The sequence below is a fragment of the Nesterenkonia sandarakina genome (assembly GCF_014138825.1).
Lineage (GTDB): Bacteria > Actinomycetota > Actinomycetes > Actinomycetales > Micrococcaceae > Nesterenkonia > Nesterenkonia sandarakina.
In genome coordinates, this window is the sequence record NZ_JACJIH010000001.1 from 2,676,134 (window position 1) to 2,731,652 (window position 55,519).

At 68.8% G+C, this 55,519-nt stretch carries 54 protein-coding genes and 1 tRNA gene (2 of these 55 cut by a window edge); 27 read left to right on the top strand and 28 right to left on the bottom strand.

Annotated features, from left to right (window positions below; all coding sequences use genetic code 11):
• The 5 genes from HNR24_RS12190 to HNR24_RS12210 form a co-directional block, all read left to right on the top strand.
• Nucleotides 1–32, top strand: partial view of an FdhF/YdeP family oxidoreductase gene (locus tag HNR24_RS12190; RefSeq protein WP_182495903.1) — the final stretch only. Its footprint begins 2,311 nt before the window's first position; the window shows 32 of its 2,343 coding nt (coding positions 2,312–2,343); its start codon lies off the left edge, out of view; its stop codon occupies nt 30–32.
• Nucleotides 33–264: 232 nt separating this feature from the next.
• Nucleotides 265–468 (top strand): cold-shock protein, encoded by a 204-nt coding sequence (locus HNR24_RS12195; protein ID WP_036473143.1) that lies wholly within the window; start codon nt 265–267, stop codon nt 466–468.
• Nucleotides 469–730: 262 nt separating this feature from the next.
• Nucleotides 731–2,059, top strand: coding sequence for a TrkH family potassium uptake protein (locus tag HNR24_RS12200; protein ID WP_182496181.1), 1,329 nt, complete (start codon nt 731–733; stop codon nt 2,057–2,059).
• Nucleotides 2,052–2,750, top strand: coding sequence for a potassium channel family protein (locus HNR24_RS12205; RefSeq protein WP_246310296.1), 699 nt, complete (start codon nt 2,052–2,054; stop codon nt 2,748–2,750). Before HNR24_RS12200 ends, HNR24_RS12205 begins: the two co-directional genes overlap by 8 nt.
• 42 nt (nt 2,751–2,792) lie before the next feature.
• Entirely contained in the window at nt 2,793–4,097 is a 1,305-nt protein-coding gene (locus tag HNR24_RS12210) for an endo-1,4-beta-xylanase (protein WP_182495904.1), read from the top strand.
• 102 nt (nt 4,098–4,199) lie between these two features.
• Here HNR24_RS12210 and HNR24_RS12215 read toward each other — a convergent pair whose 3' ends face one another.
• The gene (locus HNR24_RS12215) at nt 4,200–5,306 is read right to left on the bottom strand and encodes an alkene reductase (RefSeq protein ID WP_058887622.1); all 1,107 of its coding nucleotides are present in this window, start codon (nt 5,304–5,306) and stop codon (nt 4,200–4,202) included.
• 240 nt (nt 5,307–5,546) lie between these two features.
• Here HNR24_RS12215 and HNR24_RS12220 point away from each other — a divergent pair, with 240 nt between their 5' ends.
• Complete coding sequence (locus HNR24_RS12220) at nt 5,547–5,786, top strand: hypothetical protein (protein WP_182495905.1); 240 nt, start codon at nt 5,547–5,549, stop codon at nt 5,784–5,786.
• A gap of 113 nt (nt 5,787–5,899) precedes the next feature.
• Here the strand turns inward: HNR24_RS12220 and HNR24_RS12225 are convergent, their stop codons facing one another.
• From HNR24_RS12225 to HNR24_RS12235, 3 genes are all read right to left on the bottom strand, one after another.
• Entirely contained in the window at nt 5,900–6,049 is a 150-nt protein-coding gene (locus HNR24_RS12225; protein ID WP_182495906.1) for a hypothetical protein, read from the bottom strand.
• Between the two features lie 135 nt (nt 6,050–6,184).
• Nucleotides 6,185–6,260 (bottom strand) — tRNA-Arg (locus HNR24_RS12230).
• 91 nt (nt 6,261–6,351) lie between these two features.
• A complete protein-coding gene (locus HNR24_RS12235) occupies nt 6,352–7,080 on the bottom strand; it encodes a hypothetical protein (RefSeq protein WP_182495907.1) in 729 nt (242 codons plus the stop codon).
• Nucleotides 7,081–7,179: 99 nt separating this feature from the next.
• Between HNR24_RS12235 and HNR24_RS12240 the strand changes: the two genes are divergently transcribed.
• The 3 genes from HNR24_RS12240 (at nt 7,180) to sucD (ending at nt 12,091) form a co-directional block, all read left to right on the top strand.
• On the top strand, nt 7,180–9,909 hold the full coding sequence (locus HNR24_RS12240) for an ATP-dependent helicase (protein WP_182495908.1): 2,730 nt from the start codon (nt 7,180–7,182) through the stop codon (nt 9,907–9,909).
• A gap of 73 nt (nt 9,910–9,982) precedes the next feature.
• Complete coding sequence (sucC, locus tag HNR24_RS12245; RefSeq protein WP_179441041.1) at nt 9,983–11,161, top strand: ADP-forming succinate--CoA ligase subunit beta; 1,179 nt, start codon at nt 9,983–9,985, stop codon at nt 11,159–11,161.
• A 15-nt stretch (nt 11,162–11,176) separates the two neighbouring features.
• Entirely contained in the window at nt 11,177–12,091 is a 915-nt protein-coding gene (gene sucD, locus HNR24_RS12250) for a succinate--CoA ligase subunit alpha (protein ID WP_182495909.1), read from the top strand.
• 114 nt (nt 12,092–12,205) lie between these two features.
• Here the strand turns inward: sucD and HNR24_RS12255 are convergent, their stop codons facing one another.
• From HNR24_RS12255 to HNR24_RS12265, 3 genes are all read right to left on the bottom strand, one after another.
• Nucleotides 12,206–12,658: a pyridoxamine 5'-phosphate oxidase family protein gene (locus HNR24_RS12255; protein ID WP_182495910.1), complete on the bottom strand. Its 453-nt coding sequence runs from the start codon at nt 12,656–12,658 to the stop codon at nt 12,206–12,208.
• A gap of 121 nt (nt 12,659–12,779) precedes the next feature.
• Nucleotides 12,780–13,925 carry a VIT1/CCC1 transporter family protein gene (locus HNR24_RS12260; protein ID WP_182495911.1) on the bottom strand — a complete coding sequence of 382 codons (1,146 nt, stop codon included), beginning with the start codon at nt 13,923–13,925 and terminating at the stop codon, nt 12,780–12,782.
• A gap of 59 nt (nt 13,926–13,984) precedes the next feature.
• On the bottom strand, nt 13,985–14,932 hold the full coding sequence (locus HNR24_RS12265) for an inositol monophosphatase family protein (RefSeq protein WP_310735442.1): 948 nt from the start codon (nt 14,930–14,932) through the stop codon (nt 13,985–13,987).
• A gap of 65 nt (nt 14,933–14,997) precedes the next feature.
• On the opposite strand from HNR24_RS12265, the gene HNR24_RS12270 reads away from it, so the two are divergent.
• Nucleotides 14,998–16,155, top strand: coding sequence for an App1 family protein phosphatidate phosphatase (locus HNR24_RS12270; RefSeq protein ID WP_058887740.1), 1,158 nt, complete (start codon nt 14,998–15,000; stop codon nt 16,153–16,155).
• A gap of 188 nt (nt 16,156–16,343) precedes the next feature.
• On the opposite strand, the gene HNR24_RS12275 is transcribed toward HNR24_RS12270, so the two are convergent.
• Nucleotides 16,344–17,591, bottom strand: coding sequence for a glycosyltransferase family 4 protein (locus tag HNR24_RS12275; RefSeq protein WP_058887613.1), 1,248 nt, complete (start codon nt 17,589–17,591; stop codon nt 16,344–16,346).
• 102 nt (nt 17,592–17,693) lie between these two features.
• Between HNR24_RS12275 and HNR24_RS12280 the strand changes: the two genes are divergently transcribed.
• Both HNR24_RS12280 and HNR24_RS12285 read left to right on the top strand, forming a co-directional pair.
• On the top strand, nt 17,694–18,446 hold the full coding sequence (locus HNR24_RS12280) for a sulfite exporter TauE/SafE family protein (RefSeq protein WP_058887612.1): 753 nt from the start codon (nt 17,694–17,696) through the stop codon (nt 18,444–18,446).
• Nucleotides 18,447–18,495: 49 nt separating this feature from the next.
• Entirely contained in the window at nt 18,496–19,854 is a 1,359-nt protein-coding gene (locus HNR24_RS12285) for a cell division protein PerM (protein WP_058887611.1), read from the top strand.
• Nucleotides 19,855–19,877: 23 nt separating this feature from the next.
• Here HNR24_RS12285 and HNR24_RS12290 read toward each other — a convergent pair whose 3' ends face one another.
• Complete coding sequence (locus HNR24_RS12290; protein ID WP_157075326.1) at nt 19,878–20,303, bottom strand: hypothetical protein; 426 nt, start codon at nt 20,301–20,303, stop codon at nt 19,878–19,880.
• 74 nt (nt 20,304–20,377) lie between these two features.
• Between HNR24_RS12290 and purN the strand changes: the two genes are divergently transcribed.
• On the top strand, nt 20,378–20,956 hold the full coding sequence (gene purN, locus HNR24_RS12295; protein ID WP_058887609.1) for a phosphoribosylglycinamide formyltransferase: 579 nt from the start codon (nt 20,378–20,380) through the stop codon (nt 20,954–20,956).
• On the opposite strand, the gene HNR24_RS12300 is transcribed toward purN, so the two are convergent.
• Entirely contained in the window at nt 20,943–22,010 is a 1,068-nt protein-coding gene (locus HNR24_RS12300; RefSeq protein ID WP_182495912.1) for an exosortase/archaeosortase family protein, read from the bottom strand. The genes purN and HNR24_RS12300 overlap by 14 nt on opposite strands.
• Nucleotides 22,011–22,181: 171 nt before the next feature.
• On the opposite strand from HNR24_RS12300, the gene HNR24_RS12305 reads away from it, so the two are divergent.
• From HNR24_RS12305 to ccsB, 5 genes are all read left to right on the top strand, one after another.
• Nucleotides 22,182–22,883, top strand: a complete 702-nt coding sequence (locus HNR24_RS12305) for a histidine phosphatase family protein (RefSeq protein WP_058887607.1) — start codon at nt 22,182–22,184, stop codon at nt 22,881–22,883.
• 171 nt (nt 22,884–23,054) lie between these two features.
• Nucleotides 23,055–23,690, top strand: coding sequence for a TlpA family protein disulfide reductase (locus HNR24_RS12310; protein WP_058887606.1), 636 nt, complete (start codon nt 23,055–23,057; stop codon nt 23,688–23,690).
• On the top strand, nt 23,687–24,481 hold the full coding sequence (locus HNR24_RS12315; RefSeq protein WP_232301676.1) for a cytochrome c biogenesis CcdA family protein: 795 nt from the start codon (nt 23,687–23,689) through the stop codon (nt 24,479–24,481). The genes HNR24_RS12310 and HNR24_RS12315 overlap by 4 nt, the downstream gene beginning before the upstream one ends.
• Nucleotides 24,481–26,163 carry a cytochrome c biogenesis protein ResB gene (gene resB / locus HNR24_RS12320; RefSeq protein ID WP_083504591.1) on the top strand — a complete coding sequence of 561 codons (1,683 nt, stop codon included), beginning with the start codon at nt 24,481–24,483 and terminating at the stop codon, nt 26,161–26,163. Before HNR24_RS12315 ends, resB begins: the two co-directional genes overlap by 1 nt.
• On the top strand, nt 26,163–27,227 hold the full coding sequence (gene ccsB, locus HNR24_RS12325) for a c-type cytochrome biogenesis protein CcsB (RefSeq protein WP_058887605.1): 1,065 nt from the start codon (nt 26,163–26,165) through the stop codon (nt 27,225–27,227). Before resB ends, ccsB begins: the two co-directional genes overlap by 1 nt.
• Nucleotides 27,228–27,352: 125 nt before the next feature.
• Here ccsB and HNR24_RS12330 read toward each other — a convergent pair whose 3' ends face one another.
• Complete coding sequence (locus tag HNR24_RS12330) at nt 27,353–27,697, bottom strand: DUF4229 domain-containing protein (protein WP_157075324.1); 345 nt, start codon at nt 27,695–27,697, stop codon at nt 27,353–27,355.
• 61 nt (nt 27,698–27,758) lie between these two features.
• Between HNR24_RS12330 and HNR24_RS12335 the strand changes: the two genes are divergently transcribed.
• Complete coding sequence (locus HNR24_RS12335) at nt 27,759–28,307, top strand: PLD nuclease N-terminal domain-containing protein (protein WP_157075323.1); 549 nt, start codon at nt 27,759–27,761, stop codon at nt 28,305–28,307.
• Nucleotides 28,308–28,403: 96 nt separating this feature from the next.
• Here HNR24_RS12335 and HNR24_RS12340 read toward each other — a convergent pair whose 3' ends face one another.
• From HNR24_RS12340 to HNR24_RS12385, 10 genes are all read right to left on the bottom strand, one after another.
• Nucleotides 28,404–29,279: a 1,4-dihydroxy-2-naphthoate polyprenyltransferase gene (locus HNR24_RS12340; protein WP_058887602.1), complete on the bottom strand. Its 876-nt coding sequence runs from the start codon at nt 29,277–29,279 to the stop codon at nt 28,404–28,406.
• A 120-nt stretch (nt 29,280–29,399) separates the two neighbouring features.
• Nucleotides 29,400–30,680: an AMP-binding protein gene (locus tag HNR24_RS12345; RefSeq protein WP_083504589.1), complete on the bottom strand. Its 1,281-nt coding sequence runs from the start codon at nt 30,678–30,680 to the stop codon at nt 29,400–29,402.
• Entirely contained in the window at nt 30,646–30,960 is a 315-nt protein-coding gene (locus tag HNR24_RS12350) for a hypothetical protein (RefSeq protein ID WP_058887600.1), read from the bottom strand. Before HNR24_RS12350 ends, HNR24_RS12345 begins: the two co-directional genes overlap by 35 nt.
• A gap of 63 nt (nt 30,961–31,023) precedes the next feature.
• Nucleotides 31,024–32,034, bottom strand: a complete 1,011-nt coding sequence (locus HNR24_RS12355) for a universal stress protein (protein ID WP_058887599.1) — start codon at nt 32,032–32,034, stop codon at nt 31,024–31,026.
• Nucleotides 32,031–33,206, bottom strand: coding sequence for a DUF8173 domain-containing protein (locus tag HNR24_RS12360; protein ID WP_182495913.1), 1,176 nt, complete (start codon nt 33,204–33,206; stop codon nt 32,031–32,033). Before HNR24_RS12360 ends, HNR24_RS12355 begins: the two co-directional genes overlap by 4 nt.
• Before the next feature lie 96 nt (nt 33,207–33,302).
• Nucleotides 33,303–33,830 (bottom strand): BON domain-containing protein, encoded by a 528-nt coding sequence (locus HNR24_RS12365; RefSeq protein WP_058887597.1) that lies wholly within the window; start codon nt 33,828–33,830, stop codon nt 33,303–33,305.
• Nucleotides 33,831–33,990: 160 nt separating this feature from the next.
• A complete protein-coding gene (locus HNR24_RS12370) occupies nt 33,991–34,650 on the bottom strand; it encodes a response regulator transcription factor (RefSeq protein WP_058887596.1) in 660 nt (219 codons plus the stop codon).
• Nucleotides 34,647–36,245, bottom strand: a complete 1,599-nt coding sequence (locus HNR24_RS12375) for a sensor histidine kinase (protein ID WP_058887595.1) — start codon at nt 36,243–36,245, stop codon at nt 34,647–34,649. Before HNR24_RS12375 ends, HNR24_RS12370 begins: the two co-directional genes overlap by 4 nt.
• A gap of 358 nt (nt 36,246–36,603) precedes the next feature.
• A complete protein-coding gene (locus tag HNR24_RS12380; RefSeq protein WP_232301675.1) occupies nt 36,604–37,839 on the bottom strand; it encodes a carboxylate-amine ligase in 1,236 nt (411 codons plus the stop codon).
• Nucleotides 37,840–37,892: 53 nt separating this feature from the next.
• Complete coding sequence (locus HNR24_RS12385) at nt 37,893–38,192, bottom strand: BON domain-containing protein (RefSeq protein WP_058887594.1); 300 nt, start codon at nt 38,190–38,192, stop codon at nt 37,893–37,895.
• Nucleotides 38,193–38,521: 329 nt separating this feature from the next.
• On the opposite strand from HNR24_RS12385, the gene HNR24_RS12390 reads away from it, so the two are divergent.
• On the top strand, nt 38,522–38,920 hold the full coding sequence (locus HNR24_RS12390; protein ID WP_058887593.1) for a PLD nuclease N-terminal domain-containing protein: 399 nt from the start codon (nt 38,522–38,524) through the stop codon (nt 38,918–38,920).
• A gap of 39 nt (nt 38,921–38,959) precedes the next feature.
• On the opposite strand, the gene HNR24_RS12395 is transcribed toward HNR24_RS12390, so the two are convergent.
• The gene (locus HNR24_RS12395) at nt 38,960–39,940 is read right to left on the bottom strand and encodes a 1,4-dihydroxy-2-naphthoyl-CoA synthase (RefSeq protein ID WP_179441009.1); all 981 of its coding nucleotides are present in this window, start codon (nt 39,938–39,940) and stop codon (nt 38,960–38,962) included.
• Nucleotides 39,941–40,038: 98 nt separating this feature from the next.
• Here HNR24_RS12395 and HNR24_RS12400 point away from each other — a divergent pair, with 98 nt between their 5' ends.
• Together HNR24_RS12400 and HNR24_RS12405 are read left to right on the top strand one after the other, a co-directional pair.
• On the top strand, nt 40,039–40,743 hold the full coding sequence (locus HNR24_RS12400) for a TenA family protein (protein WP_232301674.1): 705 nt from the start codon (nt 40,039–40,041) through the stop codon (nt 40,741–40,743).
• A gap of 99 nt (nt 40,744–40,842) precedes the next feature.
• The gene (locus HNR24_RS12405) at nt 40,843–41,877 is read left to right on the top strand and encodes a DUF2332 domain-containing protein (RefSeq protein ID WP_058887592.1); all 1,035 of its coding nucleotides are present in this window, start codon (nt 40,843–40,845) and stop codon (nt 41,875–41,877) included.
• Between the two features lie 147 nt (nt 41,878–42,024).
• Here the strand turns inward: HNR24_RS12405 and HNR24_RS12410 are convergent, their stop codons facing one another.
• Genes HNR24_RS12410 through HNR24_RS12420 form a run of 3 tightly spaced genes read right to left on the bottom strand, consistent with a single transcriptional unit; the run spans nt 42,025 to nt 45,965 of the window.
• Nucleotides 42,025–42,903 carry a class I SAM-dependent methyltransferase gene (locus HNR24_RS12410; protein ID WP_182495914.1) on the bottom strand — a complete coding sequence of 293 codons (879 nt, stop codon included), beginning with the start codon at nt 42,901–42,903 and terminating at the stop codon, nt 42,025–42,027.
• Nucleotides 42,900–45,203 carry a S9 family peptidase gene (locus tag HNR24_RS12415; RefSeq protein ID WP_182495915.1) on the bottom strand — a complete coding sequence of 768 codons (2,304 nt, stop codon included), beginning with the start codon at nt 45,201–45,203 and terminating at the stop codon, nt 42,900–42,902. Before HNR24_RS12415 ends, HNR24_RS12410 begins: the two co-directional genes overlap by 4 nt.
• A gap of 54 nt (nt 45,204–45,257) precedes the next feature.
• On the bottom strand, nt 45,258–45,965 hold the full coding sequence (locus HNR24_RS12420) for a response regulator (RefSeq protein WP_058887589.1): 708 nt from the start codon (nt 45,963–45,965) through the stop codon (nt 45,258–45,260).
• Nucleotides 45,966–46,047: 82 nt separating this feature from the next.
• Here HNR24_RS12420 and HNR24_RS12425 point away from each other — a divergent pair, with 82 nt between their 5' ends.
• Together HNR24_RS12425 and HNR24_RS12430 are read left to right on the top strand one after the other, a co-directional pair.
• Nucleotides 46,048–47,982: a sensor histidine kinase gene (locus tag HNR24_RS12425; RefSeq protein WP_058887588.1), complete on the top strand. Its 1,935-nt coding sequence runs from the start codon at nt 46,048–46,050 to the stop codon at nt 47,980–47,982.
• 96 nt (nt 47,983–48,078) lie between these two features.
• Nucleotides 48,079–49,167 (top strand): fatty acid desaturase family protein, encoded by a 1,089-nt coding sequence (locus HNR24_RS12430; protein ID WP_179441003.1) that lies wholly within the window; start codon nt 48,079–48,081, stop codon nt 49,165–49,167.
• A gap of 13 nt (nt 49,168–49,180) precedes the next feature.
• On the opposite strand, the gene HNR24_RS12435 is transcribed toward HNR24_RS12430, so the two are convergent.
• Both HNR24_RS12435 and HNR24_RS12440 read right to left on the bottom strand, forming a co-directional pair.
• The gene (locus HNR24_RS12435) at nt 49,181–50,098 is read right to left on the bottom strand and encodes a phosphatase PAP2 family protein (protein ID WP_182495916.1); all 918 of its coding nucleotides are present in this window, start codon (nt 50,096–50,098) and stop codon (nt 49,181–49,183) included.
• A 21-nt stretch (nt 50,099–50,119) separates the two neighbouring features.
• Nucleotides 50,120–51,643, bottom strand: coding sequence for an alanine/glycine:cation symporter family protein (locus HNR24_RS12440; protein ID WP_259392456.1), 1,524 nt, complete (start codon nt 51,641–51,643; stop codon nt 50,120–50,122).
• Nucleotides 51,644–51,745: 102 nt separating this feature from the next.
• Between HNR24_RS12440 and HNR24_RS12445 the strand changes: the two genes are divergently transcribed.
• On the top strand, nt 51,746–52,498 hold the full coding sequence (locus HNR24_RS12445; protein WP_182495917.1) for an MBL fold metallo-hydrolase: 753 nt from the start codon (nt 51,746–51,748) through the stop codon (nt 52,496–52,498).
• Between the two features lie 13 nt (nt 52,499–52,511).
• On the opposite strand, the gene HNR24_RS12450 is transcribed toward HNR24_RS12445, so the two are convergent.
• Complete coding sequence (locus HNR24_RS12450; RefSeq protein ID WP_182495918.1) at nt 52,512–53,480, bottom strand: phosphatase PAP2 family protein; 969 nt, start codon at nt 53,478–53,480, stop codon at nt 52,512–52,514.
• A 43-nt stretch (nt 53,481–53,523) separates the two neighbouring features.
• Here HNR24_RS12450 and HNR24_RS12455 point away from each other — a divergent pair, with 43 nt between their 5' ends.
• Entirely contained in the window at nt 53,524–54,609 is a 1,086-nt protein-coding gene (locus HNR24_RS12455; RefSeq protein WP_259392457.1) for an o-succinylbenzoate synthase, read from the top strand.
• Nucleotides 54,606–55,519, top strand: partial view of a 2-succinyl-5-enolpyruvyl-6-hydroxy-3-cyclohexene-1-carboxylate synthase gene (gene menD, locus HNR24_RS12460; protein WP_182495920.1) — the 5' end (the start) only. It continues 1,102 nt past the right edge of the window; only the first 914 of its 2,016 coding nucleotides appear in the window; its start codon is at nt 54,606–54,608; its stop codon lies off the right edge, out of view. Before HNR24_RS12455 ends, menD begins: the two co-directional genes overlap by 4 nt.

Consider the following 55,519-nt stretch of genomic DNA (forward strand, 5'->3'; position numbering starts at 1 on the left):
CCCACAGCGGGATCCCGGCAGAGGAGAGCTGAGCCGGGAGGGTGTGCGAACGCCGGGGCTTCACGGCCGCAGTGGGCATATGATGATGCTCCCGAGACCAGTAGTGACCCCAGCCGATTATTAGCGTAGGCTGACGGAGTACTACACGGGCTTCTACACTTATGCGGTCGTCCAGTAGACACCGCTCTCGACCGGCCAGGTTGGTTGCGGCACATGCATCGTGAGATCGATGCGTAGCAAGAGCAAGTATATTAAGGAAACATCATGGCCACTGGCACAGTTAAATGGTTCAACGCTGAAAAGGGCTACGGCTTCATCGCCCCCGAAGACGGTTCAGACGATGTCTTCGTGCACTTCAGCGCGATCACCACTTCCGGCTTCCGTTCCCTCGAGGAGAACCAGAAGGTTGAGTTCGAGACCGCCCGCGGCCCCAAGGGTCTCCAGGCTGAGAACGTCAACCCGCTCTGAACTCCACTGAGTTCGCCGAGGATGGCTTCTTAGCCGTCTGACGCTGAGCACCTCGGGTTCGATGAACAGAACCTCATAGAGACCGACCCCTGGACTCGCAGCTGCGAGTCCAGGGGTCGGTCTTTTTTTCTGGATTCGTCCCCTGCCCGACCCGGGCTGGTCGCTGCGACCGAGGTCACACCGCCGCGGGCCTTGTCCGGGGGTGCCTGCAGGTCTACGCTTCAGCTTTGTGAATCAACCCCTGCCCGCTGATCAGCGGGCGATGCTGCGCCGGGTCAGACCGGTCCAGCTCATCTTCCTCGGCTTCCTCCTGGTCACCGCTGCTGGAACCGGACTGCTGCTGCTCCCCGCCGCCACGGCCCCGGGAGAGCAGACCGACTTCATCCACGCGCTGTTCACCGCCACCTCCGCCCTGTGCGTCACCGGCCTCACCGTGGTGGACACCGGATCCCACTTCTCCGTGTTCGGTCAGGTGGTGATCCTGGTGCTCATCCAGCTCGGCGGCTTCGGCGTGATGACCTTCGCCACCGTGGTGGGCCTGATGGTGCTGGGCCGGCTCTCGCTGCGCTCGAAGCTGCTGGCCGCGACCGAGGCCAAGAGCCTGGGCCTGGCAGACCTGCGGTCCTTGACCCTGGGAATCATCAAGATCTCACTGGCCATCGAGGCGGTGCTCGCGGTGATCCTCTCCCTGAGGTTCCGCCTGGGCTACGACATGAGCCTCGGGGACGCGATCTGGCACGGCAGCTTCCACGCCGTCTCGGCCTTCAACAACGCCGGCTTCGCGCTCTACAGCGACTCCATGATGGGCTTCGTCGGAGACCCGGTGATCGGCCTGCCGCTGTGTGCCGCGATCATCCTCGGCGGACTGGGCTTCCCCGTGATCATGCAGCTGCGCCGCCGGTTCCGGACACCGCGGCTGTGGTCCATGCATACCCGGATCGTGGTCTGGGCCACCAGCGTGCTGCTGGTGCTGGGCACGGGGATGATCCTGGCGCTGGAGTGGTCGAACCCGGCGACGCTGGGACCGATGTCGTGGCCCGAGAAGCTGCTGGCCAGCTTCTTCCAGTCGGTCCAGACCCGCACCGCCGGCTTCAACAGCGTGGACATCTCTGCCATGGAGCCGACCACCTGGCTGGGGATGGACGTGCTGATGTTCATCGGCGGCGCCCCTGCCGGCACGGCCGGCGGGATCAAGGTCACCACCGTCGCGGTGCTGCTGTTCATCGTCTTCACCGAGCTGCGCGGAGACGCCGCGGTGAACATCTTCGGCAAGCGGCTCTCCCGGGCGGTGCACCGGCAGGCCATCGCCGTCGTGCTGCTGGCGGGGAGCCTCGTGGTCGTGGTCACCGGGGCGCTGATGCACCTCAGCGGCCTGCCCCTGGATCAGGTGCTCTTCGAGACCGTCTCGGCGTTCTCCACCGTGGGGCTCTCCACCGGGATCACCGCAGAGCTTCCGATGCTGGGCCAGCTGATGCTGGTCCTGCTGATGTTCATCGGACGGGTCGGCCCGATCACCTTCGCCTCGGCACTCGCGCTGCGCGAGCGCCGAACCCTCTATGAACTCCCCAAGGAAAGGCCGATCATTGGCTAGTTTCAAGCTGTTCGGAGGAACCAACCCCGGCGACGTCGCAGGGCCGGACTCGGTCGCGGTGATCGGACTGGGCCGGTTCGGCCGCGCCCTGGCCCTGGAGCTGATGTCCCACGGCACCGACGTGCTCGGCATCGACCAGGACGAGTCGGTGGTGCAGTCGCTGAACGGGCGCCTGACCCACGTCGCGGTGGCCGATGTCACCAGCGAGGAGGCGCTGCGCCAGCTCGCGGTGGACGAGTTCGACCACGTGGTCATCGCCATCGCCTCGAACTTGGAGGCCAGCATCCTGGTCACCTCACTGATGCTGCAGTTCAACATCCCCGAGCTCTGGGCGAAGGCGGTCAGCGAGCCGCATCGGGCGATCCTTCAGCAGCTCGGCGTGCGCCATATCGTCTTCCCGGAGCAGGACATGGGGCGCCGGGTGGCGCATATGGTGCGCGGGAGTCTGCAGGACTACATCCTGATCGACGAGGACTATGCCCTGGCCAAGACCACACCGCACCAGGAGATTCTGGGGCGCGAGCTGGGCGCCCTCGACGTCCGGCGGCGCCACGGGGTCACGATCACCGCGGTCAAGCACGCCGGCAGGGGCTGGGAGCCGGCCACCGCGCAGACCGTGCTGGCCGCCGACGACATCATCCTGGTCTCCGGGCCGGCCAAGAAGACGGAGGGGTTCAGGCGGCTTCGATAGGCGACTATGCGCTGAGTCACATGTCCATGGCAGACTTCAACCATGACCTCGCTCTTCACCTCGCCCGGATCATCGCTCCGTCCCGACCCCGGTCTGGCGCACCGCCGGGCCCAGGCCACGCTCACCGTCACCGGTGAGGACGGGTCGCCGCTGGCGGAGCAGGATGTGCTGGTGCGCCAGCGGGACCACGCCTTCGGGTTCGGCTGCATCGGGTTCGGGCTCATCGACTGGATCAACGGGAGATCCCGGGACGAGACCGGCGACGCCGAGCTCGCGCGGCGCTGGACGGCCCTGTTCAACAAGGCCACCCTGCCGTTCTACTGGGGCCGGTTCGAGGCGGTCCGCGGCGAGCCGAAGACCGCCGAGCTGCGTGCCGCCGCGCAGTGGTTCAGGGACCGCGGCGTGGGCGTCAAGGGCCACCCGCTGCTGTGGCACACGCTGACCGCGCCGTGGCTGATGGACCTGGGGGCCGAGCAGATCGACCAGGCGCTCCGCGAGCGGATCCGCCGCGAGGTGGCGGAGTTCACTGGAGTGATCGACACCTGGGATGCGATCAATGAGGCCGTGATCATGCCGGTGTTCACCGCCGAGCCCAACGCGGTCACCACGCTCGCCCGGCAGAAGGGGCGGGTCGCGATGCTGCGGCTGGCCTTCGAGGAGGCGCGAGCGGCGAACCCCGAGGCCACCCTGCTGCTGAACGACTTCGACATGTCCACCGGCTACGAGTGTCTGATCGAGGCGGCGCTGGAGGCAGGGGTGGAGATCGACCGGCTGGGTCTGCAGTCCCACATGCACCAGGGCGCCTGGGGTGAGGAGAAGACCCACGACGTGCTCGAGCGGTTCTCGCGCTTCAACATCCCGATCCACTTCACCGAGACCACGATCCTCTCCGGCGCCCCGGTGCCCGAGCACATCTCCGACCTCAACGACTGGCAGGTCTCAGCCGCGCAGTGGCCCTCCACCGAGGAGGGGGAAGCGCGCCAGGCCGAGGAGATCCAGGCCCACTACCGACGGCTCTTCGCGCACCCCGCCGTAGAGTCCCTGACCTATTGGGGTCTGCCGGACAAGGACATGTGGCTCAACGCCCCCGGCGGTCTGCTCCGCCGCGACGGCAGCCCCAAGCCCGCCTACGACCGGCTCCATGAGCTGATCAAAGGCGAATGGTGGACCCCGGAGACCCCGCTGCGCACCGACGAGGCCGGCCGGGTCAGCCTCGAGGGCTTCCTCGGCGGCTATGAGCTCGAGGTCGACGGCGCAGTGGCCAGCTTCGAGCTGCAGGCCCCGGGCGCGAGTCACCTGGAGCTGCGTCTGCCGCAGCGCTCAGCGGCGAGCACCGGCATCCGGTAGGCACCGCCAGCCGGTGACCGCCGCCGGACGGTGATCACCCCTGACGGTGCTGCCTCTGACGGTGCCGCCGCTGGCAGTGCCCTCAGCCGACGCTCCGCCGGGTCAGTTCCGCAGCGCCGGGTAGTCGGTGTAGCCGCGCTCTCCGCCGACATAGAAGGTCGAGGGGTCGGGCTCGTTCTCCTCGAGTCCGAGCTCCCAGCGGCGAGCCAGATCCGGGTTGGCGATGGCCGAGCGACCCACGCCCACAGCCTCGGAGAGGTCCTGTTCGAGGAGCCGGAGCGCCTCCTCCCGGGTGGTCTGCACGCCGAAGCCTGAGTTGGCGATCAGCGGGGCGCCGGAGACGGTCCGGATCAGCTGCACGATCTCGCTGGCCGGGTCTGCGTTGAGCACATCGATGTGGCTGAGCCCCAGGGGCGCGAAACCTTCAGCCATGGCGCGGTAGGTGGCCATCGCGTCGTCGTGGTCCTCCTCCATGGCCCCCTGGATGTTGTGCTGCGGGGAGAGCCGGATGCCGGTGCGGTCAGCGCCGATCGCCGCGGAGACCGAGGCCGCGACCTCCACCGAGAGCCGCGCCCGATTCTGCGGGGAGCCGCCGTAGCCGTCGGTGCGGGTGTTCGACCCTGGGGCGGTGAACTCATGGAGCAGGTAGCCGTTGGCGCCGTGGAGCTGCACGCCGTCGAAGCCTGCTTCGATCGCGTTGCGCGAGGCCTCGGTGAAATCGGTGATGGTCTGTGCGACCTCCTCGGCGCTCAGCGCATGCGGCACCGGATGGGGCGCCTTGCCCTCAGGGGTGCGAATCTCCCCGGGGGCGGCGAGCGCACTGGGGGCGACGACGCGGCCGGTGCCGGAGATCAGCTCATGGCCGATCCGCCCGCCGTGCATGATCTGGGCGATGATCTTCCCGCCCGCGGCGTGCACCGAATCGGTGACCCTGCGCCAGCCGGCGACCTGCTCGGGCGTCTGCAGTCCGGGCTGACCGATCCAGGTGCGTCCCTCCATCACCGGGAAGGTACCCTCGGTGACGATCAGCCCCAGCGAGGCGCGCTGGGTGTAGTACTGGACCATCAGCTCATTGGGCACCCCGTCCTCGCCGGCGCGGATCCGGGTCAGCGGAGCCATCACCAGCCGGTTGCGGATCTCGATGGCTCCCAGGGAGAGCGGGGAGAAGAGCGTGTCCTGCACCTGGCTTGTCTCAGCGGCAGTGGTCATGGAGGGGGTCCTTTCATGCGTGGTGGTCCGCGCGCTTCCGCTGCAGGAGGCGCCCGGTCCGTTCTGCACAGAGCAACCGTCACCGGGCGGCTTCGATTCCTGATCCGGGCCAAGGTCACAGTCCCGGGTGGATATCGTGGAGCGATGGATGTCTTCGCCGCGAGTGCTGCCCCGTCGATCCCCCCGCTGCAGACGGTGACCAGGCTCCAGTCGGCGCTGAGCTAGGCCGGGATCGAGAGTGTGGTCGGTGGATCCGGGCTGCTTGCAAGCCTGGGGCTCATCCAGACGGTCCATCACAGCATCGACGTGCTGGTCGGCTTCGCACTGGAGTCGCAGGGTCGCTTGGTGAGCATTCCGGCCAGGCCCGGGCATATGTGGCGGGGACTGAGGATGGCGCGCCCGGAGGAATGGCTGGCGGCCTACCGGCTGATGGGACGAGCCGAGCGGGCCGAGGCGCTGCAGCGCCACCTCGGGCGCTGAGTCGAGGAAGGTGCATCTCCCGCACCCTCAGGACATGAGAGAGGGCCGGTCACCAGGACCGGCCCTCTCGTGAGACCTGCAGCAGCACATCTGCCTGAAGGCTGCTGCGCGGCTCAGCCTCGAGTCGTGTAGTCGGTGTGGTCGTCTTCGACTTCCTGCTGGTAGTTCTTGATCAGCCGCAGCTCGTGTTCGATTCTCTGATTCGACTCTTCCAGCGACCGAAGCTTATGCAGGACCTCATCCTGGAAATTGGTCTCGGACATGTCGCTCTCCTCCAGTTAGCCCCGGTCCTGAGCGGGCCGGCTAGGTCTACTGTAGATGTGTTCTGCGACACTGCACCCGGTTCGGCGTCTTCGGATGGTGAACTCGGTCAGGCAATGCGCTGGCTGAGGCAGGCCTGGTCCCCCCGGCAGGATTCGAACCTGCGACACCCGCTTTAGGAGAGCGGTGCTCTATCCCCTGAGCTACGGAGGGTTGACCGGTGGAGACCACCGTATGCCGTGAGTCCTGCGCGGCACCGGACCATCCTACCTGGGGCGCGTGCCGCCCGGAGCTGGCCTGCGGGCTAGCGCCGTTCCACGCCCTGTCGGATCAGGCTCATCACCACTGAACCGATCACCACGACCCCCAGGATCATCAGCAGCGACCAACTGGTGACGGTGAAGACCGAGGAGACGGCGACCAGTCCGGGATCCAGCGGCTCCATCGTGAGGATCCGGTCGATCAGGAAGTTTTCGGTGATGTCCACCGCGGCGAAGAGCACCGCCCCGCTGAGCACGATCCAGCGAATCACCCCGCGCTTCATCACCAGCCCCACCACGGCCCAGCTCGCGAGCAGGAAGGAGAGCGGGAAGAGGATGCCGGCGGTGCGGTGCAGGAAGCTGAGCTGCCCGGTGCCGTCGGCGTCCATGACATTGCGCAGCCTCTCGATGTCCTCCACCGAGTAGCCCAGCAGTCGGCTGTCCGGCATGGAGAAGCCGCCGGCGAAATAGTTCATCTGCGGCAGCGCATAGAGGTGCAGGTAGGCGAAGAGGAAGGCCATCAGGCCCAGCAGCGCGTAGAGCAGCAGGTGCGGATTGGAATCCGTGCCCGCCCCGGCCCGCTGGTTCGCCTCGCTGAGGTAGCCCTGGCGCACGTCGTCGCGCCGCTGCGGCGTCGTGGAGATGTCGCGGCCCTCCCGGCGGGCCTGCCGAAACGCCCGGAGCCCGCCGGCAGCACCCGGGCTTCCCGAGGCTTCTGGCTGCGTGGGCTCGCGCGCGGGGTTGCCCCGCACCTTCTTGCGCCGCTTGGACATGACCCTCCTGGATAGATCCGCGTGCTCTTAGTCTGGCAGAGGTTTCACCCGCGCACGCCCCGGGTGGGTGTCAGCTCCGGCGCTTAGACTGGGTCCACCATGGATTTCCTCTTCACCCCGCCGAAGGCCGCGCCCGCCGAGCACTCATGCAAGCCCACCAGCCCCGGCGCTGCCGAGAGTTCCGAACCCCAGGACGACGGTGGGCCCGCCGTGTTGCAGCAGTCCCAGCCCTCGGCCGCTCAGCCGCCCGCCGACGCCGACGCCGAGCTGAACCCCGAGCAGCAGGCGGCCGTGCTGCACTCAGGATCCCCGCTGCTGATCGTGGCGGGTGCGGGCTCCGGCAAGACCCGGGTGCTGACCCGACGGGTGGTGCACCTGCTGCGCAGCGGAGCCGCCCGGCCGCATGAGATCCTCGCGATCACCTTCACCAACAAGGCAGCCCGGGAGATGAAGGACCGCATCGCGGAGATGATCGGCCCCTCGGCGGAGCGGATGTGGATCTCCACCTTTCACTCCTCCTGCGTGCGGATACTGCGCGCCGAGGCCGCCCACCTGGGTCGTCGCTCCACCTTCACGATATATGACAGTGCGGACTCGCTGCGGCTGATCACCACCATCGCGAAGTCCCATGACCTGGACCCGAAGCGGTTCGCCCCGCGTGCGCTGAAGAACAAGATCTCGGCGCTGAAGAACGAACTCGTGGACGCCGATGAGTTTCAGTCCACCGCCGCCCATGAGCCGTTCTCCGAGGCGGTCGCCACGGTCTACCGGGAGTACAGCGAGAGGCTGCGCGCGGCCAACGCCTATGACTTCGATGACCTGCTCGCCGAGACGGTCTACATGTTCGACGCCTTCCCGCGGATCCTGGACAGCTACCGGCGCCGCTTCCGGCATGTGCTCGTCGATGAGTACCAGGACACCAACCACGCCCAGTATCGACTGGTCCGCCAGCTCACCGGCCCCACCGAGACCACCGGCGCCACCGAGGCCGCAGCGGAGGCGATGAACCAGGTCCCCACGCCCGGCGCGGAGCTCACCGTGGTCGGGGACTCGGATCAGTCCATCTACGCCTTCCGCGGCGCCGACATCCGCAACATCGTCGAGTTCGCCCGGGACTACCCCGATGCCACCACGATCAAGCTGGAGCAGAACTACCGCTCCACGCAGACCATCCTCAACGCCGCCAACGCGGTGATCTCGCAGAACCCGAACCGCACCGAGAAGAAGCTCTGGACCGCCCTGGGCGAGGGGTCCCCGGTGGTGCTGCACGTGGCCCCCTCGGAGAACGACGAGGCGGAATGGATCGCGCGGACCATCGATTCGCTCGGTGACTCGCACGGGATCAAGCCCTCCGACGTCGCCGTGTTCTACCGGACCAACGCGCAGTCCCGCTCGCTGGAGGAGCGGCTGATCAACCGGGGCATCCCGTACCGGGTCATCGGCGGCACCCGGTTCTACGACCGCAAAGAGATCAAGGACGCCCTGGCCTACCTGCGGGTGGTCAACAACCCCGACGACGACGTCAACCTGCGCCGGATCCTCAACGAGCCCAAACGCGGGATCGGAGAGCGCGCCGAAGGTGCCGTGGCGACTCTGGCCACACGGGACCGGACCACCTTCTTGGAGGCGCTGCGCCGAGCCGATCAGGCCCCGGGGATCGCGACCCGCTCATGCAAGGCCATCGCCTCCTTCGTGCGGATGATCGATGACCTGATCCAGCTGAACCAGGACGGCCGTCCCTCGGTGGTGCTCGAAGCCGTGCTGGAACAGTCCGGGATGCTCGAGGCGCTGCGCCAGTCCAAGGACCTCCAGGACGAGTCCCGGGCGGACAACCTCGGTGAGCTGGTGGCCGTGGTCAAGGAATACGAGACGGAGGCCGCCGCCGCTGACGCCGCCAGAGACACCAACGGGGACACCGTCTCCGGGGGAGTCGTCCCGGGAGAGGACTTCCTGGAGACCGAGACCGGGTCGACCGCCGGGTCCAGCGCCGACGCCGGGCTCACCGGCGCGGGACCGCAGGAGGGCCCCGGTGCGCTGGCGAACTTCCTGGAGCAGGTCTCTCTGGTCGCCGACGCCGACGCGATCCCCTCCGCGGAGGACGCCGAGTCTCAGCGGCTGGCGGTGGAGCAGGGCCAGGTGACCCTGATGACGCTGCACACCGCCAAGGGCCTGGAGTTCCCGGTGGTCTTCCTCACCGGCATGGAGCATGGGATCTTCCCGCACTCCCGGTCGATGTCTGATCCCGAGGAGCTCGCCGAGGAGCGCCGGCTGGCGTATGTCGGGCTGACCCGGGCTCGTCAGCGGCTCTACCTCTCCCGGGCTGAGTCCCGGCATCTCTGGGGCCAGCACCAGTTCAACCCGCCGAGCCAGTTCCTCGGAGAGATCCCGGAGGAGCTGATCGAGGTCGACGCCGCGTCCTCCACCTCCTCCCGCGGCCCGCGCTTCGGCTCGGGCGGGTTCGGATCCTCCGGCTTCGGGGGCTCCATCCAGGGCGGGGCCGGCAGCCTCAGCGGCGGCTGGGGCTCGGGGTCGAATTCCTACGGCTCCGGGGCACCGCGCTCAGGCGCCACCATCTACGGCGCGGCCGGCAGCGAGAAGGTTTCCTCCTCGCTGCCCGGGGCCACCCGCGGAGCCGCGCCGAGTCAGGTGGACCCGGACCGGGAGCTGCCCAGTCTGAGCCCCGGTGATCGGGTCAGTCACCAGCGGTTCGGGGTGGGTGAGGTGCTCGCGGTGGAAGGTTCAGGGGCGAAGACCGTGGCCAAGGTCAGCTTCGCCGGGTCCGAGAAGCGACTCCTCCTGCGATATGCTCCACTGGAGAAGGTCAGCTGAGCGCTGCGCGTGAAGCGCGCCGTGCCGCGGGCCTTCACATGTAGAGATGACTTCGACGTAGAAGGACACACACGTGGACCTGTATGAGTACCAGGCGCGCGATCTCTTCGAGGCACACGGTGTTCCCGTGCTGGCCGGAATCGTGGCGCAGACCCCGGAAGAAGCGAAGGCGGCCGCCGAGAAGATCGGTGGCGTCGTCGTCGTCAAGGCTCAGGTAAAGGTCGGAGGCCGCGGCAAAGCCGGCGGCGTCAAACTGGCCAAGAGCGCCGATGAAGCGCAGCAGCATGCTGAAGCCATTCTGGGCATGGACATCAAGGGGCACACCGTGCACCGCGTGATGATCGCCCAGGGTGCAGACATCGCAGATGAGTACTACTTCTCGATCCTGCTGGACCGAGCCAACCGCGACTACCTCGTGATGTGCTCCAAAGAGGGCGGCGTGGAGATCGAGCAGCTCGCCGAAGAGCGGCCCGAGGCGCTGGCGCGGGTGAACGTGGACCCGAACACCGGCATCGATGCGGCCAAGGGCAAGGAGATCGCCGAGAAGGCCGGTTTCCCCGCCGAGCAGCACGATCAGCTGGCGCACGCCTTCGTGCAGCTGTGGACCGTGTTCTCCAAGGAGGACGCCACGCTGGTCGAGGTGAACCCGCTGGTGAAGACCGGCGACGGGCAGATCATCGCCCTCGACGGCAAGGTCACCATCGACGAGAACGCCGGATTCCGCCAGCCGGGTCACTCCGAGCTCGTGGATGAGCAGACCGAGGATCCGCTGGAGGCCAAGGCCAAGGCCAATGACCTGAACTACGTCAAGCTTGACGGCCAGGTCGGCATCATCGGCAACGGCGCCGGTCTGGTCATGTCCACCCTGGACGTCGTCGCCTACGCGGGCGAGGCCCACGGCGGCGTGAAGCCGGCGAACTTCCTGGACATCGGCGGCGGCGCCTCGGCTGAGGTCATGGCCAACGGCCTCGACGTCATCCTCGGCGACGAGCAGGTCGAATCGGTGTTCGTCAACGTCTTCGGCGGGATCACCTCCTGCGACGCCGTGGCCAACGGCATCGTCAAGGCTCTGGAGATCCTCGGCGACTCCGCCAGCAAGCCGCTCGTGGTCCGCCTCGACGGCAACAACGTGGAGGAGGGGCGCCGGATTCTTCAGGCGGCGAACCACCCGCTGGTCACCACCGCTGACACCATGGACGCCGGCGCCGACAAGGCTGCCGAACTTGCGCATTCCGCGCGGACTGACAAGTAAGGACCTGCTCACACAATGTCTATCTACCTGAACAAGGACTCCAAGGTCATCGTCCAGGGCATCACCGGCGGCGAGGGCACCAAGCACACCGCCCTGATGCTCAAAGCAGGCACCAACATCGTCGGCGGCGTCAACGCCCGCAAGGCCGGCACCACCGTGTCCCACAAGGACCAGGCCGGCGCCGAGGTCGAGCTGCCCGTCTTCGAATCCGTGGCGGAGGCCATGGAGAAGACCGGGGCCGACGTCTCCGTGGCCTTCGTACCGCCGAAGTTCGCCAAGGATGCCGCCGTGGAGGCGATCGAGGCCGGCATCGGCCTGCTGGTGGTCATCACCGAGGGCATCCCGGTGCAGGACTCCGCGGAGTTCTTCAACCTCTCGCTGACCAAGACCGGTCCTGACGGCAAGCCCGTCACCCGGATCATCGGCCCGAACTGCCCCGGCATCATCACCCCGGGTCAGGCACTGGCCGGCATCACCCCGGCGAACATCACCGAGGCCGGACCCATCGGCCTGGTCTCGAAGTCCGGGACGCTGACCTACCAGATGATGTACGAGCTGCGCGACATCGGCTTCTCGACCTCCATCGGCATCGGCGGCGACCCGGTCATCGGCACCACGCACATCGACGCGCTGGAGGCCTTCGAGAACGATCCGGAGACCAAGGCCATCGTGATGATCGGTGAGATCGGCGGCGACGCCGAGGAGCGCGCCGCGGACTACATCAAGGCACACGTCACCAAGCCCGTGGTGGGCTACGTGGCCGGCTTCACCGCTCCCGAGGGCAAGACCATGGGCCACGCCGGTGCCATCGTCTCCGGCGGCTCGGGCACGGCAGAAGGCAAGAAGGAGGCCCTGGAGGCTGCCGGCGTGAAGGTCGGCAAGACGCCGTCCGAGACCGCCGCGCTGCTCCGCGAGGTCTTCAAGGGCTGAGGCTCACTTCACGTCGCAGCCTGCACAGCCGCAGGCTCAACAGCCGCAGGCTCAACAGTCGCAGAGCGGGGCCGTTCCTGATCATCAGGGGCGGCCCCGTCCTCGTCTGTGCGCTCAGCCGCCCTCGGAGCCCTCGCCCAGCTCGCGCTCCGGGTGCTCGCCGAAGCGGAAGTGACGTCCGCTGATCTCCTGCGGGGTGATCCGCACGAAATAGTCCTTCAAGGTGGGCACCCACGGCTTGATCTGCAGCGCCTCGGCGGCCTCCCGGTCCGCGGAGGTCTCCAGCCGGGCGGCCGTGCCGCGCACCACCACCGACCAGGCCTGATCCGAGAGGATCCCGTCGGCCTCGAAGAGCACGCTCTCATTGACGGCCATCTCCGCGAGCTTGGAGCCCGGAGCTGTGCGCAGCACGATCCTCCGGTCTGCGACGGCGCAGTTGATCGGGAAGATGTCGGCCCGCCCGCCGACCACGGTGACCAGCCGGCCGTGGGCGACGCCTTCCAGCAGGGTCCAGCAACGGTCCTCGCTGAGCACCAGGACCGGTTCGCCCTCAACGTGTTCGAACATCGTCGCCGCCTCTCGTCAGGGATGCGTGATGCAGCTCACCATGCTTCACCGAGTCTAGACCTGCTTCCCGGTCCCGTCTCTAGGGGCCGCACCGGCGTCCCGCGGGACCTCAGGCGGGGGATCAGGCCACGGTGCCGCCGAGCAGCGTGCCCAGAAGATAGGTCACGGCCGCCGCGCCGAGGCCGATGCCCAGCTGGCGCAGGCCGCGCTTGAGCGGTGAGGCCCCGGAGAGCAGCCCCACTGCCGCGCCGGTGGCCAGCAGCGCGACCCCGACCAGCGAGCTGGCGATGATGATCGCGGTGATCCCCTCGCTGCCCAGCAGATATGGCAGCACCGGGATCAGTGCTCCCACGGCGAAGAACACGAAGCTGGAGCCGGCCGCGGTCCAGGCCGATCCCACGATCTCGTGCGAATCGGCAGGCTCTTCGGGGTCATGGGAGAGCTCCGGCCTGCAGTCGCAGGTGAAGACGTCCAGCCGTTCCAGGGCGCGGTGCTCTGCATCGGCCTGGCTCATGCCGCGTGCCCGGTAGACCAGGATCAGCTCATTGTGGTCGAAGTCCAGGTCCGGTGCTGCGCGCAGGGTGACCTGTGTGGGGCGGGTGGCGTCCAGGAGCTCGCGCTGGCTGCGCACCGAGACGAACTCCCCGGCGGCCATCGAGAGAGCCCCGGCGAGCAGTCCGGCGATCCCGGTCAGCAGGATCACACCGGCCCCGACCCCGGTGCCGCCCATGCCCACGATCAGCGCCAGATTCGAGACCAGTCCGTCATTGGCGCCGAAGACCGCGGCGCGGAACCCCCCGGAGAGCTTCTCGCGCCCGCGGGTGGCCAGGGCTCGGACCACCTCCTCGTGGATGGCCTCATCGGCGGCCATGCGCGCGGTCGCATCGTCGTCCTGGTCGTAGGGGGAGCCGCCCTCGGCGCGCTGGGCCAGCGCCAGGATGAACACGGAGCCGAAGATGCGCGCCATCCAGCCCAGCAGCACCCGGTGCGCGGACGGTGCGGGCAGCCGCTCGGCGTCAGCTCCCAGGAGATCCCGCCAGTGCTGCTCGTGACGCTTCTCCGCTGCGGCGAGCCCGAGCAGGATCTGACGCTCCTCGCCGCGCTTGCGCTCGGCCAGTGCGGTGTAGAGCCGACCCTCGGCCTGCTCATCGGCGAGGTACTTGCGCCAGCGGCGGATCTGCCGCGGAGTCGGGGGTGAGGCCTTCGTGCTGGGGGTGTTCGCGGGGCGGGCAGGCGCTGACGGGTCTGCGGGATCTGGGGAGCTCATTGAGCTCAGTCTTCCCGATCTGTGTTCGCCGCGGACCTCTGGACGGCCTGTGACGAAGTTCAGGAATGGCTAAACCGACGACGACGCGCGCTGGCCGCGTCGAAGAGTCGGCGTGCTGCGGGGGAGTCCACCCCGGGGCCCAGCCCCAGATAGTCCGGCGCCAGGTGGTCCGGGCTCTGCCCGAGATGATCCGTGGTGCCGCGGGAGGCGAGGTAGCTGCCCCCGGCCCGACGCAGGATGAGCATCCCGGCCGCGATGTCCCAGGGTTTGGTGTCCACGCCCAGTACGACATCGGTCCATCCCGCAGCCGCGTGGCAGAGCTCCAGTGCTCCGGAGACCACCCGGCGCACCGTGGAGAAGCTGGTGACCATCTCCCCGAAGGCCTCCAGGGCCAGCGGTCCCTCCTGGGCCAGCACCTCCGCGGAGGGATAGCTGGTCATCAGGTTCAGCGCGGCGCCCGAGCGCGGCGCCTCACGGGAGGATCCCAGTCGGATCTCGGGCCGCTGGGAGGAGGAGAGGTAGGCGCCGTCGTCGTCGGCGGAGAAGCTGAGCCGATTCACCGGGTCATGGACCACCCCGGCGATCACCTCGCCGCCGAAGACCGCAGCGATGGAGATCGAGAACATCGCAAAGCCGTGCGCGAAGTTGCTGGTCCCGTCGATGGGGTCGATGATCCACTCCAGGGAGCCGCTGCCGCGCGCCCCGGACTCCTCGCCGGTGACCCAGGAGTCGGGGACCGCGCGGGTCAGCGCCAGGGACAGGGCGTCCTCGGTGGCGCCGTCGTAGAAGGTGACCAGATCATGGCTGTTGGTCTTCGCGCGCACGCCCAGTCCGGGGTGTGCCGGGTCCGCGGCGGGGCTGGCTGCCGCTGGGCTCGCCGATGAGGGGCTGGCTTCGGCGCAGGGGCGGAAGGCCTCGGTGAGCGGGAGCCCCGCCGTCTGCGCGGCGTGCAGGGCGATCCTGCGCAGCTCGCGCGTGGAGGGTCGGGCGGCGGTGGTGTTCGGCACATGTTCACCCTACCCACCCGGGGATGCGGCAGTGGCCCAGGGCACAAGCCGGTATGATCGAGCCGATGACGAACCCAGAGCCCACCGAGGTCATTCAGGACGATGCGGCCGCGCGGTCCCACTACAGCGACCGCACCCGGAACCGGGTGATGAAGACCGAGGACCGCTGGCACCAGTTCCGGCTCGGCCTGGCCCGGCGGCGTGGGCAGAACGTCACCATGCTCTCCATGACCGGCTACGGCTGCCGCCGCTGGGTGCGCATCTTCTCCCGAGTGGTGATGGCCCCGGACTCCGACTTCGAGAACGGCATGCGCGTGGCGAAGGTCATCGCCGACGGGGTCCGCGGCTGGCGCAACTTCGTCTCCGCCCCGGTTCCCTTCGCGGAGCTCACCGTGGAGATCGCAGGCCGGGAATTCGAAGTGGTGGCCGACCGGGGCGGGATCGTGGACGCAGTGATCGAGACCGATCTCCAGCCGGGCTGGCAGCAGGTCACCCTGCGTGCCCCCGGCAGCGAGCCGACCACGGCCGATGTGCACATCATCGACGATGACACGCTCACCGGGGTGGTCTGCGACATCGACGACACCGTGGTGGTCACCACGCTGCCGCGCCCGCTGCTGGCGGCCTGGAACTCCTTCGTGCTGGACGAGCACGCCCGCACCCCCACCCCCGGCATGGCCGTGATGATGGAACGACTGATGGTCAGCTTCCCCGGCTCCCCGGTGATCTACATCTCCACCGGCGCCTGGAACGTGGCCCAGACCCTGACCCGCTTCCTCACCCGGAACCTCTACCCGCAGGGGCCGCTGCTGCTCACCGACTGGGGGCCGACGGCGGACCGCTGGTTCCGCTCCGGTCGCGAGCACAAGGTCCAGCAGCTGGAGCGTCTGGCCCAGGACTTCCCGGAGATGTCCTGGGTGCTGATCGGTGATGACGGCCAGCATGACCCCAGCATCTACGCCGACTTCGTCCGCCGTCACCCGGAGCACGTCACCGCGGTGATCATCCGGGAGCTGACCTACTCCGAGGCGATGCTGGCCGGTGGCCGCGCCGAGGACCCGGCGGGCAACGATCTGCTCAACTACGGCGACCCCACGGAGCCCTCCGATGCGGTCCAGCTCGCCGGAGATCGCCGCATCCCCTGGATCTACGGGCCGGACGGCAAGGACATCGCCGCGAAGCTCTCCCAGCACGGACTGCTCTCCCAGCAGGCGCCTTCCTGAGCGGAGGCCGCGGAGCACCGACGTGCTCCCGGCGGCCCGGTGGCAGGGCCGCTCGGTGGCAGCGCCGCAGGGTGCTAGGCCGGTCCAATGCCACCGCTGCGCCGCGGCCCGGCCGCACCGCTGCGCCGCGGCCCGGCCGCACCGCTGCGCCGCAGCCCGGCAGCTCTGCGGCACACGGGCTTCGCCGCTCAGCGCGCCGAGCTGACCTCCGTGGTCCAGGACTCGGCCCGGCGTGGCCGGGCATCCACGCTGCGCACTCGCCGATTGACCTCCACCGCGCGGGCGTAGTGCCCGATCAGCTCGTTCGAGAGAGCCTCCCAGGTGCGTGACTGCACGCTCTCATGGGCTCGCAGCCCGAAGTCCCGGCGCGTCGAGTCATCGCTGAGCAGGTGCTCCACGGCGGAACGCAGTCCGGTGAGGTCCCCGGGCCGGTAGAGCCAGCCGGTGCGTCCGACGTCGACCAGGTCCAGCGGTCCGCCCCGGCCCACCGCCACCACGGGCACCGCAGCGGCCATCGCCTCCTGGATGGTCTGGCAGAACGTCTCGGCCTCTCCGGGATGGACGAAGACATCCAGGCTGGCCACGTGGGCGCCCAGTGCGTCACCGGACTGGAAACCGGCGAAGTGCGCGCGCGGGAGTCTCCGGCGCAGCGTGTCCTCCTGCGGGCCCGAGCCGATGATCACCAGCCGGGTGCCCGGGAGCGCGTCGAGCACCGCCAGGTCCTCCACCTGCTTCTCTGCGGCGAGCCGCCCCACGAAGCCGATCAGCAGCTCCTCGGAGTCCGTGTCACCGGAACGCGCTGCGGCGCTGCTGCGGATCTGCGCCCGCAGCGCCTCGCTGCGTCGGGCCGGGTTGAAGCGCTTGGTGTCCACACCGCGCCGCCAGGTCTTCAGTCGTCTGATCCCGCGCCGGGTCAGCTGCTCCCGGCAGAAGGAGGAGGGAACCAGGGTCAGCGTAGAAGCCGTGTGCATCCGATCCACGTGCTGCCAGAGCAGCTCTGTGGCCCAGGGCAGCCGGTAGCGCGCCGCGTAGGTGGGCACCTCGGTCTGATAGATCGACACCGTGGGCACGCCCAGCGCGGCGGCCGCCTGGATGGCACGCCAGCCCAGCACGAAGGGTGAGGCCACGTGGACCACATCGGGGCGGACCCGTTCCAGGATCTGGCGGATCCGGGTGACGGATCCCGCCGCCACCCGGACCTTCGGATAGTCCGGCAGCGGCAGCGACGGCACCCGGATGACGGGGAACCCCTCATGGAGCTCCCCGCCGAGGGCGCCCGGGTCGGTGCGCGGGCCGGTGTCGAACATGGACTCCGAGGGGGCGATGACCGTGACCTGGTCGCCGCGGCGACGCAGATGGGCGAGCACATGTTGGACGGAGTTCGTCACGCCGTTCATGTGGGGCAGGAAGGATTCGGTGACCACGAGAACTCTCACGCCCTCAGGCTAGGAGGCCCGGAGAAGCACGGGTCGACGTCGTCGTGACCGCTCTGTGAACGCCGCTCAAACGTTTTCCTGCCCAGCGGATAGGGTGACCAGGTGGAGTCACTGATCCCTCTCGCCGTCGTCGGCCTGGTCCTGCTCGCCGCCGTCATCCAGCGTCTGGTGGGTCTGGGCTTCGGGATGGTGATGGCACCGTTCCTGGTGGTGCTCATCGGCGCCCACGAGGGCGTGATGCTGGTGAACTTCCTGAGCATCTTCGCCCCGATCCTGGTGCTGCCCCGCATCTGGGGCGACATCGAATGGCGCAAGGTGCTCTGGCTGGGACTCCCGGCGCTCGCGGTGATGCCCGCCGCGGCGTGGATCTCGGTGAACTCCTCCTCTGGACCGCTCTACGTGGTGGTCGCGGCGCTGGTGATCATCGGACTGATCACCTCGATGCTGCTGAGCCGGATCACCTTCCAGGCCGACGGGGTCACCACCCGGGTGATCGCCGGCCTCGGGTCCGGGGCCGGCACCGTGATCGCCGGGGTCGGCGGCCCCGCGATGACGATCTACGCGGTGGTCTCGCGCTGGCCGATCATGTCCATGATCGCCACGCTGCAGCCGATCTGGATCCTGCTCTCCCTGGGCTCCTTCGGGATCAAATGGTCCTTCGACGACGGCGCGCTGCCCGGGCTGCCCTGGTGGGCCTGGGCGGGCTCCGTGGTGGCGATCGTGGTCGGGATCGGGATCGGGGAGTGGCTCCAGCGCCGCATCGACGAGACCCTGGTGCGGCGGCTGGTGCTCATCCTGGCCTTCATCGGCTCGGTCATGGCTCTGATCACAGGTCTGCGACTGATGCTCGGCTGAGGCCTGTTGCTCCAGCCGAAGACCAGCACCTGCTGGCACCATAGGAGCGATGGCCACCACCGACTCCACCCCCAGCGCCGCCGCGCGCTCCCGGCCCGGCGCCCCCTCGGGGCCCCGACGCCGCTTCCGCCTGCCGACCCCTCCGCTGTGGCTGATCGGACTGGTGGAGGCGGCTCAGATCCTGCTCATCACGATCCTGCTGGTGGGGCTGCCGGTGCTGGTGATGAGCCTGGCAGGAGGTTTCTCCGGGTTTGACCTGGGCGCGGTGGCGGAGCTGACCACGCAGGCCTGGCTGGTGCTCCACGGCACCCCGGTGCAGCTGGTCCTGGACTCAGACGCGGCCGCCCTTGGCGGGGGTCTCACCGTGCCTGCGGCCGGTTGGTTCCACCTGGTGCCGCTGGGGCTCACCCTGATCCCGCTCTGGCTGGGGTGGCGCGCCGGGGGGCGCATCGCCCGCGGGTCCTATTCGGACCAGCTCTGGCAGGGGCTGCTGCCGCTGATCCTGGGGTACGCGAGCGGGGCCGCCGGGCTGGCGTGGCTGGCCCAGAGCGAGACCTTCCAAGTGATGCCGCTGCTGGGAGCGCTCTGCGCCGCAGTGCTGATGAGCCTTGCCGCGCTCGCCGGCTGCTACGCCGAGGCGCGCAGCGCGGGGCGGATGTTCGGCACAGACCTCGAGGAGCGGATCGATGCGCTCTCGCAGCGGCTGCGCTGGGCCGGCTCCTATGCCTGGGCAGTGGCCAGGGCGGGCTTCGTCGGCTGCATCGCGGCCTGCGGTCTGGCGGCCCTGCTGCTCGCCGGAGCATTGGGCATGCGGTGGATGGAGATCGCCAACGTCTATGAGCAGCTCAACCCCGGTGTTGCGGGCGTCACGGGGCTCACCGTGCTGCATCTGGGCCTGGCCCCGAACCTGGTGCTCTGGGCCCTGGCCTATTCCACGGGCTCTGGCTTCGCGCTGGGCACCGGCACCCTGGTCTCACCGCTGAGCACCGAGCTGGGTGCCGTGCCGGCGGTGCCGGTGCTCGCCGCGCTGCCGGCAGAGGCCTCCCCCTACAGCCTGCTCGTGCTGGGGCTGCCGGTGCTTGCCGGCGTCGTGGCCGGGTGGTGGCTGATGCGGGAGGGGGAGAATCACCTGGGCGACTGGTTCACGCTGCGGATCTCCTTCCGGCCGCTCGCGGCAGGACTCTCCACCCTTGCGCTCGGGGTCCTCACCGGTCTGGTCACCGGTCTGTTGGCCCTGGGCCCGCTCTGGCTCTCCCACATCTCCCTGGGCGTGGGGCGGATGACCGATCTTGGACCGCATGCCCTGCTCAGCGCCGGGATGCTCGGCGCCTGGGTCGCCCTCGGTGCGATCCTGGGCTACAGCATCTCCCTCGGAGCCCAGCGGCTGCGCCGTCGGACCAGGAGCTGAGAGAGCCCGGCTCTCTCCTGAGATCAGCGGCCGAGGCCGGGCACCGAGTTCATCATGCCGTCTTCGTACTCGAGCAGACAGCGCTGCATCGACCGCTCGGTCAGGGCGCTGGCCTGGCACTGGTCGAAGTCCACCGTGGCCTGCCAGAAGATCGCCTGCGAACCGGCCGTGAACGTGAAGATCCCACAGCACAGCAGGGCCGCGATCGCGCTGATATGCATCATGACCGGCAGTCGCCGGCGGAAGCAGGCGACGAGCAGGATGATCCCCCCGACGATGCCCAGCAGACCAGCGACCACCGCGAGCAGCCTGTAGGGAAGCGGCAGCTGCAGCCCGAGGTAGCTCAGCAACAGGGCCAGGACGAGCCACCCGGTGAAGCGACCGTAGAAGCGGAAGGTCTTCTCATCAAGGTCAGCGGCGCGGCTGCGGCCTGGTGGTGTCATGCTCATGGTCCACCACCCTATCCGTGCACCTGCAAGGGCCGGGACTGCCGAGTCGAAGAACCGGCATTAGGCTGGCGGTCATGCGAATAGTGGCCCTAGTCTCCGGTGCGGGGACGAACCTGCAAGCCGTCATCGATGCCGTGCATGGCGGTGAGCTTGACCTTCAGATCGCCGCGGTGGGCTCTGACGTCCCGGACTGCGGCGGGCTCGAGCGGGCGACGGCGGCGCAGATCCCCACGTTCGCGGTGCCCCTGGTCAAGGGCGGGGACCGCTCGGCGTGGAACCTGGAACTCGCCCGAGCCGTCCGCGAACATGACCCCGACCTCGTGGTCTCCAGCGGATTCATGCGGATCCTGGGGTCCGAGTTCCTCGCGCGGGTGGGCGCGCCGATCATCAACACCCACCCGGCGCTGCTGCCCAGCTTCCCCGGCGCTCACGCGGTCCGCGACGCGCTGGCCCACGGCGTCAAGATCACCGGGTGCACCGTGCACCAGGTCGACGCAGGAGTCGACACCGGCCCGATCCTCGCCCAGGAGGCCGTCAGGGTGCAGCAGCAGGACGATCAGGACTCGTTGCACGAACGGATCAAGACCGAGGAGCGACGCCTGCTGGTGGAGACGCTGCGCGGGATCGGCGCCGGTGAGATCACCGTGGAGTAGAGCCGCCGTAGGGATCGTCCTGCGGGCGCGGACCCGACTGGTGAGGGCCCTGCTGGTACGGGTTCTGCTGGTACGGGTTCTGCTGGTACGGGTTCTGCTGGGGCGAGCCCTGCTGGCCGGGGCTCTGCTGGTACGGGCCGGACTGGTAGGAACCCGGCTGATGCTGGCCCTGCGATGCTGGACCCAGTCCCTGAGGACTCTGCGGGCCGGGCTGACCGGGACCTCCGTAGGGCCCTGGTGACCGCGCGGCATCCTTGAAGGCCTTGCGATCGCGCACGTAGGTATTGCTGGCCGGGAGCCAGAGCGCCACCAGAGCGGCAAGGCTGAGGCCGGTCACGATCAGGTTCGCGGGACCGAAGAGGATCATGAACACGCTGCCGGCGAGGAAGATGGTGGCCAGAATGCGCCCCACATTGCCGGTCATGGTGCCGACGAAGGCGAACACGGTGTAGAGCGCCGCCAGGATGATCCCTCCCAGCAGCACCATCACCCCGAGTCCGAGCATGATGTCCTGGACCGAGAGCTCCTCGGCGCCGGGACCCTGCTGGGCCTGGGACTCTTCCGCCACCTCGGTCCAGAACGGGTCGACGTCCTGAGGGTCCATGGAGGTGAAGTCCAGGAAGCTGAAGATGCTCAGGATCAATGCTGCCGCGCCTGCAAGCAGCATCAGGACCATGGCCAGGATCAGCGTCAGCGGCCGCTTGGGTTTTCCTGCGGCACCCGGTGCGCCGGGCTGGGTGTAGCCGCCCTGATGCGGTCCGGGACCGGCTTGCTGCCCCTGCGGGGCGCCATAGCCCCCTGATGTGCCCTGACCGGAGGGCGGACCATAGCCCGAGGGCTGGCCGTAACCCGAGGGCGCGCCATATCCGGAGGACTGGCCGTAACCCGATGGCTGGCCGTAGCCCGAGGATTGGCCGTAGCCGGAGGGAGCCCCCGGGCCTTGGGGCTGCGGCGAGCCCTGCGGCGGCTGTTGCTGGGGGGCCGGGGTCTCGGGCCGGCGCTGACCCCACCGGGGCTGCTCCGGGGGGAGATTCTCTTCGGGTGTGCTGCTCATGCTGTGCCTCCTCCGCGCCTGGGTCCGCTCGGTGCACCGTGTGCAGAGCATGACCTGCGGCGCTGCCGCGGTCCGATCTCAGCACTACTGTATCGGCGGGCCGGCGCGCACCGTACCCGTGCTCTGCCTGGGAGTGTGGCGGCCGCAGAGATTTCTGCAAGACTGTGCGCCATGAAACCTCGGGATAACACGGATCCACTCACAGCGCCGCTGGCAGGCTCCACCGTGCACCTGGTGCGCCACGGTGAGGTGCATAATCCGGACCGGGTGCTCTACGGCAGGCTCCCCGGTTTCGGGCTCTCGGAGCTGGGTCAGCAGATGGCCCAGGGGATCGCCGAGTACTTCCAGGCGCGCGCCGACTCCGGGCGCCCGGTCCACATGTTGGCGGCATCGCCGCTGCAGCGGGCCCAAGAGACCGTGGCCCCGATCTCGGCACGTCTGGGGCTCCCGGTCACCGTGGAGGATCGGGTGCTCGAGGCGGAGAACGCCTTCGAGGGTCTCTCCGAGGTCAAGCGGCAGCTGAAGAACCCGCGCTGGTGGCCGCTGCTGATCAACCCGTGGCGTCCCTCCTGGGGTGAACCCTATAAGTTCCAGGTCAACCGGGTGCTCGCCGCCGTCAAAGAGCTCTCCGACCAGGCCGTCGCCGAGCATGGCGATGGTGCCGAGGTCGTCGTCGTCTCCCACCAGCTGCCGATCTGGGTGACCAGGCTCTGGGCGGAGGGCCGCCCGCTGTTCCATGACCCGCGTGACCGCGAGTGCTCACTGACCTCGGTGACCTCGCTGCACATCGGCCCCGACGGGGTGGAGTCGGTGAGCTACGCCGAGCCCAACCACGAACTCCTCAAGGACGCCGCGAACCTCCCCGGCGCCTGATCTCTCTGCCCGGCCCACCACATCCGGCTCACCACCACCGGTGCGCCGAGGCGGCGGGGAATCCCGCCATGAGACCCCTGTGTGACTTCTGGCTCCGGCAGCACTTCTACGGACTGTAGAATTAGTGCTCGGCTGACCTTGACTCCCTCTTCAGATCTGGACACCGCGCGCATGACCGTCACTGAGAAGACCACCCCCCGGACGTCACGCCTGAGCGCCCTGGCCGCAGTGGCCCTGGCCTCGATGCTGGCGCTCGCCGGATGCAGCTCCGCCAACGACGAGCTCAGCCAGCGCGCCCAGAATGATGGCACCAACTACGTCGCAGGAGACGGCTCGGTCCAGGAGCTGGCCGTCGCGGACCGGGGCGAACCCGTGCAGTTCGAGTCCACGCTCTTCGACGGCTCCCAGGTGGGTCCCGAACGCTGGGAGGGCGAGGTCACCGTGATCAACTTCTGGTACGCCGCCTGCGCTCCCTGCCGGGTGGAGGCTCCTGACCTTGCGGACCTGCACGCGGAGTTCGAAGACGAGGGGGTGCAGTTCTATGGGGTCAACACTCGCGACACCCAGCCCACCGCCGAGGCGTTCGAACGCACCTTCGGCATCGAGTACCCCTCCATGGAGGATCGCAGCGGTGAGGTCATGCTCGCCATGACCGACTATGTTCCGCCATCAGCGGTGCCCACCACCCTGGTGCTGGACAAGCAGGGTCGGGTCTCCGCGCGGATCCTTGGGATCGCCGAGCCGGCCACCCTGCGCGCGCTGATCGACACCGCCTTGGATGAAGACTCGGAGTCTGCGCAGCCGTGACGGACACACTGCTTCTGGCGGCCCCGCTGGCGGGTGCCGCAGACAACCGCTTCGCCGAGATCGTCTTCGACGGCTCGCTGCTGATCTCCGCCCCGGTGGCGCTGCTCGCCGGGCTCGTCTCCTTCCTCTCACCCTGCGTGCTGCCGCTGGTGCCCGGCTACCTGGGCTATGTGACCGGCCTCTCCGGGGTGGAGCTCCATGAGCGGCGCCGCTCCCGGATGGTGCTCGGCGCCTCGCTCTTCGTGCTGGGCTTCTCCGTGGTCTTCGTGCTCATCGGCGTGGTCTTCACCCAGGCCATGGTCTGGCTCCGCGTGGAGGGGGGCTGGCTGACCCAGGTGCTCGGCGGCGTCGTGGTCGTCATGGGTCTGGTCTTCATGGGCGCGTTCACCTTCTTCCAGCGCGAGCGCAAGATCGAACGTCGCCCGCCCGACGGTCTGCTCGGTGCGCCGCTGCTGGGCGCGACCTTCGGCATCGGCTGGGCGCCGTGCATCGGCCCGACCCTGGCCGCCGTGCTCGCCCTGGCCACCCCGATGGGCGGAGACCCGGGACGCGGGGTCTTCCTGATGTTCATCTACTGCCTGGGGCTCGGCATCCCGTTCATCCTGATCAGCCTCGGGCTCAAGCGCGGGATGACCACCTTGGCGTTCTTCACGCGACACAAGGTCGCCGTGATGCGCTTCGGCGGCGCCGTACTGATCCTGGTCGGGCTGCTGATGCTCTCGGGGATCTGGAACACCTGGGTCTTTGCTCTGCAGGACTGGTTCGCCAATGAAGTGAGGCTGCCCATCTGATGGCCGAAAAACGCGAGAACACCTATATGCCGGCCGGGCACCGTGACGCACCCGAAGCCGCCGAGAACGACCCGCGCAGCGCCGGCGGCAAGCCCGAGGTCGCCACCCCCGCGCTGGGCGTCAAGGGCATGCTGCGCTGGGCCTGGACCCAGCTGACCTCGATGCGCACTGCGCTGATGTTGCTGCTTCTGCTCGCCGTGGCCGCCGTGCCAGGTTCGATCTTCCCGCAGCGCGTGCAGGACTCCTTCGCGGTGGCCACCTGGATCGAGGACAACCCCGGGGTCGGGGAGGTGCTGGACTTCCTGCAGTTCTTCGACGTCTACTCCTCCATCTGGTTCTCCGCGATCTACCTGCTGCTGTTCATCTCGCTCATCGGCTGCATCCTGCCTCGCGCGAAGAAGCACTGGCAGCAGGCCACCTCCGCCCCGCCGCGCACCCCGCGTCGGCTGGAGCGGCTCCCCGAGTCGGGGGCCCTGGAGCTGCAGTCGAGCGCCGCCGGCGACGCCCAGGACGGACCCGCCGCAGAGCAGGCGCTGGAAGACGCCGCGGCGATCCTGAAGGCCCGGCGCTACCGGGTCGAGGTCCGGGAGACCTCCGTGGGAGCCGAGCGCGGCTACCTCAAGGAGACCGGCAACCTGCTCTTCCACGTGTCGCTGGTCGGGGTGCTGATCTGCGTGGCGCTGGGCTCGATGTTCAGCTACCGCGGACAGAAGGTCCTGGTCGAGGACGAGAGCTTCGTCAACGCCCTGGTTGCCTATGACAACTTCTACCCCGGGGCGTACTTCAGCGAAGACCAGATGCAGCCCTTCTCGGTCAGCCTCGACGCCTTCGAGCGGGTCTTCGACCGGGAGTCGGCCACCCACTTCGGCCAGGCCCTGGACTTCACCGCCGATGTCACCACTCGGATGGGCGCCGACGGGGAGCCGCAGACCGAGGAGCTGAAGGTCAACCAGCCGCTGACCATGGACGGCGCACGGGTCTTCCTGGTCGGCAACGGCTACGCCCCGGAGGTCACGGTGCGCGACGGCGACGGTGAGGTCGCCTTCTCCGGACCCGTAATCACTCGTCCAGATGACGGTGTCTACACCTCGATGGCGGTGATCAAGGCACCCGACGCCGCCCCCGAGCAGCTCGGCTTCGTGGGGCTGTTCCTGCCGACCTCACAGGACTCCGGTGACGGCCTCGCCGTCTCGGTGGACCCCGAGCTGGGCAACCCGGAGCTGCAGCTGAACTCCTACTACGGCGATCTCGGCCTCGACGACGGGCTCGCCCAGAACGTCTACGTGCTCGACACCGAATCTCTCGAGACGTTGAACTCCCGAGAGCTCGACGCCGGCGGCATCGTGCTCTCTCCCGGCGAGACCTACGAACTCCCCGAAGGCATGGGCTCGATCAGCTTCGACGGGGTCAAGGACTACATCGCCATCGACATCCACTACAACCCGGCGCAGCAGGGAGTGCTGATCTTCGCGCTGACCGCACTCGGCGGTCTCGTGCTCTCGCTCTTCCTGCGCCGTCGTCGCGCCTGGGTGACCGTGGAGACCACACCGGCCGGACGCACCCTGGTGCGCTACGGCCTGCTCTCCCGCGGGGAGGACTTCCGCCTGCGAGATGAGAACATTGCCCTGCGCGCCCAGTTCGAGAAGAAGTGGCCGGTGCGCGACCCAGAGAAGGAATCCTGATGCAATCCATCAATATGGAGCTGGCGCAGTACAGCGAACTGTTCACGCTGATCGCCGCGTTCATCTACACCGGTGCATTCATGCTCTTCGCGGTGGACATGATCCGCAGCTCGGCCACCATCCGCCGGGTCGAGGCCGAGCTGGCGGCTGAGAACGCCGCTGAGCGCGAGCTGGTCGGTGCGGGGTCCGTCTCCGCCGGGTCGGCCGAGGCGGACAACGACGCCGGACGTCCGGCCGCCGCACCGGCCGAGGAGCTGGTCGATGAGGAGATGGCCTACCTGGGCACCTCTCGGCCGTTCGCCAACGTCGCGGTGGCGCTGACGGTGCTCGGCGTGGCCGCACATGCCTTCGCCGTCGCAGCCCGCGGGATCGCGGCGAACCGGGTGCCGTGGGCGAACATGTATGAGTTCCTGGTCACCGGGGGCCTGGTGGTCGCCGCGGTCTACCTGCTGGTGCTCACCCGCAAGGACGTCCGGTTCCTGGGGACCTTCGCGCTGGGCCTGGTGGTCACCATGATGGCCGGCGCCACGATCGGGTTCCCGACGCCGGTGGCCCATGTGCAGCCGGCCCTGCAGAGTCCCTGGATCGCGATCCACGTCTCGCTCGCGGTCATGGCCATCTCGCTGTTCACGCTGACCTTCGCGATGAACGTGCTGCAGCTGATCCAGCACCGTCGGGAACTCGCCCAGGCCGCAGGGCAGGCCACCCGGCGCAGCGGCTGGCAGTTCCTGCGTCTGGTGCCCTCAGCGACCTCGCTGGAGAACTGGGCCTACCGGATGAACGCCGTGGGCTTCGTCTTCTGGACCCTCGGTCCGCTGATCACCGGGGCCATCTGGGCTGAGGAGGCCTGGGGCCGGTACTGGGGCTGGGACGTCAAGGAGGTCTGGACCTTCGTGATCTGGACGGTCTACGCCGGCTACCTCCACGCCCGCGCGACCCGCGGCTGGACCGGCAACCGCGCCGCCTGGCTCTCGATCATCGGCTACGGCTGCATCATCTTCAACTACGCCGTGGTCAACGTCTACTTCCCCGGCCTGCACTCCTACGCCGGCCTGCCCGAGTAGGTCGCCCCGAGCAGGTCTGCCCGGGCCGGGCTGTCCGAGTAGGCCTGCCTGGGCAGGCCTTCCCCAGTAGACCTGCCGGGCTGCCCGAGCAGGTCTGGCTGGGCAGGTCGTCCCGGGGTGGGCGGCTAGCGGGTGGACCCGGACTGGGGCCCGTTCTCCTCCGCGCCGCGCTGCTGCGCGCGCAGCTGCTCCTGGCTGAGGTGGAAGTCCTCGGCCAGGGCGTCCTCCGCCGCGTTGTCATCGAGCTCAGAGCCGCCCAGCTTGCGGCCTCCGCCGAAGCGCCGGGCGAGCTCCTGGCCTGCCTCGAGGCGCAGCTTGTTGAAGAACAGATACCCCAGCGCCCAGGACACGATCAGACCCACGATCAGGGCGAAGAACACCGTGTATTGCCCCAGGTCCAGCAGCAGACATGCCGCGAAGACGATGAAGAAGGCCCCCAGGCGCAGCAGCGAATATTTCAGCACAGACATGCCCCCAGTGTAGGTCTGCACGCTGGTGAATCCGAGTTCACGGATCAACTACCCTGGAAGGATGATGAGGATCATTATCGGCTTGGGAATCGTGGGGCTGGGGCTGCTGATCTACAGCCTGATCGAATGCCTGCAGACCCCGCGCCATCGGATCCGCGTGATGCCGAAGCTGGCATGGATCGCGGTGATCGTGCTGCTGCCGATCATCGGAGCCAGCCTGTGGCTGGGCTTTGGTCGCGTCCGCGCCCCGAAGAAGGGTGCTGCGGCCTCGCGCCGTCCGCGCTCGCCCGATGACGACCCCGACTTCCTGCGTCAGGTGGAGATCCAGCGTCGGCAGCGTCAGCGCGCCGAGGAGCAGCGCCAGCGTGAGGCGGAAGCCCGCCGCAAGGAGCGGGAGCTGCAGTCGCGCAGCGACGATGAGCGTGAGAAGCAGCTCGGCGAGGCCGCCGATGCCGCCGTCGCGGGGGACACCGCCGCGCCGGAGGCAGGGCAGGATGAGGCCGCAGGCGGCTCCTCGAGCAATGGTCGCCCGGTGGATGAGGACGCCGAGGGCACCCGCAAGAAGTCCTCAGATGACGACGACGGACCCGCGCCCGCCCCGCAGAGCTGAGCTGCTCTTGGGCCTGGCCCTGGGAAGCCGAGCGGCTCTCCGCCCGGCGGCGGCGCCAGCGAAGCCTCGACGGGGCCAGGGTTGGCGGGGTCGGCCTCAGCTGAGGATCAGCGCCGCCGAATAGCTCAGCGCGAAGGCCATCCCGATCAGGCTGGTCAGCTGCAGCACCTTGATCAGTGCGTGGCCCGTCTTCTCGGGTGAGAGCATGATCCGCGCCGGTCCCAGCGCCAGCGGCCAGGCCAGCAGCACCAGCAGGAACCATAGGCTGTGCACCAGCAGCGTCAGCGGCAGCACCAGTGCGAGTCCGACCATCAGGACGTAGCTGATCCGGGCACGCTGCTCGCCGAGCCGGACCGCAAGGGTGAGCTTCCCGGCCTCGCGATCGGTGGGAATGTCACGGACGTTGTTGGCCATCAGCAGGGCGGCTGCGATCAGTCCCGAGCCCACGGCGCCGATCCACGCGTGAACGCTGAGCTGCGCCGCCATGGCCCAGGTGGTGCCCAGGGTGGCGACCAGGCCGAAGAAGACGAAGACCATGATCTCGCCCAGCCCGCGGTAGCCATAGGGTCGGGAGCCCCCGGTGTACCACCACGCAGCCAGCACGCAGGCTGCGCCCACTGCCAGCATCCACCACATGCCGGTCAGGATCACGATGATCAGTCCGGCCAGCGAGGCCAGCCCGAAGCTGAAGAACGCGGCGTCCTTGACCTGCCGGGGCTTCGCCGCCTTGGACCCGGTCAGGCGCATGGGCCCCACCCGGACGTCGTCGGTGCCGCGGATCCCGTCGGAGTAGTCATTGGCGTAGTTCACGCCGACCTGCAGGGCCAGCGCCACGACCAGGGCGAGCAGGCCGATCGCCAGATCGAAGCGACCCAGGGCCTGCGCGGCGGCGGCGCCGATGATCACCGGGGCCACGGCCAGCGGCAGGGTCCGCGGCCGCGCACCCGCTGCCCATTCCTTCACAGTTGCCACATCGTGTCCTCTCGTTGCTCTCTTCTTACGCGGTGAAGCGTGGGTACCACGGGATCTCGGTGCGAGTTCGCCCGTGTCGGGCCGGGTCAGCCGAGCCGACCCCGGCTCCCCAGCGGGTCTCTACCCGGCCTGAGTCCTCAGCATCTGCAGCAGCCGCTGCCGATCCGGCTTCCCGCTGGCCAGCGTCGGAAGCCGGGGCAGGAACAGCAGCCGTTTCGGTGCCGCGGGACGGCCTAGCGCGTCCCCGGCCAGCTCACGGAGCTCGCGACCGAGCTCGTCCTGGTCGAGCTCACCCTCGTCCAGGCCGGTGGAGATGACGACGGCGGCGCCGACCATCTGCCCCCACTCCGGATCTGGGAGCGCACCGACGAACACCTCGGTGGCCTGTGGGTGGCTCAGCAGCACCGAGCGGACCCGCTCCGCCGAGATCTTGACGCCTCCGGTGTTGATGACATCATCGGCCCGGCCGGAGAGACGCAGCAGCTGGCCCTGAGCGTCCGTGCTGAGCTCCCCGAGATCATCGGTGAGGAACCGACGCTGACCGGAGCCAGGGTCCCAGCTGAAATGCGCTGCGTCGAGATCGGCGTCGTCGAGGTAGCCGGCAGCGACCATCGGACCGCTGATCCGCACCCGGGAGGGGGTCTGCTTCCCGGTGCCCACGGTCTCCAGCTGCACGCCCGGCAGCGGCCGTCCGTCGTAGACGCAGCCGCCGCAGGTCTCGCTCATCCCGTAGGTGCGCACCGGGTTCAACCCGTGGGCCTGCGCGCGGGCGATCAGGTCCTCCGAGGAGGCGCCGCCACCGAGAAGGATCGCGTCGAAGCGGGCGAGTGCTGCGGCCAGCGCCTTCTCCTGCGGCAGGTGCTCCAGCAGGCGCTGCAGCTGGGTGGGGACCAGAGAGACGTATCGGCGTTCCGCGGTGAGCTGCTGCGCGGCCAGGGTGAAGGCGAGCGGGTCGGTGGTGTGCTCAAGCAGGGCCACCGGGGTGGTGCCTGCCTCGAGGCTGCGGGCCAGCACGGCGAGTCCGGCCACGTAGCTGGGCTGCAGGGTCAGCAGCCACTGTCCGTGCCCGCCGAGTGCCTGCGCGGTGGCCGCCACTGAGGCGCGGATGGCCGTGGCGGGGAGCAGTGTCTGTTTCGGGGTGCCCGTGGAGCCGGAGGTGCGCACGATCACCGCCGCCAGATCAACAGGCACCTCGGGTCGGGTGACCCAGGTGGGGCTCTCCGCGGGATCGGCGGGTTGGAACTCCAGCGGGGGCGCGTCGATTCCGGAGTCGGATCGCGAACCGGGGTTCGTCTTCAGGGCTGCCGCGAGCGCGCTCAGCGCCGCCGGGATCCAGGAATCGGTCGGGGGAGTGGTCTCTGGCACCTCAGCTGCCGCCGTCGTCCTTTGTGTCCTGGCCATCGCCACGGCGCTTCTCCAGCTCTTCGAGCCGAGCTTCCAGCATATCCAGGCGCCAACGGTCTTCGGCGGACATGTTCTCCTCGGACTTCGAGGGGAGCTTCGGCTCCTCAAGCTGCGGGGCGCCGCCCTTCTCCAGCTTCTTAAGCCGTTTGCGCAGCGCCTCGATCTCCTCCTCAGAGTCAGAGCCCCAGGGCAGCGGGCGTCCGGTGGCCATGCTCACGATCTGAGTGACACCGAACACAATGATGGCGATGATGGCAACCCACGCGACCCAAGGCATGTCCTAAGGTTAGCAACTGTGCTCCTCAGCCCGGCAGAGACCGCACCCGGCAACGCGGGGAGGTCAGCGCAGCGGTCCGGGCTGATCGCGGAGCCGCGCGTCGTGGAGTTCCGGGACCACCATGACGGGGCCGGTTGCCTGGAGCAGCACGCTGCGTGAGACCGACCCCAGCAGAGCCCCGCTGAATCCGGCCCGCCCGCGAGTGCCGACCACGGTCAGCAGAGCCTCCCGAGTGGACCTGCTCAACTGCGCGGCGGGATCTCCCGGTCGCACCGAGCAGGTCACGCTCAACCCCGGATAGTGCTTTCGCACCCAGGTCGCCTCGGTGTGAAGGAAGTCCTCCAGCTGCACCCTCCGCCGGTCGATGAAGCCTTGATCAGGGGCGTCGAGCTCCGGGTACCAGTCCAGCCAGCCCTCCAGCGACGGCAGGACCAGCAGCAGATGCAGCGGCGCGTGCTGATCCTGCGCGAACTGTGCGGCGTGCAGGGCCGCGATCCTGCTGTGCTGAGAACCGTCCACGCCGACCAGGACCGGGTGCGGACCGGAACCTGGGCTGTCAGATCGACCCTGTGCCTCTGGCGCGGCGATCTGGTAGTGCCGCGGCACCACGATGGTGGGGCAGTGCGCGTGTGCTGGAAGCGCGGAGGACACCGATCCCATGATCCGGCCCAGGAAGCCGCCGCGGCCCCGGGCCCCCACCACCACGAGCTCGGCTTCCGCGGACAGGTTCGCGAGGACTCCGGAGGGGTCGCCGCGTTCTGCCCGGTAGGCGACCGGGCCCGGATGGTTCCTCAGGTACCGTCGCGCGTCATTGAGCACGATCTTCGCCGCTTCCAACGCATGATCGGACCCCGATCGATCTGTCGTGGAGCTCCTGGCGGTCTCGATCTGGGCCCTGGCGCCGAAGGCCGTGACCACGGTGAGTGCCCGGCTGCTGTGCCGAGCTGCCACGGCAGCGTAGTGCAGCGCCAGCATGGACTGTGTGGAGCCGTCGAAGCCGACCAGGACTCCTGCGAGACGGGCTGCCGGGTCGAAGTCGATCGGACGTGGGGCCACGTCGGTGTTGGTGTTCATGGGCTCGTCTCACTAACAGCAGCGGCCGGCTGCCGCGGGGCCCGGCGTGTCCGGTGGTCGTAGAGGTCCAGGAGCTGCGCGCCGAGACCGAAGAACACCATCGCCAGCCAGACGAGGATGTTCACCCAGGGGATGTGCAGCGCGATGATCAGGATCACCCCGCCGAGCAGCGCCATGACCACCGGTGGCCTGGAGTTTCGCAGGATGAGCCGCCCGAGGAAGAAGGAGGCGTAGACGAACGTCGCCAGGGTCATCAACAGCCAGATCAGAGCGCCGAGCAGGGCAAGCGGCGCGCCGATGATGGTGATCAGCAGAACCACCAGCACGATAGGAACCGTGACCGCGGCGACGAAGCCCACCAGCAGAGCCTTCCAGGGGGAGTGTCGCAGCTGATCGGTCACCAGGGTCAGCCGGCGTGGCAGCAGCAGTCCGGCGAGCACCGTGATCAGGCTCAGCGCCACGAGGGCGTAGAGCAGCCCCAGCAGCCAGAAGAGGAAGATCTGGCCCGGGGAGGCCTCGGGCTGCTCAGCAGCGGGGCTGGGAGTGATCCGCTCCACCTCACCGCCCACAGCGTCATTGCTGATGCTCGCCTCGGCTGCGCTGTAGTAGGTCACGTCCCCGCCGACGGAACCATCGATCTGGAGCTCTTCGACGCTGGCCACCATGTCTCTCTCGATGGCGCCGCTGATGTCGATCTCGGCTGCGGCGCCGACCAGGTCGGTGCCGATGGAACCCTGCTCGGTGAGGTCTACGGTGGCGGCGAAGATCGTGCCGCTGCGTTCGATCTCACCGCTGATCGAGACATTCTGGGCGGCCAGTCGGACGTTGCCGTCGACGGTCCCGGTGATCTCGATGGTCTGGGCTGCCGCGATGACGTCGCCGCTGACATCGCCGCTGATGGTGACGTGCTGTCCGGCCGCATAGACATCCCCCTGGACATCCTCCGAGACGTCGATGACGGATCCGTCGTAGAACTGCGGGCCCTGCCCGTCGCTGCCCGGCGAGGCGTCGGCTGATGCCAGGATCGTGGCGGAGTCTGAGCTGGAGGGGGTGGAGTCTGGGGTGTCGAGGGTGGAGGAGGTCCCGAAGGCTCCTGCCGCTGGACCGATGATCAGCACCCCGCTGATCAGAGTGGTGGCGAGCAGTCGCCGGGTGGGGGAGTAGCCGCTCATGGTCAGTGCCTCTCTGGACTGGTGGAGTGACCTGAGCCCAGTGTGCGCGACCTGAAAACCCCCTCCTAGGGCCATTGGTCGCACAGGATGTGCTGGTCAGTACGGACGGACCAGCAGCCGGTTCTCGACTCGGGTCACATCGGGGCAGACCCCGGTCGCCAACCCCGCCTGCTTCTTCTCCTCCAGGGAATTCACATGGCCGGTGAGGATCGCCGTGCCCTTTAGGATCGTGACCGTCACGTGACGCGGGTCGAGCTGGGGGTTCCGCAGCATCGCGCTGCGCAGTCGCCGCTCCGAGTTGACCACCGCGCTGCCAGGGATCAGCTGGACCTGATTGTCCAGGGACGCCACTCCGCGAAGGTCTTGGATCGCCTGCGCGGCGGCATCGCGCTGGAAGTCCCAGTCGACCTCTCCGCTCAGGGTGACGTGCCGGTGGCGCACCTCAGCGGTGACGGTTCGGGGCGCGACGGTCGATGCGTTCAGGGCCCGCTCGACGTCTCTGTGAAGGTCGATGTCGGGGACCCACGGAGAGGCGTCCAGGTCCGGTGTCCATTCCAGTTCCGCGAGCAGCGCGGTGTCCAGGCTCAGATCCCGGGGAGTTCCGATCGGTGAGGCGGTCTGCACGGGTGGAATCCTCCAGTCTGCGCGCACGGGGATGACAGGCTGACGGCACGAGGTTGCGCGTATGGTTCCACTCTGGCCCGCGGGCCCGAAGTCCATTAGGGCCGTTAGTCCCTTCCCGGTGAAGTGCTGGGTGCCGCGCTGCGCAGCAAGAGGCTCCGCACTACCCTTTCAGCTCCTCTGCGCCCAGTGTCGCCCCATAGACCGCGACCTGTGTGCGGCGGTCCATCCCGAGCTTGGCCAACAGGCCGGAGACGTAGTTCTTGACCGTCTTCTCCTTGAGGTTGAGCCGCTGACCGATCTGCCGGTTGGTGAGACCCTCGGTGATCAGCTTCAGCACCTGGGTCTCGCGCAGCGTCAGATCGAGTCGGGGGTCCCGCGCGGTCTGGGCCTTCTGGACCCGCTGGGCGCTCAGCGAGGAGTGCACCCTGCGGGCGAGATCCCGGGTGACCAGGTTCTCGCCCTGCGCGACTCGAAGGATCGAGTCGACCAGGTTGCGTCCTCGGATGTTCTTCAGCACGTACCCCGAGGCGCCGGCGACGACGGCGGCGATGCTGGCGGCGTCGTCGTCGTAGGCGGTGAGGATCAGGCACGGAATCTCCGGATGCGCGGACCGGATCCGGCGGCACAGCTCGATGCCGTTGCCGTCGGGCAGCTGGACATCGAGGACCGCGACGTCGGGCAGCGTCGCGGTGATCCGGGCGAGCGTCCCCCGTGCGGTGGCGGACTCACCCACGACTTCCAAGCCGGGCTCGGCGTCGATGAGACCGGCGATCCCGCGTCGCACGATCTCGTGGTCATCGACCAGGAAGACCCGGGTCATGGGCGCATCTCCGAGTCGACTGGGGCCTGCCACAGGGCACGGGTCCCTCCGGCGATGCGGGGGGAGAGCGTGAAGTCTCCGCCCCAGGCCTGCGCGCGGGCGCTGAGATTCTTGGTGCCGCTGCGCCGGGTGGAGTCGGAGGGCACCCCGATGCCATCGTCGTCCACCGTGATGGTGATCTGGGCTTCGGTCGCGGTGATCTCCACGGAGACGGTCTCGGCCTGAGCATGACGGGCGACGTTGCTCAGGGACTCCCGGAGCACCGCGACAGCGTCATCGGCGAGTGCGCCTTCCAGGATCAGATCGACAGGTCCGGTGAAGATCAGGCGGGGAATCGTCGAGAGTCTTGGCGAGAGCTCAGTCATGACTTCCAAGAGCCGGTGCCTCACGTTCTGGAATGGTGCCTGGGTCTGGAGCGCGAAGATCGCGGCGCGAATATCGGCAATGGCCGCGTCGATCTGCGTCACGTGGGTGTCGATGCTGGTGGCCAGGTGCGGGTAGGTCGATGCCAGTGCCTCCAGACCCAGCCCCGTGCCGAAGAGTCTCTGAATCACGTGATCGTGGAGGTCCCTGGCGATGCGGGTCCGTTCCTCGACCATCTCCAGGCGCTGTTGGTCGGCCCGGCTCCAGACCAGCGCCACGGCGAGACCGGCCTGTGCGGCGAACTCGGAGAGCAGCTCCAGATCACGACGGTGGAAGGGAGCCTGGTCTGTCGAGCGCGTGGCGCACAGCGCTGCCATGCGGTCTCCGGAGATGACCAGCGGAACGGCGATCATCGAGGCGCTGGGGATGTCGGCGGCGAAGGGGACCGGCTCGTCTTCCCCCTCCGGAGTCATGCCGGGCTCGCCCTCCATGGCGCGGGAGATCACGCAGTCCATCCAAGGGACCGAGGTCCCCTCGACCTCGGCTGCCTGATCCCCGCGGGCGGTGTCGACGTAGAGCTCCCGGCCCACGGCCTCGCAGACCACCACGCTGACCAGCTGCGCTCCGGTCAGGGAGGCGACGCTCTGGGTGAGGACACCGAAGACGTCAGCGTCATTGGAGGCCAGCAGGGCCGAGGTGACCTCGCCGAGTGCCGCGCTCAGGCGCTGGGCGCGGCGTGCCTCCCCGTAGACCCTCGCATTGTTGATGGCCGTGGCTGCCGTGGTTGCCAGGGCGGTGACCAGATCTTCATCCTCTGCCGTGAACGGGCCGCCCGACCGATTCGTCAGGTAGAGGTTCCCGAAGGTCTCGCCGTGGATCGTGATCGGGACTCCGAGGAAGGAATCCATCGGGGGGTGGTGTTCGGGGAAGCCCACAGCCCGCGGGTCGGTGTTGAGATTCGGGAGCCTGATCGGTCTCGCCGCGTCGATCACTGCGCCTAGCACCCCATGACCCTCCGGGAGGTGCCCGATCCGGTCTACCAGGTCCGCCGGGATCCCGACATGGATGAAGCGTTCCAGGTGGCCATCGGGATCGATGACCCCCAGGGCGCCGTACTGGGCGTTCACCAGAGTGACCGCTGATTCCGCGATCTGCCGAAGCACCTGTTCCAGGTCCAGCTCGCCGGTGACCAGCTGGCTGGCCGCAAGAAGATTCTGGAATCTGCTCTGCATAGCCTGCAATTGGTTATCATCGGAAACGTTTTTGGGGTTCGGGAGGGTGGTTTCAGCGCCTGAAGAGTCTCCAGAATGGTGAATTGGTGAATCCAATGGGTTTCTCCCCTCGGCGTATGGGCCTGAGCATACAGGCGGCGCCAAGCTTCTGGGACCCCCTGATGACCCTGGTGGTGAGTCAGGGGCAGGTCCTGGCCTGCGAGTTTCACCGAAGCGAGCCGGGTCGCCGGCCGGAGGCGATGCTTCGGATTCACATCACCTCGGGAATCTAGATTCTTCAGTCACGGGCTCGCGGCGAGATGCAGATCGAGATCTGCCCTGAAGGGTCTCTCGGGTGGTCGAGCCGCCGGCGCGTCCACTACGCGATCCGCGGGGCGGCGGCGACCGGCCGAAGGCGGGCCCTGGGGTCGCTGCTGGTCAAGAGCTCGAGGGGGCGAGGCAGATCGAGGTCCGCGATCGACTCTCCTGAGCCTCTGAGCAGCCCGGTGAGGCCGGAGCGTTGGGCCAGGCTGCGCTGCCGGGATGCCCCGGTGCCCTCGCGGAGGATCCGCTCCAGCCCGGCATGGACCAGTTCCTCATCGCCGAACTGCACCAGGTAGGGCCGCGCGTGGCTCAGCGCCTGCCGCACCACCCTCGAGGCGGGAACCGAGCTTCCTGACCAGGGGTCGAGCAGTCGGGCTTGAAGGCCGAACTTCGCGGCCTGCCAGTGCGCGACGTCCAAGAGTTCGGGTGCCGGCTGCGGGTCGGCAGAGGCTTCCGCGCCAGCACAGACCAGGGCGCGGATGAAGGAGGCCAGGGCCACGGCGTCGAGTGTTCCCAGCTGCACGTCGCACGCGCGCACCTCAAGGGTGGGATGGTTCTGTGAGAGCCGGGCGAGCCAGCACACGCCGCCTTGATCGGCCACCACATCGGAATTCACGAGCGCGCCGATGCGCTGCTGATAGTCCGCGAAGTCCTGGAAGACCGGGGGTGCTCCGTTGATCATCCAACGTCGGTAGTGGATCGATCGCCAGCTGGCGAAGCCGGAGTCGCGACCGCGCCAGAACGGCGAATTGGCCCCCAGCGCGGTCAGCAGAGGGAGCCACCGGCGAATCCCGTTAAGCGCCCGTATCCCGGTCTCTGGATCTGGGATACTGACATGGACGTGCATGCCGTTGATGTACTGCTCCGCGGCGATGGCCGGGGCCAGTTCAGTCATCTGCTGATACCGAGGGATCTCGCTGATGGCTGCGGAGCCTGCGCCGATGTTCGGAGCAGCGCCCAGGGGTGCGGCGAGCATGCCGAGCCGCTGCGCGGTGGAGGCGAGCTCCCGCCGGAAGCCGGAGAGGGCCGTCGTGGCGGCGGTCGCGTCGTCGAGCACGGCGGAGGCGTGTTCCACCTGACAGGAGAGCCACTCCTGCGAGGTGGTCCCGCCGCCTGGGGCGATCGCCTGCAGGATGCGGGTCTGGCCCGCGGTGGGCGTGGCGGGCAGCAGCTGCTCCTGGTCGATCAGGAGGAACTCCTCCTCGATGCCCATGGCGGCGCCCACAGCGCGCCCGCCGGTGCCGGCAGCGCCCGCGACATCGGCGGCGCATTGACTGGGGGCCTCACTCATGGCGCCCACGCGTGCCCCGCGTGGCGGTGTCCACGTCCGGTTCATGAGAAGGCTCAGAAGTGGCGGATCTGCAGGCGATTGTCGACTCGCAGCACCTCAGGAGACGCCCAGGCGGCCAGACCGGCGCGTTTCTTCTCGGCTCGAGACTTCACGCGTCCCCTGAGCACGACGGTGTTCTCTACGATGGTGACGATCACGAGGTGAGCCGGCTGCTTCTGGCTGCGGTGCAGGGCGTTCTCTACGCTTCGCCGCACGGCCCCCGGGCTGCACATCTCGTGTGTGGCCTCCGGGGGTGCCGGAGCAGCGAGGGTGACGCGCGCAGCGTCGGTCTGATGAGGCGGAGCGGTTGCCATGTGCCGAGCCTTTCGATTCAGGCGCGCCCTCTTGCGCGCCTCGATCTACTCTGGTCGGTCTCACGTGAGGCGGCCAGGGTCCTTGGTCCCTCAGCGCCCGGGGCGTGCTTCCGGTTCACCGTGCTTCCCGTTCACCGTGGGCCGGTGCGGTGTGCCAGCCGTTCGGCGCCGAGGCAGGGTCTGCACGGGGGTGGGATGGAGGGGTGTGACCTTCGGCCCTGGGAATCGCTGATGCGCGGGGCCACGCTGGATATGCGACCGAGTCGGGCCGCGTGAAACAGAACCAGCCGCGTGAAACAGAACCATAGGTACCGACGAAAGGAAGAACGATGTTCGACTGGTCTGAATTCTGGAGTGTGGTCTGGTCCTTCTTCTGGATCTTCGCATTCATCGCCTACCTGATGGCCCTGTTCTCAGTCATCGGTGACCTCTTCCGGGACCACAAGCTCAGTGGATGGGGCAAGGCGGCCTGGATGGTCTTCCTGATCTTCGTCCCGTTCCTCACAGTCCTGGTCTACCTGATCGCACGAGGAACCGGCATGCAGGAACGCGCAGCCACCGCGACCGAGCTGGCACAGAAGGCCGTGGATGAACGTATCCGAAGCGTCGCCCGGCAGAGCAGCCCCGCAGAGGAGATCTCCAAGGCACAGGCGCTGGCCGAGGCGGGCACCATCACGCCGGGGGAGTTCGAGGCGATCAAGAAGCGCGCGCTGGCAACCTCTTCCTAGCGGCTGCGATTCCATCGGAACCGCCTGCACGCGGGGAAGTCAGTAGTAGTACGGGAACGCCGACCAGTCTGGTGACCGTTTGCCCAGGAAGGCGTCCCGGCCTTCCACCGCCTCGTCGGTCATGTAGCCCATCCGGGTGGCCTCCCCGGCGAAGACCTGCTGACCGGCGAGGCCGTCGTCGGGGGCGTTGAAGGCGAACTTCAGCATCCGGATGGCCTGCGGGGACTGCTGGGCGATGTCGGTGGCGTAGCCCAGCGCGACCTCCTCGAGGAGCTCGTGGTCCACCGCCTCGTTGACCGCCCCGGCGGCGACCATCTCCTCGGCCGAGTGCTCCCGGGCCAGGAAGAAGATCTCGCGGGCCTTCTTCTGCCCCACCTGGCGGGCTAGCAGCGCTGAGCCGTAGCCCGCGTCGAAGGAGCCCACGGTGGCGTCGGTCTGTTTGAACTTCCCGTGCTGCCGCGAGGCGATGCTCAGGTCGGCCACCACATGCAGCGAGTGCCCACCCCCGGCGGCCCAGCCGTTGACCACCGCGATCACCACCTTGGGCATGGTGCGGATCAGCCGCTGCACCTCCAGGATGTGCAGCCGTCCGGCGCGCGCCGGGTCGATGGTCTCAGCGGTGTCCCCTTCGGCGTAGCGGTATCCGTCGCGGCCGCGGATCCGCTGGTCGCCGCCGGAGCAGAAGCTGTGACCGCCGTCCTTGGGGGAGGGCCCGTTGCCGGTGAGCAGCACCGCCCCCACGTCCGGAGTCATCCGCGCGTGGTCCAGCGCCCGGTACAGCTCATCCACGGTGCCCGGGCGGAATGCGTTGCGCACCTCGGGGCGGTCGAAGGCGATGCGCACCGCCGGCAGATCAGCGGTGATCGTGCCGGCCGCGTCGCGCTGCACGCGCCGGTGGTAGGTGACGTCGGTGAAGTCAAAGCCCTCCACACTGCGCCACTGCCAGGGGTCGAAGATGTCAGAGACCTTTGGGGGCAGGCTCGGGACGGTCGGGCTGCTGGGGGTATCGGATCCGGTCACGAGCCCGAGTCTACCGAGGAGCCTGGGTGCGTCGTCGTCCTGGCCCCGCTCCACTCTTCAGAGGCGGTCCTGCGATACGTTGGGGTGAGCAGACCTGGATGACCGTTGAAGCCGCTGGTCAGGCGGTGATGGAGAGGCAGAACATGAGCGCGAGACGATTCACAGAGCAGGCCTGGGCGAGCACCGCGAGGATCCGCGCTGCGATCGATGAGCTGCCGTTCCTGCAGCAGCTCGAAGACGGATCGCTGCCGCGGGAGGTCTTCGAGCACTACATGGGCCAGGACGCGCTCTACTTGACCGCCTACGCCCGCGCGCTCGCCGCCTGCGCCGCGCAGTCCAGCGACCCGGAACACATCATCTTCTGGTCCCGGGCCGCCGCCGGAGCGATCGAGGAGGAGCGCGCGCTGCACGCAAGCCATGTGATGGACTTCTCCACCGTGCAGCCCTCACCCACCACCGTGGCCTACACCTCCTACGAGCTCGCGCTGGCCTCCGCCGGCTCCCTGCCGGTGCTCGCAGCCTCGGTGCTGCCCTGCTTCTGGATCTATGACGACGTCGGCACCCGGCTCAAGGCCCGGGTGGGTGGGCTCGAGCAGCACCCCTATGCGGACTGGATCAGCGCCTACGGTGACCCGGAGTTCCACGAACTCACCGAGACCGCGAAGCGGGTGGTCGATGAGCTCGCCGCCACGGCCAGCGAAGCGACCCTGGCCGCGATGCACGCCGCCTACCAGCGGGCGAGTCAGTACGAGTGGATGTTCTGGGACGCAGCCCACCGGCAGGAGAACTGGCCGGTCGGCTGAGCGCCGGGGGTGATGAGCTTCGGGGTGGGGAGCTCGGGGTGTCGAGCTCAGGGGTGGTGTACTGCCAGGTCGCTGAGATCCTGAGGAGAGGTGAAACCGATGCGTGAACTGCCCGGTCGCGAGACCCAGGATGAAGCCGCCCTCGAGGAGCTTGCGACCTATTACCGGCATTTCGCCCAGGTGGAGGCGGCCGGGGTCTCGCCTCGTTACGCCGACTGGGCGCACGGGGTCAGCCAGGATGCGGAGATGCTCACCCGGCTCGCCCGGCTTCCCGCGGCGAAGCGCCAGGCGAACCTGCTCTTCGCCGCGGCCCGGCTGCACGGGGTGGAGGCGGAGGCCTGGTCCCAGGCGCGCGCGCTGATCAGCCTGCGCTGGCCACAGATCGAGGCCACCATGCGCACCCGCGCCACGCAGACCAATGAACCCGGTCGGATCGCCACGCTGAACCTGGCCTTCGCGCGGATCCAGACGCAGGAGCCGGCCCCGTTGGCGCTGATCGAGGTCGGCGCCTCCGCCGGGCTCTGCCTCTACCCTGACGCCTGGCCGGTGCGCTACCGGACCGGGGCCACGGCGGAGGTGCTGCTGACCCCGGTCCAGGGCGAGCTGTGCAGCACCGTGGAGCTCGAATGTGAGCTCCACGGGCTCGACGCTCCTGCGGCGCTTCCTCGGGTCGGTCACCGAGCGGGGATCGACCTGAACCCGTTGGACGTCACCGCTGAGGGAGACTTGCGCTGGCTGGAGCTGCTGATCTGGCCCGGCATGGAACACCGGACCCCTCGGCTGGCCGCGGGGGCTGAACTGGTGGCCGCAGACCCGCCGCAGCTCCATGCCGGAGACCTCAACGAACGACTCGCCGAGGTCTTGGCCCAGGTGCCGGCCTCGATGACCCCGGTGGTCTTTCACACCGCGGTCCTGGCCTACCTGAGCCGGGAGGACCGGCGGCGGTTCCGCCGGCAGGTGGAAGCCTCCGGTGCCCGCTGGGTCAGCAACGAGGGGCTGGGGGTGGTCGACGGAATCGCCGAGCAGCTCCCAGGGGAGACCGTGTCAGAATCCGGATTCGTGCTCAGCCTCGATGGCCAGCCGCTCGCGCGCACAGCCCCGCACGGTCAGTCCGCCCGAGCGCTGCGGCGCTGAACCGGCGCTGCGCTGCCCAGGCCCGGCGCTGCCCAGGCCCCGCGCTGACCCGAACCGGGGCTGCCCTGACCCGACTCGGCTCTGACCCGATCCTGTGCCGCCACCCCGTGCTGCCACCCAGGAGCGGGGACGCACCGAGGCTGCTGCTCAGCCGGGCTTCTGGACTAGGAAGATCATCTCGGGGGAGTCCTCGGTGAGCTCTTCGCGGTCCCAGTCTCCCCAGATGCGCACCTCGCGGAACCCCGCGGCGCTCAGCGTCTCGCGCAGCACCGGAAGCGGCCGGTAGCGCAGGGTCTCCTCGGCGATGATCTTGCGGGCATCAGGCAGGATGTTATGGCTCCGCGCGGTGATCAGCGCGCCCTCGGCAGGATCCTCGGTGACCTTGACGATCTCCAGCCAGGAGGTGAACTCGCCGCCGTCGGGGTGCGGCTGGGTCTCTCGGGTGGACTCCGGGTCCCAGTCGTCGAGCTCCAGGGCCGCCGGGTTGCGCACCTCGAAGGCCAGGTGGCCTCCCGGGCGAAGCGCGGAGAAGGCGTGGCTCAGCACCGCCTCCCAGTCCGCGCGAGTCAGGAAGTACTGCGCCACATGGCCCTCCATGACGGCCAGGTCCGCGACCCCCGTAGGAAGCTGATCCGCGAAGCCATGGATCCAGCGCGGCGGCGGAGTCGGCTCTGCGGAGCCAGCCTCGGCGCGGTCCGCCGGGGTCCTGCCGCGGGCGACGTCGATCATCGCCGCCGACGGGTCCACCCCGGTGACCGCGATGCCATGTTCGGCGAGCAGGATCCCGAAGACCCCGGTGCCGCAGCCGATGTCGGCCACGCGCTCGGCCCCGAGCTCCTGGGCCAGCTCGAGGTAGAACTCGTGGTCCCAGCCGCCGGTGTTCTCCACGTCATAGATCGCCACCAGCTCCGGGTCGCTCACCCAGGCGAAGGCCGGGTCGAACTCGGGGGCTCTGTGCTGGCTGGAGTCGCCGGAGCCGCCCGCGCTCGCGGGGGTCCCGGGGCCCGGCGCCTCGGGGAAGCTCATCGGCGTGGCTCACTGCCGCTGAGGTCCTGCCCCGCGCCGAGCTTCTGATCCGCCCCCAGGTGGTGCGCGATGAACGCGTAGTCCCAGGCGCGTTCCTTCCAGGTCTCGTACCGTCCGGAGGCGCCGCCGTGGCCGCCGTCCATCTCGATCTTCAGCACCACCGGTGACTCCCCGCGCTGGTGCTCACGCAGCACCTGCACCCATTTTGCGGGCTCCACGTAGAGCACCCGGGTGTCGTTGAGACTGGTCACCGCCGCGATCGCGGGGTAGGCCAGCTCGCGGACGTTTTCGTAGGGGGCGTAGGACTTCATGTAGCGGTAGACCTCGGGGTCGGTGATCGGATTGCCCCACTCCTCCCACTCCAGCGCGGAGAGCGGCAGCTCCGGGTCCAGGATGGTGGTGAGGTTGTCCACGAAGGGCACCTGGGCCAGGATCGCGACGTACTTCTCCGGCGCGAGGTTGGCCACCGCGCCCATCAGCAGACCCCCGGCGGAACCGCCGAGTGCTGCGACCCGGGCCGGATCCGCCCAGCCCTGAAGGATCAGATGATCGGTGGCGGCGATGAAGTCGGTGAAGGTGTTCATCTTCTTCAGCTTCTTGCCGTCCTCATACCAGCCTCGGCCCAGCTCGCCGCCGCCGCGGATATGCGCGATCGCGAAGACGATCCCGCGATCCAGCAGCGAGAGCCGCGGAATCCCGAAGCTGGGATCCATGCTCATCTCATAGGAGCCATACCCGTAGACCAGCGTGGGGTTGGTGCCGTCGGCGACGACGTCGCGATGGTGCAGCACCGTGACCGGAACCTCGATCGCGGAGCCGTCAGCGCGGGTGTCCCCGGTGGGAGCCCAGATCCGGGTGGCCCGATAAGCCTCGAGGTCCACATCATGGACCGGGGTCTCCCGGCGCAGCACCGGCTCGGCGGTGGCATGGTCGATGTCATAGATCCGGGTCGGGGTCAGCCAGGACTCATAGGCGACCCGGAACAGCGGCGCCTCATACTCCGCAGCGATCACCGCGCAGGTGTAGAGCTCCTCCTCGAAGTCCGGGCCGGGCAGGGTGGAGGTGCGCACCGGATCGGCACCGGTGCGTGCGGCCCGCAGCGCATCCAGGCTCAGCAGCTGCACGGACTCCACGGTGTTCCGGCGCGCGGTCACGATGATCTGCGCGGCGGTGACGCTGACCCCTTCGAGCTTGACCGTCTCCTCATGTGGCAGCACCGGCTTGCCCAGGTCCAGCGGCTGGTCAGGGTCGGAGTCGACCTCAGGGTCGGCGTCAGCGGCCTGCGCGGTCAGCGCCGCGGCGGTGGTCACCGAGAGCGCATTATTCGGCCCGGACTGGTTGTGCGTGATCAGCAGCAGGCGCTCGCCGTCGACCTCGATCGGGTCGATGCTGTGCAGAAGTCGCCGCTCCGCTCCGATCAGCAGCACCGGCTCCGCCTGCGGGTCGGTGACATCGAGCAGCCGGGACTCGTCGTACTCGGAGTTCCCGGAGATGATCACCAGTTCGCGCTTGTCTGCGGAGAGCCCGACGCCGGTCCAGAGCTGCTCGTCGCTGATCTCCAGGATCAGCCGGTCCTGCTCGGCCGGGGTGCCCAGGGTGTGCATATAGAGCCGGTACGGCCGCCACGCGGCATCGGCGACCATGTAGTACGCGCGCCGCCCGGTGGGTTCCAGCACCGGTCCGCCGTGAACGTTGCCGATCTGCTCGGGGTGGTTCTCCCCGGTGCTCAGGTCCCGGAAGCGCACGGTGTAGTGCTCATCGCCCGAGGTGTCCTCGGAGTAGGCCAGCAGGGTCCCCTCGGCGTTCAGCGAGAGTCCGCCGAGCTGGTAGAACGGGTGCTGCGCCGCCTCGGCGTTGGTGTCGAAGAAGGTCTGCTCGCCCTCCAGCGTGACGCCGGCCTCGACCTGGGGCGGAGTCCAGGACCCGTGCTCGCCGTCGTTCTCACCGGCCCCGGTCTCCTGGGGGCTGACATCTGCTGCTGGGCCAGCGGCGACCCGGCAGTAGACCGGGTGCTGCTCGCCTTCGATGGTGCGGGTGAAGTACCACCAATCGCCCCGGCGGGAGGGCACCGATAGGTCGGTCTCCACGGTGCGGTGCTTGATCTCCTCGAAGACGCGCTCACGCAGCGGCTTCTGCGCCGCGGTCACCGCCTCGGCGTAGGCGTTCTCCGCGTGCAGGTGCTCCAGGACCTCGGGGGAGTCCTTCTCGCGCAGCCATTCATAGTGATCCACGAAGGTGTCCCCGTGGTGGGTGCGTTCGGTAGGGATCTGCTTGGCCTGCGGGGCAGTGGAATCAGACATGCCGCCATTCAACCAGACCACCCAGTGCCGGCTCGCGTCCCGAGAGACCTGGGGTCACTCCCCGGCGCGCACCAGCCCGCACTCGTAGGCGTAGACCACCATCTGGGTCCGGTCCCGCAGTGCCAGCTTGGTCAGGATCCGTGAGACGTGGGTCTTCACGGTCTGTTCCGCCAGGTAGAGCTCCCCGGCGATCTCCGCGTTCGACCGTCCACGGGCGACGGCGGTCATCACCTGCTGCTCCCGGTCGGTCAGCTCCGAGAGCATCTGTGACTGCAGCGGGGTGGCGGTGGGCCGGCCGGCGTAGTCGGAGATCAGGGTGCGGGTGATCTTCGGCGAGAGCAGCGCTTCGCCCTGGGCCACCACCCGGACCGCCTGGACCAGTTCCTCGGGGGTGGCGTCCTTGAGCAGGAAGCCGCTGGCCCCGGCGCGCAGCGCGTCGAAGACGTATTCATCGGCGTCGAAGGTGGTCAGCATCAGGATCCGCGGAGGAGTTCCGTCCATGCTCAGGATCTGCCGGGTGGCCTCGAGCCCGTTGACCCGAGGCATCCGGATGTCCATCAGCACCACGTCGGGGGTGGTGCTGCGCACCACCTCCTCGATCCCGGCACCGTCTTCTGCGGTGCCGGTCACCGTGATGTCAGGCTGGGCGTCGAGCAGGGCGGCGAACCCGGCGCGGATCATGGACTGATCATCGACGATGAGCACCCGGATGGCAGGACCGGGGAGCGGAGCCGAAGGCGCGGCGGGAACGACGGAGGACATGGTGCAACGCTACCCCGGTACCGCACGCCCCGGTGCCTGTGGTGTGATGTGAGCACCATGCCTCCAGCCCAGGATCCTTCCCGTGCACAGTCCTCGCCCTGAATCTCTGATCCGACGGCTGCTGCGGGACAGCGCCTATGTGCTCCCGGGACTGCCGATCGCGCTCTTCGGGACCAGTCTGCTGCTGACCCTGCTGGTGGTCTCCATCGCGACGGCGCCGCTGTGGGTGGGCGCCCTGGTGCTGCCCCTGACCCTGGTCACGGCCTCGGAGTTCGCGGAGCTCTCCCGACGCAGGCTGCGGATCTGGGGCGCGGTGCTGGACCCGGTGAGCTACCTGCCACGGGACCGGGGAATCTCCGGACGGCTGCGACCCGTGGGGGATCCACGCCGCTGGCTGGACCTGATCTTCGAGATGGTCCTGGCCTTACCGGTGCGGCTGGTCACCTTCGTGGTGGCGCTGCTCTGGATCCTGATGGGCCCGGTGGGGATCACCTACTTCTTCTGGTCCCGGTTCATCCCCGGTGAGCGCGGGCTGATCCGGCTGCTGGAGCTCATCGGCCCGGCGCTGGTCCCGGACTCTGAGTTCTGGCAGTACCTGTTGGACTCTGCGGTGTTCTTCATCCTTGGCGTGGTCTTCCTGGTCACCCTGCCGGCGGTGATGCGCGGTCTCGCGGCGCTGGACGCGCTGCTGGCCACCAGCCTGCTCGGCGCCGGGGGGCGCGGGCGGCTGATTCCCCTGGAACATCCCCAGGCGCACCCGCTGGAGCGCACGCTCTCCCGGGTCGCCGCGCCGCCGCCGGGGTTCCAGACCTCCCAGGAGCAGGAATCCTCGGCCTCCTTCAGCGCCGCAGCCTGGTCTTGGATCGGGATCTGCTTCGCCGCGGTGGTGGGCTTCGCGGTGGCCTGGCCGCTGACCAGCAGCATCTACGGGGTCCACCCGGCCTTCTCCCTGGTGCTGACCCTCTCGCACTGCCTTTCTCTGGTGCTCACGCTGAAGTTCCCGTGGGCCGGGATCGGCGCCTCCGTGATGGTCTCGGCGGCGCTGATGGGCGCCACCGCAGACGCCGGGGTGGGAGTCTGGCCCTGGCCGGTGACCGCCATGCTCATCCAGTTCGGGGTCATCCTGGTCGCGGCGCTGCGCGAACCTTGGTACTGCGCGGCGAGCGGCTGGGCCGCCAGTGCGCTGCTGACCGCCGCGGCGATCGTCACCGCCGCCCCGGGACTGCCCGAGGGTGCGGTGAGCACCGGGATCGTGTTCGCCTCGGTAGGGGTGGGCGTCGCCGTGCTGGGAAGCCTGACCCGGCAGTGGATCCGCGACGCCGACCGGCTCGAGGTCTCAGAACGCACCAGCGCCCAGCAGAGCCGGCGTCGTCGTGAGCTTGAGGAGCGCAACCGGATCGCCCGGGAGCTCCATGACGTGGTCGCCCACTCCATGTCGGTGATCAGCGTGCAGGCCGCCACAGCCCGGTACCGGCTCCCCGCGATCACCCCCGAGGCGCAGCAGGAGTTCGAGGAGATCGCCCGCTCCTCCCGGCAGGCGCTCGGTGAGATGCGCATGTTGCTGGGCACCCTGCGCAGCGAAGAGGAGGCGCCGACCGGGCCGACCCCGGGCCTGGCGGACATCTACTCCCTGGTGGAGGCCACCCGGGCCTCGGGCACCCCGATCCGGGTCACCGGGCTCGACGTCGTGGAGGCCTCCTCCGCCGTGGGGCTTGCGGCCTACCGGATGGTCCAGGAGGGACTGAGCAACGCGCTGCGCCACGCGCCGTCCTCCACCATCGAGGTCAGCGCGGAGCTGCTCGGCGGCCCCGATGAGCCGGACGCGCCCAGCGACACCCGGCACCTGCTGCTCCAGGTGCGCAACACCGCACCGCCGCACCCGGTCTCGGTGCCCGCCCCGGGCGCCGGCCTGGGCCTGGACGGGATCAGGGAACGGGTGAGCGCAGTCGGCGGGACGGTGGAGACCGGTGAGACCCCAGACGGCGGATACTTCATCCGGGCCTCCTTCCCGCTGTGAGCCCGCCGACCTGACCCTCACCCCCTACCCGGGTAGGGGGTGAAGTTGGCTCCGCCGGGTGACGCCCGGCAGTGCCCGGCTGAATACCGTGGGGGTATGACAATCACCGAGACACGGTCGCCGGCCCCGCGGTCCCGCCCGGCAGGTAATAAGCAGGTCAACGAATTCTTCGAACTCGCCCAGCGGGTCAAGGACGAGGGCCTGATGGACCGGGGCGCCTCAAGCTACGTGGCGCGCGTGGTGGTGCTGACCCTGGCCTTCGCCGGCGCCTTCGTGGCGATGTTCACCCTCGGTGACAGCCTCTGGCAGCTCGGCCTGGCCGCGATCTTCGGGATCCTGTTCACCCAGGTCGCGTTCCTCTCTCACGACGGCGCCCACCAGCAGGTCTTCCGCACCGGCAAGCGTAACGAATGGTTCGGTCGGGTCACCGGCAACCTCATCGTCGGTCTCTCCTATGGCTGGTGGACCAAGAAGCACGGCAAGCACCACGCCAACCCGAACACCATCGGCAAGGATGGCGACATCGCTCCCGGCGCCCTGGTCTTCGTCGCCGAGGACGCCGCCCAGCGCACCGGTTTCATGGGCTGGCTGGCGCGCCGTCAGGGATGGATGTTCTTCCCGCTGCTGACCCTGTTCGCGATCGCACTGCACTACAACGCGCTGAAGACCGTGTTCACCGCGAAGAAGCTCAAGCGCCGCAAGTCCGAGCTGGCCATGCTGGCGATCCGCCTGCTCGGCTTCCCGGTGCTGCTGTTCCTGGCGATGAGCCCCGGCCTGGCGCTGGGCTTCCTCGCCGTGCAGCTGCTGGTCTTCGGGGTCTACATGGGCGGCAGCTTCGCCCCGAACCACAAGGGCATGCCGATCATCCCCAAGGACTCCGACATGGACTTCCTGCGGCGCCAGGTGCTGACCTCCCGCAACATCAAGGGCGGGCGCGTCATGGATGTGGCGATGGGCGGGCTGAACCTGCAGATCGAGCATCACCTCTTCCCGCGGATGCCTAGCCCCAACCTGCACAAGGTCAAGCCGATCGTGGAGGAGTTCTGCGCGGAGAAGGGCATCAGTTACACCGCGACCGGACTCGTCCAGTCCTACGGCATGGTCGTCACCTACCTGAACCGGGTGGGTCTGGGCTACGCCGATCCCATGGACTGCCCGATCATGAACCAGTACCGCCCTCGCTGAGACCAGCCAGGGATCAGCTCCGCCGCGCCATGCGTGTCAGGTGCTTGGTCTCGCTGGAGAACAGCGGGATCAGCACCGCGCCGAGCAGGAACGCCGGGGCAGAGGACAGGGCCGCACCGGCCATGTACAGCCACGGAGTGGGCGAGGCGGTCGCCTCGGCGAGTCCGTGGCGCGCCACCGGCCCCAACAGCGCAGCCAGTCCGATCGCAGTGCCCATGACCCCGAGGGTCAGGCACATCCCGGCCTGCCGACCTCCGGGGATCCCCGGCTCCGCGGGCAGCGGCGCCAGCTGCGGGTCCGTCGCCTCGACGTGATGCACCACGGCCCCGCCGAGCAGAGTCCACGCCGCCACCACCAGGTAGGCCGCCAACATGTCGCTGGGCAGATGCCATCCCTCGATGAAGATGTAGCCGCCCCATCCGGCGGCCCACACGCCCGCAAGGACTCCCCAGAAGGCGCGGTCCCGGGGGCGGCAGATCAGGAACACGGCGGCCGCGGCGCCGGCGGCCATGGTGGTGTGACCGCTGGGCAGCGAGTTCGCCGACCATTCCTCGCTCAGCGTCACCAGCGCCGGACGCGTGGACCAGATGAGCTTGATCAGCTGCGTGGTGATGTTGGACCCCAGCGCCACCGCGGCCCCGCAGAGCAGGATCAGCCAGCGCTGATGGGGTCCCCGCTGATGGCCCAGCGCCAGGCATGCCAGCACCGGGGGAAGCAGGATCCAGACCGTGGCCCACTGCCTGTGCGCATTCAGCTCCGGCAGCGGGTTCCAGGTCCCGGCGGCGGTGCGCTGCATCATCTGATCCAACAGCTGACCGCCTCCGGTGCGCACCGCCCCGAGGTAGAGCACCCCGAAGAGCGCCACACACAGCAGAAACCCGGCCACCCACCGCTCAAGGTGGAAGGCCGGGTTTCTGCTGTGTGAGGGCATGCGGCCATTCTGCCGCACCGTTCAGCCTTGGCTGCGCGTGTCCTGCCGCCCCGCCGAGGTCCGGGGCTCTGTTGCAGGTCCTGCCCGATGATCGGCCATGTCGGCTTCACCCCAACACTCGATGTTGCGAAGGTCGGGCATGTCAGAGGCCAGGAACAGCGGATCCAGCCCCTGGCGCTTCTGCGTCTCGTAGTGCTTGAGCAGCCGCACCGCGGTCCCACCGAGCAGGGAGATCACCACCAGGTTGTACACCGCGATAATGACCATCGTCACACCGGCGATCGCCCAGGCGAGGTCCACCGGAATGATCGCGCCGAGGAAGACGACGGCGGTGAGCGCCACCGCGTAGATCTTGCGGCTCTTCTCCGAGCTGGAGATGAACAGCACGTTCATCTCGCCGTAGGAGTAGTTGCCCAGGATCGAGGTGAAGGCCAGCAACAAGATGATCACCGCCAGCGCGATGGCGCCGAACGCCCCGAAGTTCGCGGTCAGCGCCTCCTGGGTCAGCTCACCGCCGAGGTTGGTCTCCGCCCGGACGGCCTGATCGGGGAAGGTCACCAGGATGATGAACGCGGTGACCGAGCAGATGATCAGCGTGTCCAGGTAGACCCCGAGGGTCTGCACCAGGCCCTGCTTGACCGGGTGTGACACATCGGCGGTGGCCGCGACATTGGGCACCGAGCCCATGCCGGCTTCATTGGAGAACATGCCGCGCTGGACCCCGGCCATGATCATCGCGCCGAAGGCGCCGCCCGCGGCGGAGGTGAAGTTCAGCGCCTCCCCGAAGATCATCCCGAACACGGCGGGGATCGCCTCGATGTTCAGCGCGACCACCACCAGGCCCAGCAGGATGTAGGCCATGGCCATGAGCGGAACCACACGCTGGGTCACCTGCGCCACCCGGCGCAGCCCGGCGAGCACCACCAGTCCGGTGAGCCCGGCCAGGGCCACGGCCAGGATCCAGACCATGCTGGTGGTGTCTTCGAGGCCCAGCTCGGTGGCCGCACCGGTGGCGGCGTCGACGATGGTGTTGGACTGCAGCGAGGTGAAGGAGAGCGCGAAGCAGAAGATGAAGATCACCGCGAAGACGATGCCCCCGGACCGGCTGCCCAGACCGCGCTCGATGTAGTAGGCGGGCCCGCCCTTGAAAGTGTCGAACCGACGGACCTTATAGAGCTGCGCCAGGGTGGACTCCACGAAGGAGGCCGCCGAGGTGAAGATCGCCATCAGCCACATCCAGAACACCGCACCGGGGCCGCCCAGCGCGATCGCGCCGGCCACTCCGGCGATGTTGCCGGTGCCCACCCGGGCGGAGGCGGTGATGGTGAAGGTCTGGAAGGCCGAGAGCGATCGCGTCCGACCCTCGGCATCACTCGTGGCCTTGTCCGTGATGGCTCGGAACATGTCAGGGATGTGGCGCAGCTGGACCAGCCGGGTGCGGTAACCGAGGTAGACGCCCACGGCGAGGATCACGAAGATGCCCACGGTGTTCCAGGCCAGGGTTTCGACCGCGCCGATCGAGTCGAGGAGATTGTCCATAGTCATAATGGCCAGACTCTACCGCCCACGGCGCCCCAAGCTTGCTCCCAGCCTCTGTGCGGATGGTGAGGCAGAATGGGGGAAACTACGGTTTCACAGAAGGTGATCATGATGGACCACGCTCCCGAATCCGCACTCTTCCGCCGCTTGGACGACCACGTCTTCCTCGCCGAACTGGGGGGTCCCACGCCGCTGAACGTCGGCCTGATCCTGGGACAGGACACCGCAGTCCTCGTCGACCCAGGCCCAGCCGAGGGAGACCATCAGGCGCTGCTGGCCGCCGTGCGTGAGCTCAGCTCCGCCGAGCTCGTCGTGGTCAACACCCACGGCCACCCTGACCACATCGGGGCCAATGAGCTGCTGCTCCGGGAGGGCGTGCGACGCATCTTCGCCCATGCCGACGCGGGGGTGACGACCGCGACCGACCTGGTCTCTGCAGAACCGGTCACGCTGCGCCTGGGCGGCGTCGACGTCGTCCTGGAGCATCTGGGCCGGGCGCACACCGAAGGTGACCTGGTGGTCGGGGTCCGCGCCGAGGACTCCACCGGGATCATCTTCTGCGGAGATCTGGTCCGGGAGGGCGATGATCCCGAGTTCCACGACTCCTACCCCAAGGAATGGGTGCGCTCGCTGGGCCGGCTGAGTTCCATGTCGGGCACCTACAGCCGCTTCATCCCCGGTCACGGCCAGGAGGTGGATGCGGAGTTTATCGGATCGATGCGCCGAAGGATGCAGCAGGGCTACAACGTCTCCTCCCAGGCGATTCGGGACGCGGTCAACGACGCCACCAAGGCGATCCCGATCATCCCCTACGGCCCGGGGGAATCCCGCGAACTGATCACCCGGCTGCGCGGCCGCTGAGCTGCGGATCGGCTCAGACCCGGTAGAGCTCGCTGAACTCCGGGGGAATCGGATACCGCACAGTCTCCCCCTTGGGAGAGGGAACCGGGGCGCCGCGCTGGCGCCGCCCGGTCTCTGCGCCAAAGAGGTTGATCCCCGCGGCTGCCATCAGGAAGCCCGGCCCGATGGAGAAGAGCAGACCGGCGAACCAGTGCCACAGGCTGGGCTCCTCACCGGCCAGCGCGATCCCGCTCCACCCGCCTGAGAAGAGGAAGCACAGCACCGCCGCCACGGTCAGGGTGACACCGAGGAACCAGGCGAGCCCGGCCAGCGGTGCGGTCTCCGGCTCGTAGTCCACCACGGCGGTGTTCCATTCCGGGCCGGTGCGCATCACCAGCCAGCCTCCGATCAGCGCCCAGACGGCCACCACCAGGTAGGCCGCGATCACGTCGGCGGGACGATGCCAGGTCTCGGTGAAGGTGTAGGCCCCGACGAGCCCGGCGTAGGAGGCGGCGAGCACGGCGACGAAGGGTCGCTGCCGGGGGGAGCTGACCAGAAAGACCGCCACTGCCATCGACGCCGCCAGGGTGGTGTGCCCCGAGGGCAGCGAGTTCCCGGTCCAGTAGGGGACGCCGTTGTCGAGATCGGGGCGCTCGAGCCAGTAGGTCTTGAGCACCTGGGTGGAGAGGTTCGCGCCCACCACCGAACCGGCCGCGATCAGGGCGGCCAGGAAACGCTGCCGCGCCAGCACGATCACCAGGAAGATCACCGCCGGCAGCGCGATGATCACCGGGCTGAGCCACCACAGGTCGTAGCCGCGCTCGGAGAGCGAGCTCACCCGCTCCGCCGCGGCGTCGAGCATCGCATACTCCACCCACTGGCCAGAGTCGGAGCGGACGAAGTACTCATAGACGGCGATGAAGACCGCGCAGCAGAGCAGGATTCCGAGGATCCACAGGCCGGTCCGCCGGGCCGGGGGACGAAGCGCGCTCGCAGCTGACATGTCCACCAGTATCGCAGGTCCGGCTCTGCCTAGACTGAACGCCATGGACCCCCACACTGCGCGTTCCCTCGGCAACCGTGAGACCTGGCAGCTGCCCGCGGTGGAGGAGATCCTCGCCCAGGCGCATGTGGTCTCGCTGCCGCTGCGCACCCGCTTCCGCGGGCAGACCCGCCGCGAGGCGATGCTGTTCCGCGGACCCGCCGGCTGGGGTGAGTTCGCGCCCTTCCCGGAGTACGCCGCCAGTGAGTCTGCGGCCTGGCTGCGCGCCGGTCTGGAAGCCGGCTGGCAGGACCTCTCGGCGCCGCTGCGCCGCCGCATCCCGATCAACGCCACCATGCCGGCGGTCTCACCGGACCAGGTGGAATCGGTCCTGGCCCGCTTCGGCGCGGTGGAGTCCATCCCTGCGGTCAAGATCAAGGTCGCTGAACCGGGTCAGACCCTCCAGGACGACGTCGCCCGGTTCCGTGAGGTGCGCCGGCTGGCACCTCAGGCCGGGCTGCGCGCGGACGCGAACGGCGGCTGGAGCATCGCCGAGGCAGTGCCCGCGCTGGAGCGGCTCGCCGAGATCTCCGACGGGAACTTCGAATACGCCGAACAGCCGGTGGCCGGCGTCGAGCCGCTGGCGCAGCTGCGTGAGGCGCTCGCCGCCGCCGGGATCAGCTCCGCGGGAGCCCCGCTGCGGATCGCCGCAGATGAAGCCGTGCGCAAGGCCGAGGACCCGCTGCGGGTGGCCCGGCTCGGCGCGGCGGACCTGATCGTGGTCAAGGTCCCCCCGCTGGGCGGGGTGCGGCGGGCGCTGCAGATCGTGGAGCAGGCGGGTCTGGACGCGGTGGTCTCCTCGGCGCTGGACACCTCCGTGGGCCTGGCCGCAGGGCTGGCGCTTGCGGCCCGGCTGCCCAGCCTGCCCTACGCCTGCGGGCTGGGCACCGCCGCCCTGTTCGAACATGACGTGGTCGACGCCCCGCTGCTGCCCACCGCAGGGGAACTGGTGCTGCCGGGGGCCGTGGAGCCCTCTGCGGCGCTGCTCGAGCTGCACCGAGTCGAGGCTGACCGGGAACAGTGGTGGGTCCAGCGTCTGTGTGACGCCCACCAGGTGCTCGCCGCAGAGCTTCTAGGATTGAGGGCATGAGTACACCCCGGCGCCCGTTCCGTGAGTTCGACGACGCCTATGACGTGGAGTCGTTGCGCCTGGCCCGTCGGGTGATCCGGGGCCTGACCATGAGCATGCGGCACATCGTGCTGGCTCCGGGCTCGCGTTCCGCACCGATGGCCTACGCGCTGCGTGAGGCGGAGGAGCTCGGCGCGATCACGGTGCATGTGCGCATCGACGAGCGCTCCGCGGCCTTCACCGCGCTGGGCATCGCGCTGGCCACCAAGGCCCCCGCGGGAGTGGTGACCACCTCCGGCACGGCGACCGGGAACCTGCTGCCGGCGATGATGGAGGCCGACCTCTCGGGGATCCCGCTGGTGGCGATCACCGCTGACCGGCCTGAGGAGCTGCACGGCACCGGCGCGAACCAGACCACCTGGCAGCAGGGGATGTTCGCCGGTCGAGTCCGTGATGAGATCCACCTGGAACAGGGTGAGGCCCGACTGGAGCCGGAGTCCCGCGATGACATGCTCGCCGCCGAGACCCAGGTGGGACTGCTGCTGCGCGCCGCCACCGGGACCTCGCCCGGACCGGTGCACCTGAACATCGGTTTTCGCGACCCGCTGGTCCCGGCCGCCCCGGGGCAGGATCGGCCCAGCGGCGTCCAGCGCTGGGCCCGGACCCCGATCGTCCGGCGCAGCCGAGGCACCGACTCCGCCGAGCAGCTGCGCGCCGAGATCATCGGCAGCGAGATCCTCGACGCCGGGACCGAGACGGCTCCCGGTCTGACGGAAGCGGTCGGCCCTGTGGCCGCTCCGCAGCCGGGGGAGTTCTCGGACCAGGCGCCGAATGCCCCAGGTGCGCAGGGGCCGGCCCCCGTGTCGGCGGATCCGGCGCTCGATGCGGCGTCGGATGCGGCGTCCGCTGCGGCGGGGGAGTCACCGGCCGA

Excerpts from the sequence above, each read along its gene's own strand:
- HNR24_RS12195 (WP_036473143.1), top strand. The coding sequence starts at position 265 with ATGGCCACTGGCACAGTTAAATGGTTCAACGCTGAAAAGGGCTACGGC.
- HNR24_RS12200 (WP_182496181.1), top strand. The coding sequence starts at position 731 with ATGCTGCGCCGGGTCAGACCGGTCCAGCTCATCTTCCTCGGCTTCCTC.
- HNR24_RS12210 (WP_182495904.1), top strand. The coding sequence starts at position 2,793 with ATGACCTCGCTCTTCACCTCGCCCGGATCATCGCTCCGTCCCGACCCC.
- HNR24_RS12215 (WP_058887622.1), bottom strand. The coding sequence starts at position 5,306 with ATGACCACTGCCGCTGAGACAAGCCAGGTGCAGGACACGCTCTTCTCC.
- HNR24_RS12225 (WP_182495906.1), bottom strand. The coding sequence starts at position 6,049 with ATGTCCGAGACCAATTTCCAGGATGAGGTCCTGCATAAGCTTCGGTCG.
- HNR24_RS12235 (WP_182495907.1), bottom strand. The coding sequence starts at position 7,080 with ATGTCCAAGCGGCGCAAGAAGGTGCGGGGCAACCCCGCGCGCGAGCCC.
- HNR24_RS12240 (WP_182495908.1), top strand. The coding sequence starts at position 7,180 with ATGGATTTCCTCTTCACCCCGCCGAAGGCCGCGCCCGCCGAGCACTCA.
- sucD (WP_182495909.1), top strand. The coding sequence starts at position 11,177 with ATGTCTATCTACCTGAACAAGGACTCCAAGGTCATCGTCCAGGGCATC.
- HNR24_RS12255 (WP_182495910.1), bottom strand. The coding sequence starts at position 12,658 with ATGTTCGAACACGTTGAGGGCGAACCGGTCCTGGTGCTCAGCGAGGAC.
- HNR24_RS12260 (WP_182495911.1), bottom strand. The coding sequence starts at position 13,925 with ATGAGCTCCCCAGATCCCGCAGACCCGTCAGCGCCTGCCCGCCCCGCG.
- HNR24_RS12270 (WP_058887740.1), top strand. The coding sequence starts at position 14,998 with ATGACGAACCCAGAGCCCACCGAGGTCATTCAGGACGATGCGGCCGCG.
- HNR24_RS12285 (WP_058887611.1), top strand. The coding sequence starts at position 18,496 with ATGGCCACCACCGACTCCACCCCCAGCGCCGCCGCGCGCTCCCGGCCC.
- HNR24_RS12290 (WP_157075326.1), bottom strand. The coding sequence starts at position 20,303 with ATGAGCATGACACCACCAGGCCGCAGCCGCGCCGCTGACCTTGATGAG.
- purN (WP_058887609.1), top strand. The coding sequence starts at position 20,378 with ATGCGAATAGTGGCCCTAGTCTCCGGTGCGGGGACGAACCTGCAAGCC.
- HNR24_RS12300 (WP_182495912.1), bottom strand. The coding sequence starts at position 22,010 with ATGAGCAGCACACCCGAAGAGAATCTCCCCCCGGAGCAGCCCCGGTGG.
- HNR24_RS12305 (WP_058887607.1), top strand. The coding sequence starts at position 22,182 with ATGAAACCTCGGGATAACACGGATCCACTCACAGCGCCGCTGGCAGGC.
- HNR24_RS12310 (WP_058887606.1), top strand. The coding sequence starts at position 23,055 with ATGACCGTCACTGAGAAGACCACCCCCCGGACGTCACGCCTGAGCGCC.
- resB (WP_083504591.1), top strand. The coding sequence starts at position 24,481 with ATGGCCGAAAAACGCGAGAACACCTATATGCCGGCCGGGCACCGTGAC.
- ccsB (WP_058887605.1), top strand. The coding sequence starts at position 26,163 with ATGCAATCCATCAATATGGAGCTGGCGCAGTACAGCGAACTGTTCACG.
- HNR24_RS12330 (WP_157075324.1), bottom strand. The coding sequence starts at position 27,697 with ATGTCTGTGCTGAAATATTCGCTGCTGCGCCTGGGGGCCTTCTTCATC.
- HNR24_RS12335 (WP_157075323.1), top strand. The coding sequence starts at position 27,759 with ATGATGAGGATCATTATCGGCTTGGGAATCGTGGGGCTGGGGCTGCTG.
- HNR24_RS12345 (WP_083504589.1), bottom strand. The coding sequence starts at position 30,680 with ATGGCCAGGACACAAAGGACGACGGCGGCAGCTGAGGTGCCAGAGACC.
- HNR24_RS12350 (WP_058887600.1), bottom strand. The coding sequence starts at position 30,960 with ATGCCTTGGGTCGCGTGGGTTGCCATCATCGCCATCATTGTGTTCGGT.
- HNR24_RS12355 (WP_058887599.1), bottom strand. The coding sequence starts at position 32,034 with ATGAACACCAACACCGACGTGGCCCCACGTCCGATCGACTTCGACCCG.
- HNR24_RS12360 (WP_182495913.1), bottom strand. The coding sequence starts at position 33,206 with ATGAGCGGCTACTCCCCCACCCGGCGACTGCTCGCCACCACTCTGATC.
- HNR24_RS12370 (WP_058887596.1), bottom strand. The coding sequence starts at position 34,650 with ATGACCCGGGTCTTCCTGGTCGATGACCACGAGATCGTGCGACGCGGG.
- HNR24_RS12375 (WP_058887595.1), bottom strand. The coding sequence starts at position 36,245 with ATGCAGAGCAGATTCCAGAATCTTCTTGCGGCCAGCCAGCTGGTCACC.
- HNR24_RS12380 (WP_232301675.1), bottom strand. The coding sequence starts at position 37,839 with ATGAGTGAGGCCCCCAGTCAATGCGCCGCCGATGTCGCGGGCGCTGCC.
- HNR24_RS12385 (WP_058887594.1), bottom strand. The coding sequence starts at position 38,192 with ATGGCAACCGCTCCGCCTCATCAGACCGACGCTGCGCGCGTCACCCTC.
- HNR24_RS12390 (WP_058887593.1), top strand. The coding sequence starts at position 38,522 with ATGTTCGACTGGTCTGAATTCTGGAGTGTGGTCTGGTCCTTCTTCTGG.
- HNR24_RS12400 (WP_232301674.1), top strand. The coding sequence starts at position 40,039 with ATGACCGTTGAAGCCGCTGGTCAGGCGGTGATGGAGAGGCAGAACATG.
- HNR24_RS12405 (WP_058887592.1), top strand. The coding sequence starts at position 40,843 with ATGCGTGAACTGCCCGGTCGCGAGACCCAGGATGAAGCCGCCCTCGAG.
- HNR24_RS12410 (WP_182495914.1), bottom strand. The coding sequence starts at position 42,903 with ATGAGCTTCCCCGAGGCGCCGGGCCCCGGGACCCCCGCGAGCGCGGGC.
- HNR24_RS12415 (WP_182495915.1), bottom strand. The coding sequence starts at position 45,203 with ATGTCTGATTCCACTGCCCCGCAGGCCAAGCAGATCCCTACCGAACGC.
- HNR24_RS12420 (WP_058887589.1), bottom strand. The coding sequence starts at position 45,965 with ATGTCCTCCGTCGTTCCCGCCGCGCCTTCGGCTCCGCTCCCCGGTCCT.
- HNR24_RS12430 (WP_179441003.1), top strand. The coding sequence starts at position 48,079 with ATGACAATCACCGAGACACGGTCGCCGGCCCCGCGGTCCCGCCCGGCA.
- HNR24_RS12435 (WP_182495916.1), bottom strand. The coding sequence starts at position 50,098 with ATGCCCTCACACAGCAGAAACCCGGCCTTCCACCTTGAGCGGTGGGTG.
- HNR24_RS12440 (WP_259392456.1), bottom strand. The coding sequence starts at position 51,643 with ATGACTATGGACAATCTCCTCGACTCGATCGGCGCGGTCGAAACCCTG.
- HNR24_RS12445 (WP_182495917.1), top strand. The coding sequence starts at position 51,746 with ATGATGGACCACGCTCCCGAATCCGCACTCTTCCGCCGCTTGGACGAC.
- HNR24_RS12450 (WP_182495918.1), bottom strand. The coding sequence starts at position 53,480 with ATGTCAGCTGCGAGCGCGCTTCGTCCCCCGGCCCGGCGGACCGGCCTG.
- HNR24_RS12455 (WP_259392457.1), top strand. The coding sequence starts at position 53,524 with ATGGACCCCCACACTGCGCGTTCCCTCGGCAACCGTGAGACCTGGCAG.